We start from the raw sequence: 48,532 nt of genomic DNA on the forward strand, positions 1-48,532 counted from the left end.
AGCTACACGCCGGCCCAACTGTCCGTCGTGGGCATGGACGGCGGCACGCCGAAGCCGCTCACCGACACCCGCAGCGCGGCGTTCAAGGCGCGCGAATGGATCGAGCCGCAGTACGTGCAGGTGCCGTCGAAGCATGGCGCCGGCGTGGTCTGGGGCAAGTACTACGGCCCGAAGACGATGGAACCCGGCAAGCGCTACCCCATCGTCATGTTCGTGCATGGCGCGGGGTATCTGCAGAACGTCACCGCGCGCTATCCCAACTATTTCCGTGAACAGATGTTCCACCATCTGCTGGTGGAGCGCGGCTACATCGTGCTCGACCTGGACTACCGGGCCAGCGAGGGCTACGGCCGCGACTGGCGCACCGCGATCTACCGCAACATGGGCCATCCGGAACTTGAGGACTATCTCGATGGACTGGACTGGCTGGTCGAGCAGAAGCAGGGCGACCGCGACCGCGCCGGCATCTACGGCGGCAGCTACGGCGGCTTCATGACCTTCATGGCGCTGTTCCGCGAGCCCGGCACGTTCAAGGCCGGCGCCGCGCTGCGCCCGGTGGTGGACTGGACCCAGTACAACCACGAGTACACCAGCAACATCCTCAACACGCCCGAGCTGGATCCCGAGGCCTACCGCACCTCGTCGCCGATCGAATACGCCGCCGGACTGCAGGACCACCTGCTGATCGCGCACGGCATGATCGACGACAACGTGTTCTTCAAGGACTCCGTCGTGCTGACGCAGAAGCTGATCGAACTGCGCAAGGACAACTGGGAGCTCGCCGCCTATCCGCTCGAACGCCATGGCTTCACCCGCTCGGACTCGTGGCTGGATGAGTACAAGCGTGTGTTGAAGCTGTTCGAGCAGACCCTCAAGTAGGCGATGGCGTTTTCACCGAACGCCATGGCCCGCGCCGGCTTCGTCACCGTCACGGCGAAGGTGTCGATCGCCATGGGCATCGTCGCCACGCTGTACGCGGCGGCGCAGGTGATCGCGGCGTGGCTGCTGCTCGGGCAGGTGGATACCGAGACGGTGCTGGGCTTCCTCGCTTCGCGGTCGACTCCCGCACCCGCGCTGTGGATGCTCACGCACCTGACCGCGATCGCCGTCGGCTTCCTGGGCGTCTGCATCGCCTTCCTGGCGGTTGCGGTGGGCCTGCTCCGTCGCCGCGCCTGGGGCTGGTGGGGTTTCGTGTTCTTCATGGTGCTGGGCGCCGCGGCGAATTTCGCCGGCATCGCGGTGATCGACGCCGCTTTTTCCTGGATCCAGTCGCTCCCATCCCAGCCCGGCACCGAAGAGATGCGGAACGAGCTGGCCGGCTTGCGACTGCTGGCGCTGGCCATGCTCTGGGCGACCGCCCTCGCGTTCGCCGTGCTGCACGGCCTGGTGGTCTGGCAGTTGTGCAGGCGCGACGTGCGGGCGGAATTCGGGATGATCCGGACGCCCCGGTAGAATGCGCGGCATGAACGACATCACGCCCGTCCGCGACTATCTGACCGACCTGCAGGACCGCATCTGTGCCGCCATCGAAGCCGCCGACGGCAGCGCGCGCTTCCGGGAGGATGCCTGGGCACGGCCACCCGGCGATGCGTCACCGATCCGCGGCGGCGGACGCACCCGCGTGCTGCGCGACGGCGCGGTATTCGAGCAGGCAGGCATCGGTTTCTCCGATGTATCCGGCGACCGGTTGCCGCCTTCGGCCTCCGCGCACCGGCCTGAACTCGCAGGCGCCTCCTGGCGCGCGGTCGGGGTGTCGCTGGTGTTCCACCCCCGCAACCCCCACCTGCCCACCACGCATGCGAACGTGCGCCACTTCCGCGCCGAACGCGATGGCGAAACCGTCGCATGGTGGTTCGGCGGCGGCTTCGACCTGACACCGTTCTATCCGGTCGACGAGGATGTGCATCACTGGCACCGGACCGCACGCGACCTGTGCGAGCCCTTCGGCGGCCAGGCGCGTTACGACGCACACAAGCGCTGGTGCGACGAATATTTCTTCCTCAAGCACCGCAACGAGACGCGTGGCGTGGGCGGGCTGTTCTTCGACGATCTGAGCGGGGATTTCGAGCGCGACTTCGGTTACCTGTGCGCCGTCGGCGACGGTTTCCTCGACGCCTACCTGCCGATTGTCGGCCGCCGCAAGGACGCGCCCTACGGCGAACGCGAAAGACAGTTCCAGCTGTATCGTCGCGGCCGCTACGTCGAGTTCAACCTGGTCTACGACCGCGGCACACTGTTCGGCCTACAGAGTGGTGGGCGCGCCGAGTCCATCCTGATGAGCCTGCCCCCCCTGGTCCGCTGGGAATACGGCTACGCCCCGGAAGACGGCAGCGACGAGCAGCGGCTGGCGGACTACCTGCGACCACGTGATTGGCTGGCCGAGTTCGCCTGAGCCTGCTCTTCTGTAGGAGCGACGTGAGTCGCGACCGCACGCCATCCAATGTGTGGGGCTCGGCCGGGGCCACGCGGGCCAAGAATTCCCTGTTTCCCGCGCGGTGCGGATAAGACAAACGTCAACGACGTTTCATTTCCACGGTCGCGACTCACGTCGCTCCTGCAGGGAGCTAGGCTTGCCTGCCCACGACCGTGATGTGCCCGTTGTTCTCAAGTACCGCCAGCCGGATGTCGGCCATGTCCAGGCAGCCGGCTTCGCGCATCGCCTTCTCGAAATCCTCGCGGCTGATCAGCTCACGGCGCAGCACGTCGCGGTAGACCTGCCCGTCGCGTGCCAGCAATACCGGCGCGCCCTCCACCCAGCGCTCCACCTTCGGCGAACGCGCCGATACCAGGCCCACGATCCAGTTCAACGCAATCAGCGTGGCCGCGAGCAACAGACCCCCGCCTACCGACGTATCCGCGCCGAGCAGCGCGTTCTGCACCGCATTGCCCAGCAGGACGATCAGCAGGATGTCGAACGGCGTGAACTGGCCCATCGACCGCTTTCCGGACACACGGAGCATCACCAGCAGGATGAAGTAGACCGCGCACGCCCGCAGCACGAATGCCCACCACGGCATGGCCAGCTGGAACATCTCGGCGAACGTTGCGCTCATGCGTCACCCGGTGGCGAAGGACTGCGCGCACGGTAGCGCACGCGACGCGGGCAAACGACAGGCAATAAAAAGCCCCGCAGACCAGGGGGAGATCGGCGGGGCCAGGGAGCGGGACCTGGGGAGGGGTCGTCGCTCCGGGGGAGATCGCTCCAGGGGATGGGAGAGATCAGTGACAGACGTTGCATCTGTCACGGGCTATATGACCACTCCGGACATGGATGGTTCGTGAAGATTCCGGTTAAAAAACCGTAAGATTCAGGAGGAATTCAGTTTATTGAACTCGTCAGTATACAAATATACCTGACAGGGTTTTCCTGAAGCTTCCGCAAGTCCATGTTCCGGAAGGAAATCCGTCCTGAGGCCCGCTCAGTGGGCCTCTTCCCAGTTGTCGCCCACGCCGCTGTCGACCACCAGCGGAACGCTCAGTTGCGCTGCGGCAGCCATCCGCGCTGTCGCCTCTTTCAGCAAAGTCGGCACGAAGCCGGCGTCGGCTTCGAACACCAGTTCGTCGTGCACCTGCAGGATCATCAGCGCCTGGTCGCGGTGATCCGCAAGCCATGCATCCACGCCGATCATCGCGCGCTTGATGATGTCCGCCGCCGTACCCTGCATCGGCGCATTGATCGCCGCGCGCTCGGCGCCGGCGCGCTGGCCCTGCGTCCCCTTGTTGATGTACTCCAGGTACAGGCGGCGACCGAACACGGTTTCGACATAGCCGTGTTCGCGCGCCTGCTGGCGCGTGCGCTCCATGTAGTCGCGCACGCCGGGGTAACGGCTGAAGTACAGCGCGATGTAGTCCTGCGCCTCGCCACGGCCGATGCCCAGCTGGCGCGCCAGGCCGAAGGCGCTCATGCCGTACATCAAACCGAAGTTGATCGCCTTGGCGGCGCGGCGCTCGTTGCCGGTGACGTCTTCCAGCTTGCGCCCGAACACTTCCGCCGCCGTCGCCTTGTGGATGTCGGCGCCGGACTCGAACGCGCGCACCAGCCCGGGATCCTGCGACAGGTGGGCCATGATGCGCAGCTCGATCTGCGAGTAATCGCAGGCCACGAGCTTGCGGCCCGGCGGCGCGACGAATGCCTTGCGGATGCGGCGCCCGTCCTCGGTGCGGATCGGGATGTTCTGCAGGTTTGGATCGGTGGACGACAACCGTCCCGTTGCCGCACCGGCCTGGTGGTAGCTGGTGTGCACGCGACCGGTGTCGGGATTGACCATCTCCGGCAGCTTGTCGGTGTAGGTGCTGCGCAGTTTGGCCAGGCCACGGTATTCCAGGATCACCCGAGGCAGTTCGTGCTGGTCGGCGATGGCTTCGAGTGCTTCCTCATTCGTGCTGGGCTGGCCGGTGGGCGTCTTCACCAGCACCGGCAGCTTGAGCTCGTCAAACAGCAGCGCCTGCAGCTGCTTGGGCGAATCGAGGTTGAACGTGCGGCCCGCGAGTTCGGTGGCCTTCTGCTGCGCGGCCAGCATGCGCTTGGACAGGTCGGCGCTCTGCCGGCGCAGTTCATCGCCATCGATCATCACGCCGTTGGCCTCGATGCGCGCCAGCACGGGGACCAGCGGCATCTCGATGTCGCGGTAGACGCTTTCCAGTCCGGCTTCCGCTGCCAGCTTCGGCGCCAGCGCGCGGTGCAGGCGCAGGGTGATGTCGGCGTCCTCGGCGGCGTAGCGGGTGGCGTCGTCGATGGCCACCTCCGAGAACAGGATCTGCTTGGCGCCCTTGCCGGCGACATCCTCGTACTTGATGGTGTCGTAGCCAAGGTGGCGCTTGGCCAGGCTGTCCATGTCGTGCCGGTTGCTGCCGGCATTCAGCACGAAGCTCTCCAGCATCGTATCGTCGGCGTAGCCCTGCACGTCCACGCCGTGGCGGCGCAACACGTGCAGGTCGTACTTGCCGTGCTGGCCGAGCTTGCGCCGGCCTGCATCGGCGAACACGGGTGCGAGCGCCGCAAGCACCGCCTCGCGGCCGAGTTGCAGCGGCGCGCCGGGATAGTCGTGGCCCACCGGTATGTACACGGCCTTGCCGGGTTCGGTGGCGAAGCTCAGGCCGACCAGGTTCGCGCGCATGGGATCGAGGCTGTCGGTTTCGGTATCGAACGCGAATTCGTCCGCCTGCTCCAGCCGCGCCACCAGCGCTTCAAGCTGCGCCGGCTCCGTCACGGCCGTGTATTCGCCCGCGACACCGAGCGACGCGTCGATGACTGCATCGTCCGCGATTACCGCCGCCACGCGACCGGTGCCGCGTGCACGACCCGGCTCCTTTTCTGCCACCGCGGACGCGTCGACAGTGCCACCCTCGAGCTCCTTCAGCGCCTGGTTGAAACCATAGCGCGCGTACAACTCGCGCAACTCATCCACATGGCGTTCGCGCAGCGGCAGCGTCTCCGGCCCGCCATCCAGTGCAACGTCGGTCTTGATGGTGACCAGCTCGCGATTCAGCGGCAGGCGTGGCAGGGCCGCGCGCAGGTTGTCGCCAATCTTGCCCTTGATCTCGCCGGCCCGGTCGATGATCTCAGCCAGCGTGCCGTATTCGCCCAGCCATTTGGCGGCGGTCTTCGGACCGCACTTCTCCACGCCGGGCACGTTGTCCACGGTGTCGCCCATCAGGGCAAGGAAGTCGACGATCTGCTCCGGCCGCACGCCGAACTTCTCCACCACTGCCTCGGTGGAATCCAGCCGGCTGCCGCTCATGGTGTTGACCAGTGCCACGCCAGGACGCACCAGCTGCGCGAAATCCTTGTCGCTGGTTGAAATGGTCACGTCCATGCCCTGCGCCGCGCCCTGCAACGCAAGCGTGCCGATCACATCGTCCGCTTCCACGCCCTCGACACGCAGCAGCGGGAAGCCGAGCGCCTGCACGATGCGGATCATCGGCTCCACCTGCGCGCGCAGCTCTTCCGGCATCGGCGGGCGGTTGGCCTTGTAGTCCGGATACAGTTCTTCGCGGAAGGTCGGGCCGCTGGCATCGAGCACGAAGGCCACGAAGTCGGGCTTTTCCTTCAGCGTCGCGCGCAGCATGTTGACCACGCCGAAGAGCGCGCCGGTAGGCTCGCCCTGCGCATTGGTCAGCGGTGGCAGCGCATGGAACGCACGGAACAGGTAGCTGGAGCCGTCGATGAGTACGAGTCGTGTCATGCCGGCATTCTACGCCGCGTGCCTTGCATGCGGCGTCACGCGCGCCGCCCGGCGTTGGGCGCATAATCGGGTCATCCATCCCCCGAAAGGTCGCCACGATGACCCGCATGACGAAGCGTGCCGTGCTGCTCTCCTGCCTGCTGGCACTGGCCGGCTGCGCATCGACCGGCAGCGATCCCACCAACGTCGACCTCGCCAACGCGCAGGTCGCCGTCCGCACCGAGAAAAATGGCGACGTGATCGAGGAGTACCGCGTGGCCGGCAACCTGCGGATGGTCAAGGTCACGCCATCGCGCGGCGCGCCCTACTACCTGTATGACTCCGACGGCGACGGGCGCCTGGACAAGAGCAAGGACAACGTCGACGTATCGCCCGTCTACTGGAAGCTCTATGGCTGGTGAGATGCCGCGCTAGCGGATCACCAGCACCGGCACGCCGCAGCGGGCCAGTACTTCGCTGGTCTGGCTGCCCAGCAGCAGGCGCCCGAGCGCACGTCGGCCATGCGAGGCCATGACGATCAGGTCGCAGCCCTGGCGTTCGGTGGTTTCGACGATGGCTTCCGCGGCGTACCGGTCAGCGACGTGCAGGCACTGCACCTCGATGCCATGCCGGGTCGCCTGTGCGACGGCTCCGTCCAGCACCCGGCGTGCGGCCTCTTCGCGGGCCGCCTGGAATTCCGGCAGCGAGGTGCCTACCGCGCTCCAGCCCAGGCCGTCATCGAAGCCGGTATTGATGGGTTCGCTGACCGTCAGCACGGTGGCCCTGGCCTGCAGTCGCGTCGCCAGCGCGAGGCCATGTTCCACGCCCTTGCCTGCCAGTGCGGAACCGTCGGTCGCGATCAGGATATGCCGGTACATGTCGCACCTCAGGGTGATGGGGTGCAGCCATTACACGCCTGGCGGGCTTAGTGCGCCGTGATCTGGATCAATCGCGGCCTAGACGGCCTGCAGGTTCGCGTAGGCCAGCACCAGCCACTTGCTGCCCTCGCTGTCGAAGTTCACCTGCACCCGCGCATGGGCGCCGCTGCCTTCGTAATCGGTGACCACGCCATGGCCGAACTTGGCGTGGGTGACGGTCTGGCCCAGCTTGAGGCCGGGCATTTCCAGGCTGGCATGGCCCGGCGTCGCCCGGGTAGCGAAGCCGGAGGCCGGTCGGCTGACCTGCACGCGGGGCCGCACCTCGTTCAGCAGGTTGGCGGGGATCTCGCGCAGGAAGCGTGAGGGGATCCCGTACATGTCCTGCCCGTGCAGGCGTCGCGCCTCGGCAAAGCTCAGCACCAGTTTCTGCCGCGCCCGGGTGATGCCCACGTAGGCGAGGCGGCGCTCTTCTTCCAGTCGCCCGCTCTCGTCCAGCGAGCGGTTGCTGGGGAACAGCCCCTCCTCCAGCCCGGCCAGGAACACCAGCGGGAATTCCAGGCCCTTGGCCGAGTGCAACGTCATCAGCTGCACGCCATCCTCACCGGCCTCGACCTGGCCTTCGCCCGCTTCCAGCGCGGCGTAGGACAGGAAGGCGACCAGCTCGCTCATGCCCTCGCTGCCATTCTCGTCATCGGCGATGTCTTCGCGACGCACGAAGCGCGACGCGACCGACACCAGTTCGTCCAGGTTCTCGGTACGCGATTCCGAATCCAGCCCGCCGCGGCTCTCGCGCGCCCAGTGCTCGCGCAGACCGGAGCGCGCAAGCACGTGGTCGACGCGCTCGGCCAGCGTCATCTCCGCAGTCTCCTCGGCCAACTGGTCGACCAATGCGGCGAATGCGGCCAGCGCATTGCGTGCGCGCCCGGCCAGGTCGCTGCCCTGCGCCGCCAGCATCGCCGCGCCCCATAGCGATACGCGTGCGCCGCGCGCCAGCCGGCGGACTTCGTCCAGCGTGCGCTCGCCGATACCGCGCGTGGGCGTGTTGACCACGCGCTCGAACGCCGCGTCGTCCGCCCGGTTGGCCATCAGGCGCAGGTACGCGAGGGCATCCTTGATTTCGGCGCGCTCGAAGAAGCGCATGCCGCCATACACGCGATAAGGCACCTGCTCCGACAGCAAGGCCTCTTCGAACGCACGCGACTGCGCGTTGCTGCGGTAGAGGATGGCGGCATCGCCGAGGCTGCCGCCGTCGCGTACCCATTGGCGAATGCGCTCGACGACGAAGCGCGCTTCGTCCATCTCGTTGTAGGCGGCGTACAGGTCGATCGGTTCGCCGTCGCCGGTATCGGTCCAAAGCTGCTTGCCGATCCGGCCGGGGTTGTGCGCGATCACGGCGTTGGCCGCGCCCAGGATGTTCGCGCTGGACCGGTAGTTCTGCTCCAGCCGGATGGTCCGCGCGGACGGATAGTCGCGCAGGAACTGCTGCATGTTCTCGACCTTGGCGCCGCGCCAGCCGTAGATGCTCTGGTCGTCGTCGCCCACCACGAAGACATGGCCCGTATCGCCCGCCAGCACGCGCACGAAGGCGTACTGGATGGCATTGGTGTCCTGGAACTCGTCCACCAGGATCTCGCGGAAACGCGTGCGGTAGTGCGCCAGCAAGGCCGGCGTGTCGCGCAGCAGCTCGTGCGCGCGCAGCAGCAGTTCGGCGAAATCCACCAGGCCGGCGCGGTCGCACCGTTCCTGGTAACCGGCGTAGACCTGGCGACGGATGTCCAGCCATTCGTCGTTCGGCGCCGGCTGGATGTGCTCGGGGCGGCGGCCCTCGTCCTTCTGCTCGTTGATCCACCACGCCAGTTGCTTGGGCGGGAACTTGCCTTCGTCCAGCTCCATCGCCTGCACCACGCGCTTGACCAGCCGTTGCTGGTCATCGCTGTCCAGTACCTGGAAGGTCTCGGGCAGCTTCGCTTCCTGCCAGTGCAGGCGCAGCAGGCGATGGGCAAGGCCGTGGAAGGTGCCGATCCACATGCCGCGGCTGCCGTTGCGCAACTGCACGTCGGCGCGGGCGCGCATTTCGCCGGCCGCCTTGTTGGTGAAGGTCACCGCCAGGATGCCGTGCGTGGGCACGCCGAAGACTTCGTTGAGCCAGGCGATGCGGTGGGTCAGCACGCGGGTCTTGCCGGAGCCGGCGCCGGCCAGGACGAGGTAATGCCCCTGTGCTGCGGAAACGGCGTCGCGCTGGGCGGGATTCAGGTGGTCGAGCAGGTGGGAAACATCCATCCGCGCATTTTACGGCCTGCAGCGACCCAAACCCTGAGACGCAGTCCGTTCAGGCCAGTTCGGCGACCTGCATCGAGACCTGCTTGCGCCCGTCGTCCAGCCATTGGCGGCCGGTCTCGACAAAGCCGTGGCGCACGTGGAACAGGCGCGACGGCTCGTTCGGCGGCACCACATTGAACTCGCAGGTGATGCGCGGGATGCCATGCGCACGGGCGAAGGCGAACAGGTCTGCGTACAGCCGCGAGCCCAGCCGGTGCCCCTGCGCGGCCGCGTCCACGACGATGCGGTCGACGTAGAGGAAGTCCGGATAGCGTTCAGCGAACCACCCGAAGTTGTCGTTGCGGTAATCCGCCCCGGCGCGCATGGCCAGCAGGAAGGCGACCACGCGACCGTCGAGCGTCGCCACGCGGTGACAAGCGGACAGGGACGCCAAGTGGCGCAACCTGTCCGCATCCATGGGGCTGGTGTGGCGGACCTCGGCTTCGTTCAGCGCAACGATGGCGGCGTAGTCGCCATCGTTTGCGTCGCGTATCTCAGGTTCGGCCGCCACGGGGTCAGTGTGCGGCGTGCTTGGCGGGGGCTCCACCATTCATGAGCTTGTCCGTCCAGGCGATGCCAATGGCCGACAGGATGAAGACGCAGTGGATGATGGTCTGCCAAAGCACGCCGTCAGGGGTCAGCTGGGTGCACTGCGTGCTCGTGATCGCCATCTCGGCCTTCATCTGGGCCAGCTGGTCCGGCGTGCAGAAAGGCAAACCCTTCAAGGCGCCCGCTGCGATGAACGTCTTCAGCAGGTGGATCGAGGAGATGCCGATGATCGCCATCGCCAGCTTCACCTTCAGCACGCTGGCGTTGACGTGACTCAGCCACTCGGGCTGGTCCGGATGGCCTTCCAGGCGCAGGCGCGATACGAAGGTTTCGTAGCCACCGACGATCACCATGACCAGCAGGTTGGAGATCATCACCACGTCGATCAGGCCGAGCACGATCAGCATGATCTCCTGCTCGCCGAGACCCGGCGCGCGATGAATCAGGTGCCATAGCTCCTTGCCGAACAGGAACACGTACACGCACTGGGCGACGATCAGACCCAGGTACAGCGGTAGCTGCAGCCAGCGCGACGCGAAGATCAGGTTGGGCAAGAAGTTGGGGCGAGGGCTGGCGGGGGGCGTCATGGGAACGGTCTTTTCCAAGGATGGCGCAGGGTACCGGCCGGATTTGACGCTGCCAAGCCCGCACGGACGGCTAGACTCGAAGGCCTCCCCCTCCTGCGGAATCCGCCATGATCGACCTGTACTACTGGCCCACGCCCAACGGCCACAAGATCACGCTGATGCTGGAAGAACTGACCGAGGCAGGCGCGAAGCTCGACTACCGCATCGTGCCGGTCGACATCGGCAAGGGCGACCAGTTCAAGCCGGAATACCTGGCGTTCTCGCCGAACAACAAGATGCCGGCGATCATCGACCACGCACCGGCCGACGGCGGCGCGCCGATCAGCGTGTTCGAATCCGGCGCCATCCTGCTGTACCTGGCCAACAAGACCGGCCGCTTCTTCGGCGCCGACACCCGCCAGAAAGTGGCCGTGAACCAGTGGCTGATGTGGCAGATGGGCGGCCTGGGCCCGATGACCGGGCAGTACGGCCACTTCACCGTGTACGCGCCGGAGAAGATTCCCTACGCCATCGACCGCTACACGCGCGAGGTGCAGCGCCTGCTCGGCGTGCTGGACACGCAGCTTGCGAAACATGCCTACATCGCCGGCGACGACTACAGCATCGCCGACATGGCCACGCATCCGTGGATCAACGCCTACGACAAGGCGCCACTGGATCTGTCGCCCTATCCCGCCCTGCAGCGCTGGCGCGCCGAGATCGCGGCGCGGCCGGCCGTGCAACGCGCGTATGCGCTGCAGTCGCAGGTCAATCCGAACGCGGGCCAGCCGCTCAGCGACGAGGAGCGCAAGCACCTGTTCGGCCAGTCCTCACGGTAGACGGAGCCGAGCCTGCTCGGCTGCGCCGCATCAGGACGCATCCGGCCCGCACGCGGCGGCCAATGCAATAATCCGGGACTGACCGGCCCTGCCGCCCGAGAAATCCGATGCGCCTCGCCCTGTTCGCCCTGATGACACTCGCCACCGTCCTCCCCACCCACGCCGAAAAACTCACCCTGGAAGCGATCACCGGCAGCGCGCCCCTGTCCGGCCCGACGCTGACCAAGCCGCAGGTCGCGCCGGACGGATCGCGGGTGACCTTCCTGCGCGGCAAGGACAGCGACCGCAACCGGCTGGACCTGTGGGAATACGACATCGCCAGCGGACAGACGCGCCTGCTGGTGGATTCGTCGGTGGTGCTGCCCGGCGAGGAAGTGCTGAGTGATGAGGAAAAGGCGCGCCGCGAGCGCCAGCGCATCGCTGCACTGTCCGGCATCGTCGATTACCAATGGTCGCCGGATGGCAAGGCACTGCTGTTCCCGCTGGGCGGCGAGCTTTATTTCTACGACCTGGCGAAGTCCGGCAAGGACGCGGTGCGCAAGCTGACGGATGGCGGTGGTTTTGCCACCGATCCGAAGATATCGCCTAAGGGGGGCTTCGTCAGCTTCATCCGCGACCGCAACCTGTGGGTCATCGAGCTGGCCAGCGGCAGGGAAACACAGCTGACCCGCGACGGCAGCGACGTGATCGGCAACGGCGTGGCCGAATTCGTCGCCGACGAAGAAATGGATCGCCATACCGGCTACTGGTGGGCGCCGGACGATTCCGCCATCGCCTTCGCGCGCATCGACGAAACGCCGGTGCCGGTACAGAAGCGCTACGAGGTGTACCCCGACCGCACCAAGGTGATCGAGCAGCGGTATCCGGCGGCGGGCGATGACAACGTGCTGGTGCAACTGGGTGTGATCGCACCGAAGGCCGGCGCAAAGCCGCGCTGGATCGACCTGGGTGCGGACCAGGACATCTATCTGGCCCGCGTCGACTGGCGCGATCCGCAACGCCTGACCTTCCAGCGCCAGTCGCGCGACCAGAAGAAGCTCGAGCTGATCGAAACCACACTGGCCACCGGCACGCAGCGCACGCTGGTGACGGAAACCTCGAAGACCTGGGTGCCACTGCACAGCGACCTGCGCTTCCTGAAGAACGGGCGCTTCCTGTGGTCGTCGGAGCGCAGCGGGTTTGAACACCTGTACATGGCATCGGAAGACGGGTCCGAGCTGACCGCATTGACGCAGGGCGAGTGGGTGGTCGACGGCCTGCTGGCCGTCGACGAAGCCGCCGGCCTGGCCTACGCCAGCGGCACGCGTGATGGCGCCACCGAGACACACGTGTATGCCGTGCCGTTGTCCGGCGGCGAGCCGCGTCGTTTGACGCAGGCGCCCGGCATGCATGCCGCCGCCTTCGCCCGCAATGCCAGTGTCTTCGTCGACAGCTGGTCCAGCGACACCACGCTGCCGCAGATCGAGCTGTTCAAGGCCGACGGCACGAAGCTGGCGACCCTGCTCACCAACGATGCGACCGACGCGGCGCACCCCTACGCGAAGTACCTCGCCGCGCACCAGCCGACGACCTTCGGCACGCTGACGGCCGCCGACGGCACCACGCCGCTGCACTACAGCCTGATCAAGCCGGCCGGTTTCGACCCGAAGAAGAGGTACCCGGTCGTGGTCTTCGTCTACGGCGGCCCGGCGGCGCAGACCGTCACCCGCGCCTGGCCCGGCCGCAGCGATGCCTTCTTCAACCAGTACCTGGCCCAGCAGGGCTACCTGGTGTTCTCGCTGGACAACCGCGGCACGCCACGCCGTGGCGCGGCCTTCGGTGGCGCGCTGTACGGCAGGCAGGGCACGGTGGAAGTGGACGACCAGCTGCGCGGCGTGGCGTGGCTGAAGTCGCAGGCGTTCGTCGATCCCGCGCGCATCGGCGTGCACGGCTGGTCCAACGGCGGCTACATGACGCTGATGCTGCTGGCCAAACACAGCGAGGCTTATGCCTGCGGTGTGTCCGGTGCGCCGGTGACGGACTGGGCGCTGTACGACACCCACTACACCGAGCGCTACATGGACCTGCCGAACGCGAACGAAGCCGGCTACCGCGAGGCCAGCGTGTTCACCCACCTGGACGGCCTGCACTCGAAGCTGCTCTTGATCCACGGCATGGCCGACGACAACGTGCTGTTTTCCAACTCGACGAAGCTGATGAGTGACCTGCAGAAGCGCGGTACGCCGTTCGAGCTGATGACCTACCCCGGCGCCAAGCACGGCCTGCGCGGCAGCGACCTGCTGCACCGCTACCGCCTGACCGAGGATTTCTTCGGTCGTTGCCTGAAGCCCTGAGACGAAGGAGACGCCGATGTCCGCTTCCCCGCCGCCGATGCCCGCCGCCGTGAAAGCGGGCTGGTGGAGCCGCAACTGGAAATGGTGCGTGCCCGTGCTGGCGGTGGTGCTGCTGGCCTCGTTCCTGGCCTTCATCGCCGGGCTGATGACACTGATCTTCGGCGCGATGAAATCCTCAGAACCCTACCGGCATGCGATGGCACGGGCGCAGGCCGATGCGGCCGTGGTCGCCGCACTGGGTACCCCGATCAAGCCGGGCTGGTTCGTGCAGGGCAGCCTCAACAGCAGTGGAGCGCGCGGCGAGGCAGAGCTGGCAATCCCGCTTGATGGCGGCAAGACCGATGGCACGCTGTTCGTGGTGGCGGAGAAACGCGCCGGTGAATGGCACTACGAAACGCTGGCCGTCAACGTGGACGGCGGCGAACGGTTCGTGCTGGAAGCCGGCAACGACGGGCCGGCATCTCCCTGACCCCACGAACGACGAAGGCGGCCATGGGCCGCCTTCGGATCGCATCCGGCAGGTGGCCGGCTCAGTTCTTCGGTGCCGGGTCCGGCACGACCAGGGTGGGGTCCACCGCCGTGCCCGGCGGCACGTAGATCGCCACGCCCGCCGCCTGCTTCTGGGTGGTGGGAATGCCCATGCTCAGACCGCCGCCCGAGTGGCGGCCGTAACTGCCGGCGCCCACCGACATGCCGACCGGGGAACCACTGGATCCCACGCCGACCAGCACCACGCCGTTCGCGCCGAGGGCGGCGGCTTCGCGCTTGAGGCGTGCCACGGCGGCGTCGGTCTGGCCCTGCGTGCCGAAGCCGACGGCACTCTTGGATTCAAGCTGCGCGATTTCCAGCGACCCCGCAGGCGCGGTGCGGTAGACCTGGACCTGCGCAGGATCGATGGCGGGGCGCGCCTGCCCCAGCATGACCTTGGAGCTGCTGGCGCAGCCGGCACTGAGCGCGGCGACGAGCACGATGGCAGCGATACGGAACGACATGGCGGCTTCTCCCGGTGACCTGCGGCGATCTTCCGCCGATGCCGCTGAATACTGGCACAGCCGGCAGGCGTCCGGCGTGACGGGACGGGCGGGTTATCATTTCGCCCCGACATGCCCCCCGTTTCCCGCACGATGAGCTCCGCCCCCGACCATCCTCCCGCGCCGCAGCGGCTGGCCGTCGACTACATCCACGCGCCCACGCCACGGGCGTTGCTGGGCCTGCCGGAGACGCTGGCCGTGTTCGGTTTCGGCGCGCTGGCGCCCGCCACCTCGACCATCGACGACCCGCGCTACCTGCGCGTGCCGCTGTCGCCGTTGCGCGAAGCCGCGGCCCCGTACGAAGTCTGGCGTGCGGCGGGCCCCGTGACCACCGGCCGCGAAGGCGCGGTGCGCTACAGCCACGACGGCGCGCTGATGTTCGGCGTGGTGGAGTGGGAAGAACCCGAAGGCGGCATCCTGCACGCAAGCGCGCATGCATATGCCGCGATGGCCGCCTTCTGGCGCGACAGCGGATATCCGCACCTGCTGCGCATCTGGAATTACTTCGATGCCATCACGCAGGGCGAAGGCGACGGCGAACGCTACCGGCAATTCTGCATCGGCCGCGTGCAGGGCCTGGGCGATATCGATACGCGCGCGCTGCCCGCCGCCACGGCGATAGGCAGCCGCGATGGCCGCCGCGTGCTGCAGGTCTACTGGCTCGCCGCACGTGAACCGGGTACGCCACTCGAGAATCCGCGCCAGGTCAGTGCCTACCGCTATCCGCGCGAATACGGCCCGCAATCCCCGAGCTTCGCGCGCGCGTTGCTGCCTCCGTCGCACCAGGTGCCCCTGTTGCTGTCCGGCACCGCCAGTATCGTCGGCCATGCGTCGCAGCACGCGGACTCGCTGCGCGCGCAACTGGACGAGACCCTCACCAACCTCGACAGCCTGCTGGGCGCGGCGCGCACGCACGCGGCGACGTTGCCGGCGCACCTGGATGCGAGTTCGCGCCTGAAGGTCTACGTGAGTGATGCCGCCGACGCCGACACCGTGGCCGCGCAACTCGAGGCCCGCCTGGGCACGCGCGTGCCCTGGCTGATGCTGCATGCCGACGTCTGCCGGCGCGAGCTGCTGGTCGAGATCGAGGGCATGCACGGCGTAGGTGCTTGAAGCGCCCGGCGACCGTCCGCATAGTGGAAACACGGGGCGACCTTCCGCACGCCCGCATGGAAACCGCGACATGGGACTGATCAGCCTGCTGTGGGGCATCGTGGCGATGCTGTGGATGGTGCTGGCCCTGATCCCGCTGCTGGGCTGGGGCAACTGGTTCCTGATCCCGTTCGCGGCGGTCGGCGCGGTGATCGCCGCCATCGGCATCCTGTTCACCCGCACGGAACACCGCGGTCGCGCGAAGGCGGGGCTGGTGCTGAACGGCATCGTCATCGTCGTCGGCATCTTCCGTCTGTCGCTGGGCGGCGGGATCATCTGACGCCACCGGATGCAGCGTTCCGTACTGCGACCGCCCGTCGCAGGCTGGCCGGCGGGCGGCGGGCGGCGGGCGTATCATTCGCCGCTCTGCCAGGAGCCCGTGATGGCCTATCCCCATACCCGCCCGCGCCGCATGCGTCGCGACGAGTTCTCCCGTCGCCTGATGCGCGAGAACGTGCTGACCACCAACGACCTGATCTACCCCGTGTTCGTGCACGAGGAGAAGGGCCGGGTGCCGGTGGCGTCGATGCCGGGCGTGGAGCGGCTTTCGATCGACGAGCTGCTGCGCGTGGGCGAGGAAGCGCTGGAGCTGGGCGTGCCGGTGCTGGACCTGTTCGGCGTGCCGGATCCGTCGGCGAAGACCGCCGATGGCCGCATCGCATGGGACGAGGACGGCATCATCCCGCGCGCGATCCGCGCACTGAAATCCCGTTTCCCCGAACTGGGCGTGATGAGCGACCAGGCCCTGGACCCGTACACCACGCACGGCCAGGACGGATTGATCGACGACACCGGCTACATCCTCAACGATGAGACGATCGAGGCACTGGTGAAGCAGTCGCTGGCGCATGCCGCCGCCGGCGTGGACATCCTGTCGCCCAGCGACATGATGGACGGCCGCATCGGCGCGATCCGCGAGGCGCTGGAGAACGCCGGCCATATCAACACCCGCATCATGTCGTACGCGGCCAAGTACGCGTCCGCGTTCTACGGCCCGTTCCGCAGCGCGGTGGGCAGCGCCGGCAACCTCGGCAAGGGCAACAAGTTCACCTACCAGATGGACCCGGCCAATTCCAACGAGGCGCTGCACGAGATCGCGCTGGACCTGGACGAAGGCGCCGACATGGTGATGGTGAAGCCGGGCCTGCCGTACCTGGACGTGATCCGCCGGGTGAAGGACGAGTTCGGCGTGCCGACGTTCGCCTACCAGGTCAGCGGCGAGTACGCGATGATCAAGGCTGCGGCCGCGAACGGCTGGCTCGACGAGAAGGCCTGCGCACTGGAAGCGCTGACCGCGTTCAAGCGTGCCGGCGCCGATGGCGTGCTGACCTACTTCGCGCTGGATGCGGCACGCTGGCTGCGGAGCAGCTGAGTGACGTCCATCGTCATCCGCGATGCGCGGCAAGACGATGCAGGCGAACTGGCGCGCCTGTGCACGCTGCTCGCCTATCCCGTCGACAGCGCCGCGATGGCCGGACGGCTGGCCATCCTGCTGGCATCGCCCGCGCATGCCGTGATGGTTGCCGCCTCAGCGGACGACGACAGCGGCCTGATGGGAATGGTGGCCGCGGAGTGGCGGCTGATGATCGAGTTCGGCGGGCGCGCCGAGATCACGGCATTGATCGTCGACCCGCGGGCGCGACGCCTCGGTCTGGCGCGGCGCCTGGTGGATACGGCCTGCGACTGGATACGGGACCAGGGCGGCACGGACGTCTTCGTGCGCTCCAACATCCTGCGTCCGGAATCGCATGCATTCTATCCGGCAGCCGGCTTCACGCTCGCCAAGACCCAGCATGCCTACGTGCGACGGCTGGCACAGCCGGCAGGCGATTGAGCGGATACTTCGCGGCATCGACGGCGCAGGAAGAGACGGGAGCCGTCCGGCTCCCGTTTTCGCTCAACGCTCAGAAGCGCGCTTCGACGCCCAGCATCACGGTGTCGGCACGGTTGAAATCGCAGTCGAGGTCGTCGTCGCAGTCGTCGTAGGTGTAGTCGTCGGCATAGACGAACGCGGTATAGCCGAGGCTGATGTTGAAATGGCGATTGATGTCCACGCCGATCGCCACGCCCGCATACCCGCCGTCGGCGGAAAATTCCTCGTCGGCGCCGTCAACCTCGGCATCGAAGTAGCCGCCGCGCACGGTGGCGAACCATGGGCTGTCGCCGAAGTTCATGCGTGCATTCGCGCCGATGGCCTTGTAGGTCGCCTTCGCGAACCGCCAGTCGCCATCGGTGGTCTCGTCCAGGCGGCCGCCCGACAGTTCAACGCCCACCTGCGCCCACGGACCCGCCTGCCAGCGGTAGCCCGCGCTCACGGCGACGGCATCCTGTTCGACGTCTTCGTAGATCCAGCCCTGGCCCGCCTGTACGCCGACGAAGAAACCGCCGTCCTCCTCTTCTTGGGCAGGCGCGGGAGAAACATGAGCCGGCGCCGGGTACGTCGGCGCAGGGGCCGGCGGTGCGGGCTGGGGGGCGGCTACCTGCGTCGCCGGCGTCACGGGCGGGTTGGCGGCGGGCTGCGACGCCTCCTTCTTGCGGAAGGCTTCGTACGCGGGAGAGATGGATTGCGCTTGCGCATGCAGGGCGAAGGCCGCCAGCGCGAGCGGCAGGCAACGGAACAACGGCTTCATGGAATTCTCCCTATCGGTCGTGGTGGAATCCCCGCGTCCTTGCGGTACCGGCGGGGTGAATGATGTGTCGCGGAAACAGCGGCCCGGCGCGCGCACGTGGCGCCCGTCCGACCGGTTCGCAGTCGGCGAGCGCCCTCGCAGCAGCAGGGTTCGATGGATGGCGACCGGACTCCCCAGCCCGGCCTGCCTGTCGCCTTGATCCCTGGCGCCCCTTTTCGGCGGCGGCACAGTGAGGCCGGGCAGCACTGCCTGTCAAGCGGACCGCCGTGCGCGGTAGACTCGGATCGAAGCGGCAGCGGCCTCCCGCATTCGCGGCGCGCCTCTGCGGCATCCCATCCTTCCTCCCGACGGGGTCCTGCGCCATGTCCAGCCATCGCTACGCCGTCTTCGGCCATCCCGTCGCCCACTCGCTGTCGCCCCGCATCCATGCGGCGTTCGCGCGTCAGGTCGGCATCACACTGGAGTACACCGCCATTGACGTGGCGGCGCACGATTTCGTCGCCACGCTCGATCGCTTCGTGGGCGACGGGGGTGCGGGCGCCAATGTCACGCTGCCACTGAAAGAAGCCGCCTTCGCGATCTGCGCTCGGACTACCGAGCGCGCGCGACGCGCCGGCGCGGTGAACACGCTGACCCGCAACGACGGCCAATGGCATGGCGACAACACCGACGGCGCCGGCCTGGTGCGCGACCTTACCGGTCGGCATGGCCTGGACCTGCGCGCACGCCGTGCACTGCTGCTGGGTGCCGGTGGCGCCGCACGCGGCGTAGCGCCGGCATTGCTCGATGCAGGCATCAGCGAGCTGATCATCGTCAACCGCACGCCTGACCGCGCGGATGCGCTGGCGGACGCGCTGGGCGAGCCGGAGCGCGCGCATTCGCGCTACTGGGACGATCTGCGCGACCTCGGCGACTTCTCGCTGATCGTCAACGCCACGTCCGCCTCGCGGCAGGACCACGGCGAGTTCAGCCTGCCCTTCCACCTGGCCACGCCGCGCACGCTGGCGGTGGACCTCAACTACGGCGAAGCCGCGATTTCCTTCCTCGCATGGGCGCGCGCCGCCGGCTGCCACGATGCCGTGGATGGATTGGGCATGCTGGTGGAACAGGCGGCCGAGGCATTCGAGCAATGGCACGGCATGCGCCCGGAAACCGATGCGGTTTACACCGCGTTGCGCGACAGGGACAAGGTGCTGGTGACGGCGGATTGACTATCGCGGACTCCAGCTTCCTGATGATTGGTAAAGCCACAGGTACGGGAAGCCTGGTGCTGATCCTCGCCGGCTGCGTCATGCTCCATGTGCGCTTGCGCAACCTTCCCAGCCTCTCTCTATTGATCGCGCTGGCCACGAATGCGTTGTGGCTCGCAGGGGGCCAGTCAACGCTTCGCGATGTCCTGACACCATCCCATGCCCCCTTTCCAATAACGACGACAGGCAACAACGCTCGAGGGGCGCTCGCAACGCTCGACCAGGCCGCAATGGCTGAGAACGCGGTGATCGCTGGCGACACATTGCTTGCGTTCTGGGTAGCGCTCTCGTTCGCGCTTGCCGTAGCGTCCATCCCCCGCCTGCGAAAAGACCAAGGAGAATCCGGGTAACGATTCCCGACAACTCCCTGCGATTCTCAACGACTCCGACCGTGCGCGCCTCCGGACGCGCACCGTCTGAAGAAACTCACACAACTCCCCCAACTTTCAAGGAACTTAGTGCATGGACGGATTCCTCACCCAACTGCTGACGATGCTCGGCTACCAGCTGCCCGAGCTGCTGGCCTGCGTGGCGGGTGTCGCCATGCTGGCGATGTGGGTGCCGGCAGCGCCCGGCCGCAAGCTGGCGCTGGCCGGCGTCGCACTGATGCTGGTCACCACGCTGCTGCGCGTGGCGATGAGCGTGTGGCAGGCATGGCTGATCAACAACACCGCTGACGGCTACGCCTCACTGAGCGGGATGATGTCCCTGTTCGGCGCGTTCGGCATGCTGCTGAGCGTGGTGTCCGCCGTCGGACTGGTGCTGCTGGTCTGGGGCGCCTGCAAGGCCATGCAGGCAGCGCGGACGGCATAGGCGATATCCGCATAGGCGTCGCCGAAATCGGAATAGCGAAAAGGCACCCGCCCGGCACCGACCGGGCTAGCATCGCGGAATGAAACGCCTGCTGCTGCTCACCCTGCTGTGTATCGCCGCACTCGCCGCGCCCGCCTTCGCGCAGGGTCAGTTCAAGGTGCTGGTCGTCGCGATTCCCAACCGCTATCACCACGACTACGCCGTGGTCGCCAAGCCGCAGTTCGAACGCATGGCGCAGCGGCATGCGTTCGAACTCACGTGGTCGTGGAACAGCACGCCGTTCGATGGCGATCTTTCGGCCTATGCCGCCATCGTGCTGCTCAACACGCCGGGCGATGAACTGAAGGGCCCACAGCGCGAAAGGCTGACGTCCTACGTGCGCGCCGGCGGCGGCGTGGTGGCGGTGCACCGCGCGCTGATCTTCAACCCGCCTGGCGAGTGGCCCTGGTTCGAACGGCTGATCGGACGCACGTTCCGCATCCATCCGATGGTGCAGACCGCCACCATGCGCGTGGAAGACCCTGCGTTTCCCGCCACCTTCGGCCTGCCGGCGCAGTGGATCTGGACGGACGAATGGTACGAGTTCAATGCCCCGGTCACGCGCGGCCTGCGGACGGTGCTGAGCGTGGATGAATCCACCTACGATCCTTCCCGCATCTGGCCGGGCCAGACCGCGCACGGCATGGGAAAAGAACATCCTGTCGCGTGGTACCACGCCTACGACGGTGGTCGCGTCTTCGTCACCGCACTCGGCCATACCCCCGCGCTCTACGACGATCCGCTCTATCTCGCGCACCTGTACGGCGGCATCTGGTGGGCCGCGACCGGCCAGGGCATCGACGAACCGCGCTGATCCGCGTCAGCGCACGGCAGGTCCGGCGCAGAGCTGCAGCCGTGAACACAGGAACGCCACCTGCGCGTCCCGCGTCTCGGGACCTTCGTAAGGCAAGACCGTCCAGCGCTCGCGCGCCTGCATCGCCTCACCGGATGCAAGCGTGCGAAAGGCGGCGTGCACCTCCATCTCAAGCAAGCCGGCCTGCATGTCGCCGGCGTGGTCGAGATAGAGCTCGACCTGCCCATGTTCCGGATGGATCACGGCACGTGGCAGGTGATCGAAGCGGATCACGAACACCTGCCGGTGCGCGAAACCGGCCATCCAGCCTGCGGATGGCTGAAGGAACACCTTGCCACGGCGCATCTCCATCTCCTGCGGCATGGGCAGGAACGAGAACACGCCCCCTTCGATCGTCCAGGCAGGCGCGGCTCCCTCTGCGGCCTCCACCCGCACGTCGCGCGTGTCGGCAACGGGTACGTACACGCGCGTGGCCGCCGAGGTACGGGTGTTGAACCACAGGTCGCGCGCGACCGGGCGGTCGCGGATGTTGCGCGCGGTCGCCACCACGATGACGGTGGACGGATCCGCCGGATCGAACGCGAACGCTTTCAGCAGCCGCACGCCGGTGACCGGGCTGTCGATGCCCTCCAACACCAGCCGTTCGGGCGAACGCGCGACCACGCGGGTCTCGGCGAAGGCCAGGTAAGGGTCCGGCGGCCACACCGCCTTCGAAGCACGACGCGCAGGATTCACATGCTGGTCGGACCACCAGCCGCTCTGCGGCCCCAGCCATACGTCGTGGCCGAGATAGCCGATGTCATCCGCATCGGGCGATACGGCCGGCGCAGGTTGCGAGGCGACGGGATCGCCGACCTTGATCAGGCTGGGTCGATCGGCCAGCCCGAACCGCAACACACGCCCACCCAGGGCGGGCGTGACGTCGAGCACCACCTCGCCGGACTGCAGGCGGATGCGTTCCACCTCCGTGGACTGCTGCGCCGTCGCGCCCTGCGGCCACAGGGCCGCCATGAGCAGCAAGCAGACAGAGGCAGAGCGCATGCGCGGCACTAGAGCACGCCATCCCGCTTCACCGCCAGGTAGCGCTCCACCAACGCGCCGGGCAGTTCGTCGCTGGAAACATCCAGCACCATCACCCGGTGGCTGCGCAATGCATCGTGCGCGGCCGTGCGCTGCTCCAGGTAGCGCGCCACCGCGCCGGCATGGATGGCCCCCTGCAGGTCGCGGACGTCACCGTCGAGCGCCTCATCCAGCGAGGTCTCGCGCAGGCTGGCGACGCAGACCAGGTGGCGGCGCTGCAACAGGCGCACGGCGGCCAGCAGGTCCTCGATGTCCTCGTCACGGACGTTGGTGACCAGCATCACCAGCGACCGCCGACGCTGCCGCAGGCTCAGCTCGGTGGCCGCCGCCAGGTAGTCCGTGGCCACCGCGCGCGGCTGCAGGTCGTAGCTGGCGCGCAGCAGCGTGTCGATGGCCGCCATCCCGCGCTGCGGCGCCACCCAGCGGCTGTCGCCACCCGCCGCAAGCAGGCCCACGCCATCGCCCTGGCGCAACGCCAGGTACGACACCACCAGTGCGGCATTCAGGACGTGGTCGAAATGCCCCAGCGCATCCTCGCGCGCCATCATCCGGCGACCGGTATCGATCAGCATGACCAGTTGCTGGTTCTTCTCGTCCTGGTACTCGCGGGAGATCAGCTTGCGCGAGCGCGCCGTCGCCTTCCAGTCGACCTGGCGCAGGCTGTCGCCCACGCGGTACTCGCGCATCTGGTTGAAGTCGGTGCCTTCGCCGCGTCGCCGCTTGAGGTGCGCGCCCACCAGGCGCGATGCCTGTTCGGCACTGAACAGCGCGAAACGCGTCAGCGGTGCGAAGTTGGGATACACGCGCACGCGTTGCGGCGCGCCTGCCACCCGCGACTGTCGCCACAGTCCCAGCACGGAACGCAGGCGCAGCTGCACGCCCTCGAATGCGGCATCGCCGCGCGCATTGGGCCGCAACCGGTAGGTGATGCGGGTCGCCGACATCGGGGCGAGCGCGATCCGCCGCGGCATGCCGGACGACGGCCAGCCGCCGGGATGCAGGTCGAACACTTCGAGCCGCTGCCGTACCCGCGACTCGAAGCACAGCGCGACGTCGCGCTCGATGCCCAGCGGCAGGGCCTCAGGCAGCTCGCGCACCACGTCAGGCAGCGGTCGCGCGCGCAGCCGCCATGCATCAAGCCCGGCAAGCACCAGCAGCCCCGCACCGACCGCCTGCCACTGCCACAACGGCCAGCCGAGGAACGGCACGGCCAGGCCAGCCAGGCCCCAGCAGGCGATCAGCAGGATCAGCAGCGGCGCAGGCCTCATTGTGGCGCTCCTTCCCCCGCCTGCGGGGGAAGGCTGGGATGGGGGCAATCGGAGACCGGATACGTCGGCAAACGATCAGGTTGATCGCTCTCCCCCACCCCGACCCTCCCCCGCAGGCGGAGGAGGGAGCTCATCGCGAGATAGGTCGGGGCCACGCGGACGATCATTTCCGCGGCGCGTCCACTTTCGCCAGCAGCGCGCGCAACGCATCGTCAGGCGACTGCCCTTCGATCTGCAGTTCCGGCGCCAGGGTGATGCGGTGGCGCAGCGCCGGGCGGGCGATGTCGCGCACATCGTCGGGGGTGACGAAATCGCGTCCCTGCAGGACGGCCTGCGCGCGTGCGGCGCGCACCAGCGCGATGCTGCCGCGCGGGCCCGCGCCCAGTGCGATGCCGGGCCACTTGCGGGTGGCGGTGACGATACGCACGGCGTAGTCGATGACTTCCGGATCCACGCGCACGGCGGCGGTTTCGCGCTGCATGGCGATGATGTCGTCCGCGCCCAGCACGCGCGCCACCTGCGAAAGATCGAAGTCGGACGCAGTCCGACCGGTGGTGATGGCGTCGACCATGCGCTTCTCGTCGTCCAGCGCCGGATAGTCGATCAGTACCTTCAGCAGGAAGCGGTCGAGCTGCGCTTCCGGCAATGGATAGGTGCCTTCCTGTTCGACCGGGTTCTGGGTGGCGAGCGTGATGAACGGCGGCGACAGCTCGAAGGATTTGCCTTCGATGGTCACCTGGCCTTCCTGCATGACCTCCAGCAATGCGGACTGGGTCTTGGCGGGGGCGCGGTTGATCTCGTCGGCGAGCAGGATGTTGGTGAACACCGGCCCGCGCCGGATCTTGAAGCTCTCCGTCTTCGGGTCATAGACGGCGTGGCCGCTGACATCGCTGGGCATCAGGTCGGGGGTGAACTGCACGCGTCCGTAGGTCAGTTCCAGTGCCTGCGCCAGCGCCCGCACCAGCAGCGTCTTCCCGAGCCCCGGCACGCCTTCGATCAGGATGTGGCCGCCCGCCAGCAGGGCGATCAGGATCTGGTCGAGGACATCCGGCTGGCCGATGAACGCCTTGGACACTTCCTCGCGTACGGCATCGACGCGCTGGGACAGCGCATTTTCCGGCATCGGCGGAAGCGCGGGCGGCGCGGCGGCGGTCTCGTCGTTCATAGGCGGTTTCTCAGTTGGATCAGCAGGGAGATGCGGTCACGGAATGCCTGCCTGTCGTGCGAGGCGGGCGCATTGAGGGCCACGCGGATGCGCTCGGCCGGGAGGCCGGTGCGCTCCGCGATGGCGGCCACCTGGGGATCGCCGGACAGCGCGGCGGCGACAGGATCGCGTCGGCGCAGCCGGGCGAGGAATGCCTGCCGGACCGCCGCGTACAGCATCACCCCGCGACCGTAGCGGTAGAGATGTTCGCCGCTCGCGCGCACGTGCTCCAGCAGCGAGCGGCGCTCGCCGGCCGGTGACGGCACCGATGGACCGAACCGCTGCATGCGCATCCACAACCAGGCGGCGAGCGCGAGCAGCAGCGGCGTCCACACCATCCAGCCGCGGACGAACAGGATGCGCCACAGCGACGGCATCTCGGCGGCATAGACCAGGTGCATGGTGCCGCGACCGTAGTTGGGCGCCAGCACCTGCCGCGCCAGCGCGCGATGCGGACCGTCGCGCAGGCCGCCCTTCGGCGGCTCGTCCAGCGCACCGCGCGCGAGCGCCCGCATTTCGGTATTGGCCATGAAATCGAAGTCGGCCAGCACATCCACGTGGCCACGCCCCTGCGACAGCCGCGCGTAGACATAGCCGTCCTGCAGGTTGCCCCAGGCGAGTTCGGGCTCCACGTCATCGAAAGCGAAACGCCGCCCGGCGCAGAACTCGACATGATGGTCTTCGCCTTCCACCTGGAAGGCTTCGCACTCGGGCTCCCCGTCCACCAGCCAGACCGACAGCAGGTCCAGCATGGCCGTCTGCGGTGCATCCGGCCCGGCCAGGTCTTCGCCCGGCGAATAAAGCGGCGTGCGGACCAGAAGATGCCCGCCGGCCTCGACCCATGCCAGCAGGCGATCGGCCTCGGGTGGCGACAGCGCGCGCGGATCGTTGAACAGCAACAACGTGTCTTCGCGCGCCAGCGCGTTGTCATCCAGCAGCAGGCGCTGGCGTGCGTTGACCTTCACGCCGTCGGCTTCCAGCGTCTTCGCCAGCGCGTACAGCGGGTTGTAGGCCGCTTCGCCATCGGGCGGAAGATAGAACGTCTTTTCGACACGGTGGAAGGTATGCCGGAACCACACGGCCAGCAGTGCCACCACCACGAACACGACCAGCAGGCCCACACCCACCAGGCGACCATTGCGGCGCGCGGACGTCATGCCGCCCACCCGTAGCGGCGCTGCAGTTCACCCACCAGCGCATCGAACTCGTCTTCGCCCGGCAGCCGCTCGGCGTAGGCCGCGTACTGCCAGGTCCTGACGATGCGCGCGAAGGCATGCCGGTCTTCCGCCTGCGGCATGCGTCGCGATGCGCGCAGGCATTCGGCTTCCGTCGCGCCCGGCGGCAGCGCGATGTCCGCGCGCTGGCTCATGCTCTCCACGCTCGCGCGGTAGAGCAGCCCAAGCGCGTGCCGCGGACGTCCCTCGCGCCACAGCGCGCGCGCCGCCGTGGCGATGTCGTCCGGCAGCGCCTCGGGGAGTACCAGTGCATCCGACTGCGGCGCATCCGGCGGCAGCGCGCGCGCGCCTGAGATGCCGCGCATCCACGGCCACCAGTAGCGTGCCGTCGCCAGCAAGGCGAGCACCAGCACGCCCACCACCAGCCAGAGGCCCCATTCGCCAATGAAGGCGAGCACGTTGCCGAAGCCGGAAAGCCAGGCCTTGTCGCCGTCGAGCGTTTCGTCGGGGTCTTCTTCTTCCGCCGTGTCGCGACGCTCCCACGACGCCTGCGTGCGCGTGCGATCCAGCAAGGGATCGCGGTACGCCTCATCGGCGGCCTTGCGGAATGCACGGTCGTCGACGCGCTGGTCGCCGAACACGATGGGCACCGTCGGCGGCGTCGGCTTGGCGGGAGCTTCGGCATGCGGCGCGGTCGTGGCCGGCGGTGCGCCGTGGCGCTCCTGCGCCTCGGCGATGCCCATGCCGGCCCACAGCACCGCAGCCAACAGCATCGGCGCAACCGCCGCCAGCCGTGCGCGCAGTTTGCGGAACACGATCTCCAGGTCCCAGGCTTCGATCTGCGTGCGGCGGTTGAGGTACAGGCCGAACCCCGCGCCGACGTAGAACGGCTCCACCACGCTGATGGCAGCCCATGCCAATGCATTCCACGCCAGCTTGAGCCAAGCCGGCCATTCGATGGCCACCATGCGGAAGGCCGTCTGCATGCTGTCCGGCAGCAGATCCTGCGGCAGGTACATGACGACGGCGACAACGCCCCCCATCACCAGCACGGCCTGGAACAGCAGGCAGATCCAGGTCAGCAGGATCGCGGTGCCGTACGCCTGCCCACCGAGGACGCCACGACGCTGGCGCAGGCGATCCCCCTGGACGCCTTCCAGCAGGTCGATGGGCATGTACAGCGAGCGCACGGGACTGAAGCGCCGCCAGGTGAGCAGGTGCGGCAGCGTGCGCAGGCCCCATTGCCACTGCGCCCGCAATGTCTCGCGCGTACCGGGCGCGCTGCCGAACACGGCACGCGAGATGACGTACAGAGGGATGCGGTCGAAGGCCGGTTTCAGCCACCACATCAGCAGCATGGCCAGCCAGAACTGGTCGATCCACCACGCGCCGAGGTTGAGCAGCGCGAACACGGGCAGGGTCAGCCAGAGCCAGGGCTTCCAGACCGCACCGGCATGCTGGCGCACCAGCGCCATGCCCAGCTCGACAGCCTCCCAGTCCGAACGCGCCCGCAGGCGGACGGTCAGCTGCTCAATCCTCATCGGCCATCCCGCGTCCGCCGACGCCCAGCCACAGCGCCACCAGGGTCCACAGCACCCCGGAGACGCTGTACTTCACCACAGCCGGGATGGATTGCGTCGATGACCAGAAGGCTTCGATGAACGCGGCCACCAGCAACATGAAGGCCACGCCCAGGCACAGCCGCGCGCCCTTCGCACCCGCGCTGGCAAGCGCATCGACGCGCCGCTGGCGTCCCGGCGCCACCAGGCTCAGGCCCAGTCGCAAGCCCGCGCCGCCGGCCAGCACGATGGCGGTCAGTTCGAACGGTGCGTGCCCGCAGACGAAGCGCCACAGCGGATCGCCGTAACCGATCTGCTGCAGGTGGCCGAACACCGTGCCGATGCCGATGCCGTTGAAAATCAGCACGAACAGCGCGCCCACGCCCGCCAGCAGTCCACCGGCGAAAGTCCTCAGGCCGATGCTGATGTTGTTCCAGATGTAGTGGCCGAACATCTGCCAGTCGCTGCCGCTCTCGCGCCCCAGCGCATGGCGCGTGTCGCTCGGGTCGTACATGCGCTCGTACATCGCCACCTGTTCGGGCGACACGATGCTGTACACCAGCTCCGGTCGGACCTGCAGCAGCACGAACATCAGCACCAGCGGCACCACGAACACGGCCGCAGCCACCCACATGCACCCGGCCTCGCTGCGCACCAGGCGCGGGAACTCCGCCAGCAGGAAGCGCACCGCGCGCTGCCAGCGCGGTGGCGCCGTCCGGTACATGACGCCGTGGCCCTGCTGCATCAGTGCCTGCAGACGGTCCACCACCACGGGGCTGTAGCCGCGCTTGCGCGCCAGCGCCAGCTGCTGGCAGATGCGGCGGTAGCGTGCCGGCACGTCTTCATCGGTGAGCACACCGTTGTTGCGCTCGCGGCGCGCGCTGCGGGCGCTGCCACCACGCGCCTGCAACCAGGATTCGAAAGCCAGCCATTCGGGCTGGTGGCGGGCGACGAACTGTTCCTGCCTCATCGCCGCCCCAGCAGCCAGTTGGCCATGCCGTACAGGCGCTGCACGCCGACCTCTCCACGCGCACCGGTGACAGGCTCGGCGAGGTTGGCCAGCTCTTCCTGGCGCGAGGTCGTCAGTTGTGGCGCGCGCTCGCCGAACGCCACGATCGCGCCCTGCTCTTCCGGCAGCAGGCGCGCCGGCGGCACGAACACCGTGTTGACGGGTGCCGGCGCGTGTTCGCGCTCGTTGCCGGCATGCACGACCAGCGTACCGGCCACCATGTCGCCCAGGCGGCGCGCATGCGGGTCCGCCAGGCAGGCGACCAGCCCGGCGGCATAGCCGAAGGGCAGCATGTCGACGGTGCGCAGCAGGTTGCGCGTGATCGCCGCCAGCCAGCCCACCGGCGCGCCATCGGCCGATACCACGCGCAGTCCGAGCGCCTTCTTGCCGGGCGTCTGCCCGTGCCACACGGATTCCAGCACGATGGGATAGGCCCAGAACACAAGGAACAGGCCGATCAGGTACAGCCCTTCACCCACCTTGCCCAGCATGGCCAGCACCATGCCCATGATCATCAGCACGCCGAGCCGGATGGCCAGGTCGATGCCCCACGCCAGCGCGCGCGGCACGGGGCCCGCCGCGGGCAGGTGCAGGCCCACGCCCTCGGGCGTGATGACTTCGCGGTAGGTGTCCAGCATCAGCCGTTCACCATGGGCGCTGCGCCCTTGGCGGCGTGGTGGCCGCGACCGGTCCGATGTGATTGAAGTGGCGTGTTCCGCTGTCCATGCGCCTTCCCCGTGCCTTGCGACTTTAGCCGGCCGCGTCGCGCTTGCCCAGCCGCACTACACTGCGCGCCATCATGGACACGTCCTTTTCCTGTCGCCCGGGCTGCGCGGCCTGCTGCACCGCGCCGTCGATCACCTCGCCCATCCCCGGCATGCCGCACGGCAAGCCGGCAGGCGTAGCGTGCGTGCAACTGGACGATGCATTGCGCTGCCGGTTGTTCGGCAGGCCGGAACGCCCCGCGTTCTGCGGCACCCTGAAACCGGGCCCCGACATGTGCGGTGCCAGCCGCTCCGAGGCACTGGCACTGCTTGCCGCGCTCGAGCACGCGACAACGCCCTGACGCCGGCACGACGTCACGCCACCTGCGTGGAAATCCACCACGTGGTGCCGCCGGCATCGCGGAAGCCGCCGCGACGGTCGCCGTCGCCCTTTTCCTCCGGCACCTGCACCGGGTCGGCGCCCGCCGCCAGCGCACGCGCCCACGTAGCATCGACGTCCGGCACATACAGATGCACGTGGCTGGCGATCGCGGGCCAGCCATCGGCCGCGTCGGCCAGCATCACCACGGTGTCGTCGATCCGGACTTCCGCATGTCCCAGCCGGCCTGCGCCAACCGGATGCATGCGCAGCGGTTCGGCGTCGAACACGGTGAGGAGGAACTCGACCGTACGTTGCGCGCCGTCGACGACCAGGTAGGGCGCGACCGACGTATAGCCTTCCGGTTTCCAGGCCATGCGGCCCTCCTGTGATGCCGGCGCCGGATGCGCCACGCGGCATCATGCCGCAGGCGGTGTTGGTGGCAGGTAATGGTCCTTGAGCCGCACGTAGTGCGCGGCGGAATAGTGCAGGCTCTCGATCTCCTTGTCGGTGAGCTTGCGTGCGAAACGGGCGGGATTGCCCAGCCACAGTTCGGCCTCGCCGACCACCTTGCCGGGGCCGAGCACCGCGCCGGCGCCCAGGAAGCCGTACTTCTTCACCGTGGCGCCGTCCAGGATGCAGGCGCCCATGCCGATCAGGCACAGGTCCTCGATGGTGCAGGCGTGGATGATGGTGCCGTGGCCGATGGTGACGTCCGCGCCGATCAGCGTCGGGTACCCGGCCTTGTTGTACGGGCTGTGGTGGCTGACGTGGACGATGGTGCCATCCTGCACGTTGGTGCGGGCCCCGATGCGGATGAAATTGACGTCGCCGCGCAGGATGCTGCCGGGCCAGACGGACACGTCTTCGGCCAGTTCGACATCGCCGATCACGGTGGCCGCGGGATCCACGTAGACGCGCGGGCCGAGGACGGGAAAACGGTCAAGATAGGGGCGCAGGGAGGTCATTTGCGCATTGTAGCGAGCAGGCCCGATGCGGCCGGACTACACTCCGGCGTATGGACATGACCGCCACGCCCGACCTGAGCGCCACCCTGCAACGCCTGCGCGAGGCATGGCAGGCGAAGAAGCCCGACCTGGCCCAGCGCCGCGACGACCTGCAACGCCTGCGCGACGCGCTGAAGCGGCGGCTGCCGGAAATGGCGGACACCATCGCCGCCGACTTCGGCCATCGCTCGCGCCACGAGTCGCTGATCGCCGACGGCATGACCGTACTCAACGAGATCGACCACCTGGCCTCGCACCTGCGCAGATGGATGAAGCCGCGCCGCGTGGGCGTGGGCTGGCGGTTCTGGCCGGCGCGCGCGGAAATCCGGCGCGAGCCGGTCGGCGTGGTGGGCGTGATCTCGCCGTGGAACTACCCGGTCAACCTGGCGCTGATTCCGCTGGCCACCGCCATCGCCGCAGGCAACCACGTCTACCTCAAGCCATCCGAACACACGCCGCATACCACCGCGTTCCTGCGCTCGCTGCTGGCGGAGGTGTTCCCGCTGGAGCGCGTCGCGGTCGCCACGGGTGGCGCCGACGTGGCGAGCGCCTTCGCCGCGCTGCCGTTCGACCATCTGGTGTTCACCGGCTCCACCGCTGTGGGCCGCAAGGTGATGGCGGCGGCGGCGGCGAACCTGACCCCGCTGACGCTCGAACTGGGCGGCAAGTCGCCTGCCATCGTCTGCGACGACTTCCCCGTGGAACAGGCCGCCGCGCGACTGGCGACCGGCAAGTGGTTCAACGGCGGCCAGACCTGCATCGCGCCGGACTACGTGCTGCTGGTGGGTCGAAGCCGCCGCGATGCGCTGGTGCAGGCGCTGCGCGAGCAGGTCGCCGCGCGCTACGGCGACCTGTCCGATGCCGGCGACTTCACCCGCATCATCAACGACGGACAGTTCGCGCGGCTGGAAGGCTACCTGGACGATGCCCGCGCACGCGGCCACGAGGTGGTCGCGCTGGCACCGGCGCATGACCGCGCGGAGCGGCTGTTCGCGCCTTCCCTGGTGATCGAACCCGGCGACGATGCGAAGGTGATGCAGGACGAGATCTTCGGCCCCATCCTGCCGATCCGCACGGTCGGCTCGCTGGACGAGGCCATCGCCTACGTCAACGCGCACGACCGTCCGCTGGCGCTGTATCCCTTCAGCCACGACCGCGCGCGGGTAGAGAAGATCCTGCGCAGCACGCTGGCTGGCGGCGTCACCGTCAACGACACCGTGCTGCACTTCGGCATCAATGCGCTGCCGTTCGGCGGCATCGGCCCCAGCGGCATGGGCGCCTACCACGGGCGCGCGGGGTTCGACGCGATGAGCAAGGCACTGCCGGTGCTGTGGCAGCCGCGGTGGGCCGGCAGCGACCTGCTGAAGCCGCCTTACTCCAAAGTATCGAAGTTCATCGACTTCATCATTCGCTGAGCCGGTCCGTTCCATTGCGGGCGGTGTTGGTCCGCGTCCTCGTCGAGAATCGTCGCTCCCGTTCGTCGAACGGGATGACCCCTCTGCTGACGGACCGCCATGTCGACCACCGCCGTACCCGCCAAAGCCACCCGCCGCGAATGGATCGGGCTGGCGATCATCGCGCTGCCCTGCATGGTCTATGCGATGGACCTGACCGTGCTGAACCTGGCCCTGCCCGCCATCAGCGCCGAACTCGACCCCACGGCCAGCCAGTTGCTGTGGATCGTCGACGTGTACGGCTTCCTGGTGGCCGGCTTCCTGATCACGATGGGCACGCTGGGCGACCGCATCGGCCGGCGCAAGCTGCTGCTGATCGGCGCGGCGGCGTTCGCAGCGGCGTCGGTGATGGCGGCGTTCTCGCGCAGTGCCGAAATGCTGATCGCGATGCGTGCGCTGCTGGGCGTGGCCGGCGCCACGTTGGCGCCTTCGACAATGTCGCTGATCCGCAACATGTTCCATGACGAACACGAACGCCAGTTCGCCATCGGCGTATGGATCGCGGCGTTCTCGGTCGGCGGGGCCATCGGACCCCTGGTCGGCGGCGTGCTGCTGCAATGGTGGTGGTGGGGCGCGGCCTTCCTGGCGGCGGTGCCGGTGATGGTGTTGCTGCTGGTGCTGGGCCCGAAGCTGTTGCCGGAGTACCGCGACCCCGATGCCGGCAAGCTCGACCCGGCCAGCATGGTGCAGTCGCTGTTCGCGGTGCTCGCCGTGGTCTACGGCCTCAAGCGCATCGCGGAATACGGCATGGATGTCCGCGGCGTCGCGGTGCTGCTGCTCGGCCTGGGGCTGGGGGTGCTGTTCGTGCGTCGCCAGCAGCATCTGGCGTATCCGTTCCTCGACGTGACGCTGTTCCGGCGGCCGGCGTTCTCCGCCGCCATCGTCGCCTACGCGCTGGCCGGCCTGTCAATGATGGGCGTGTACATCTTCATGACCCAGTATCTGCAGCTGGTGCTGGGACTCACTCCGCTCCAGGCAGGCATCGCGACGGTGCCGTGGTCGTTGTGTTTCACCGTCGGCTCGCTGCTCGCGCCCCGACTGGCACGCCATTGGGGTGCGCGACGGGTGATGGTGCGCGGCCTGCTGTTCGCCGCCCTGGGTTTCGGCATCACCGCACTGGTCATGCCACCGTACGGGTTGTGGATCCTGATCGCGGGCATGCTGGCGATGAGCCTGGGCATGGCGCCGGTGTTCACGGTGGGCAACGAACTGATCATCACCACCGCGCCGCCGGAACGGGCGGGCGCGGCGTCGGCGCTGGCGGAAACCAGCGCGGAGCTCAGCGGCGCGCTGGGCATCGCCGTGCTGGGCAGCGCCGGCATGCTCGCCTACCGGCTGTGGCTGGATCCCGCCCTGCCCGCGACGCTGGGTGACGCCGACGCGACACGCGCGCTGTCCACGCTGGGCGGCGCGGTCGCGGTAGCCGGCGAACTGGGAGGCCAGGCCGGGACGCTGGTCGGCGACACCGCACGTGCCGCGTTCACCGGCGCCATGCGCGCCATCGCATTGTTCGGCATGGCGATGATGCTGCTGGCCGCCTGGATGTCGGCGCGACTGATGCGCGACGGCGAGGGTGCCGCGCATGCCGCCGTGGCCGACGAGGGAGCCGGCGCCTGACCGGCGTGCGTGGCTTAGAATCGCCGCCATGAAGATCGCCAGCTGGAACGTCAATTCGCTCAACGTGCGCCTGCCGCACCTCACGCAATGGCTGGGTGCGTTCGCGCCGGACATCGTGGGCCTGCAGGAAACCAAGCTGGAGGACCACCGCTTCCCGGACACCGCGCTGGCCGAGCTCGGCTACCGCAGCGTGTTCGCCGGGCAGAAGACCTACAACGGCGTGGCGCTGCTTTCGCGCGAACCCGTCAGCGATGTGCAGATCGGCATACCGGGCTTCGAGGACGAGCAGAAGCGCGTGATCGCCGCAACCGTGGGCGAGGTTCGCATCGTGAACCTGTACGTGGTCAACGGCCAGGACGTGGGGACCGACAAGTACGCCTACAAGCTGCGCTGGCTGGATGCGGTGCACGACTGGGTCGCCGCCGAACTGCAGGCGCACCCGAAGCTGGTCGTGATGGGGGACTTCAACATCGCGCCGGACGACCGCGACGTGTTCGACCCCAAGGTCTGGAACGACGACCACATCCTCACCTCCACCGCCGAGCGCGCCGCCCTTCACCGGCTCTACGCACTGGGCCTGCACGATGCCTTCCGCCTGCACAGCGACGAAGCCAACGTCTACAGCTGGTGGGACTACCGGATGGGTGGCCTGCGCCGCAACCTGGGCCTGCGCATCGACCTGACCCTGGTCTCCGACGCGCTGCGTGGGCACGTCGTGGAATCCGGCATCGACCGCGAACCGCGGACCTGGGAGCGCCCCAGCGACCATGCGCCCGCGTGGGTGCGCCTGGGCGGCTGATCGACGGAAACGAAGAAGGCCCGGCGGATGCCGGGCCTTCTCCTTGCCACGGGCCTTGGGTGCGTCTCAAGCGCGCACGCGGCCGCAGCGAAACCGTTACCTCGCCCTGCCCCGGGTGAACAGGTTCACGATGAGCAGCAACACCACCGCACCGATGAAGGCGGTGATCAGGAAGCCTACCCAGCCACCGCCCAGGCCAAGGCCCAGCGTCGGCAGCAGCCAACCGCCCAGGAAGCCGCCGATGATGCCGACCACGACGTTCAGGATGATGCCCTGCGACCCGTCACGCTTCATCACCAGGCTGGCCAACCAACCGGCGACGCCACCCACGATCAGATAGATGAGAAAATTCATTTCGTTGCTTCCTCCCTTGAATGGACAGAACCCCATGGTGCGGGGCACGCTTGAATCTTCAACGCGCGGCGTGAAACCGCCGTTAACTCACATGGGGGAAGCGTCCCTGCCCCTGCTACATAGCGCCATCGCAGCATGCTTGCACGCCGTGCCGCACCACGCATCGGGTCTGGCGGGATGAACTGGCGCAACGTGGCTGCGGACTGGCGGCTGGACGGCATCGCCCTGTGGTTGCTGCCGCATGCCCCGCGGCTGCGTGGCGAGCCCGCAGCGCGCGAGCAGCTGGCGCGCGTGCTCGACCTCGCACCGCACCTGCTGCCGATCACGCGCGACACGCTGGGACGGCCGCACTTCATCGCCCCGCTGCACTCGCTGGAAACCGGCTGGAGCCACAGCGGCGAGGCGCTGCTGCTGGCGCTGGGCGAGGACATCGAACTGGGCGTGGACCTGGAGCGGTTGCGCCCGCGCCCGCGCGCGATGGAGCTGGCGCAGCGCTTCTATCATCCGCAGGAAACCTCGTGGCTGCATTCGCTCGACGAGGGTGCACGCATGCTGGCCTTCGTGCGCCTGTGGTGCGCCAAGGAAGCCGTGCTGAAGGCGCACGGCCAGGGCATCTCCTTCGGCCTGCACCGCTTCCATGTCCGCCTCGATGAGGATCGCGCATGGCTGGCGGCATGCGATCCCGCGCTCGGCCATGCCGACGACTGGCACCTGCACGAATGGGCGCCGCGCGCGGACTACCGCGCCGCGTTGGCGTGGCATCCGCGCGGGGCCGCGTGGCGGCCTGCGATAATGCCGTGATGAACGACACCGCCTTTCCCGCCGATATGCGCGAAACCCTGCACCATGGCCTGGCCGCCCTCGGCCTGGATGCCGAGGCGTTGGCGCCACGGCTGCTCGCTTACCTCGCCCTGCTCGATCGCTGGAACAAGACCTACAACCTCACCGCCATCCGCGACCCGCGCGAGATGGTCACGCGCCACCTGCTGGATTCGCTGGCGATGCACCCGTTCGTGGACGGACTCGCCGCGAACGGTGGCGCACTCGCCGACCTCGGTACCGGCCCGGGCCTGCCCGGGATTCCGCTGGCCATCGCCAAGCCGGGACTGCGCGTGACCCTGGTGGAGAGCAACGGCAAGAAGGCGCGCTTCCTGCGCGAAGCGGTGCGCACCCTGAAACTGGACAACGCCCGCGTGGCCGAATCCCGCGCCGAGGCGCTGGACGAACCACAGGCCTACGACGCCCTCACCGCCCGGGCACTGGACGTGCTGGCGGGCATCATCGAGGTAGGCGGCCACCTGCTGAAACCGGGCGGGGCACTGCTGGCGATGAAGGGCGTTCGGCCTGACGAGGAGATCGCGGCATTGCCGGCGGGCTGGTCGCTGGAAGCCCTGCACCCGCTGACGGTCCCGGGTCTGGTCGGCGAACGCCACATGGTCGTCGTGCGCCGCGACTGAGCGGCGCAACGCGGCCACGCGGAACCTGTAACTCCTTGAAAAGACTGGTCACGCCCGAATGCCGGCGCGGGGCTGTCCCTCGGGCTGACCGGGAGTGGGCGCCTTGTGCGTACCCTTCATTTCGCACGGCCCCGCCCGAGCCCGCATAATCCCCCCTCACCCCGTACTCGATAAGGCGCCCCTCGCATGGCCCGCATCATCGCCGTCGCCAACCAGAAAGGCGGAGTCGGCAAGACCACCACCGCCGTGAACCTGGCCGCCGCGCTGGCGCGCGCGCCGCAGCGGGTGCTGCTGGTCGACCTGGATGCGCAGGGCAACGCCACGATGGGCAGCGGCGTGGACAAACGCGAGGTCGAGGCTTCGACCTGCGACGTGCTGCTCGGTGAGGTCGAGGCGAAGGCCGCCGTGGTGACCACCCCGGAAGGCTTCGACCTGATGCCGGGCAACATCGACCTGACGGCGGCCGAGATCCAGCTGATGGATGCGGACGGCCGCGAGCAGCGCCTCAAGAGCGCGCTGCAACCGCTGCGTGGCGACTACGACTTCATCATCGTCGACTGCCCACCCGCACTGTCGCTGCTCACGCTCAACGCGTTGACCGCCGCCGACTCGGTGCTGGTGCCGATGCAGTGCGAGTACTACGCGCTGGAAGGCCTGTCCGCGCTGATGGAAACCATCGAAGCGCTGCGCGCACGCCTGAACCCCACCCTGGAAATCGAAGGCGTGCTGCGCACGATGTTCGACATCCGCAACAACCTGGCCAACGCGGTCTCCGGCGAACTGACCACCCACTTCGGCGACAAGGTGTTCCGCACGATCGTGCCGCGCAACGTGCGCGTGGCCGAAGCGCCCAGCCACGGCCAGAGCATCGTGGGCTACGACCGCACCTCGCGCGGCGGCGTGGCCTACCTTGGCCTGGCCGGCGAGATCCTGCGCCGCCAGGCCGACCGCAAGAAGCAACAGCAGCATATGGAGCATGCGTGATGAGCGCCCCGAAGAAGCGCGGCCTGGGTCGCGGACTGGAAGCCCTGCTCGGCCCGAAAGCCGCCGAGACGCCACCGCCGGAAGCCCAGCCGGGCGAAGCCCTGCGCACGCTGCCGGTACAGCAGCTGCAACCGGGCAAGTACCAGCCGCGCACGGCGATGGACCCCGGCAAGCTGACCGAGCTGGCCGAGTCGATCAAGGCGCAAGGCGTGATCCAGCCGATCGTCGTGCGGGAACTTTCGCCCGGCAAGTTCGAGATCGTCGCCGGCGAACGCCGCTGGCGCGCCTCGCAGGAAGCCGGCCTGGCCGAAGTACCGGTCGTCGTGCGCGACCTGGACGACCGTACCGTCATTGCGATGGCGCTGATCGAGAACATCCAGCGCGAAGACCTCAATCCGCTCGAGGAAGCGCAGTCGCTGCAGCGCCTGATCAACGAATTCGCGTTGACGCACGCCGAAGCTGCCGAAGCGGTAGGCCGCTCGCGCGCGGCAGTCTCCAACCTCCTCCGCCTGCTGGAATTGCCGCCGGCCATCCGCGCGCTGCTGGAAGCGCGCCGTCTTGAAATGGGCCACGCCCGCGCCCTGCTGACGCTGTCGCCGGACCTGGCCAGCAAGCTCGCCTCCGATGCCGCCGAGCAGGGCTGGTCGGTGCGCGAAGTGGAACACCGCGCGCAGCAGTTCGCCGCCGGCAAGGTGCCGGTCAACGGCAAGAAAGCCAAGCCCGCCAAGGCGGCACCGCAGCCCGACATCGCCTCGCTGGAAACCGAACTGTCCGAGAGCCTCGGCACGCGCGTCACCATCGCCCACGGCCGCGGCGGCAAGGGCAAGCTGATCATCCAGTACACCGACCTGGACACCCTGGACGGCGTGCTGGAGCGGCTGCGCCCGCGGGTGTGATGCTTGTGCTTGCTGTAGGAGCGACGCAAGTCGCGACCGCACGCCATCAGGCCATCGCGCCTCACTCCCGAGGCGGGCGCTGACACCAGAAACCAGTCTCGTGCCGCAGCCCACGGCACGACGCGGATATCGCGCGTGTCGGCGCCATGGTCGCGACTCACGTCGCTCCTACAGAAAGCACCGATGCCGACGCTGCATTACCATCCGGTTTCCGCTTTCACCGGATGCCCGCCTTGAACCTCCGCATCGCCGCCCTGCTGCTCGCCTGCGCACCCTTGCAGGCGTTCGCCTTCGCCCCGTCCGACGCCGACCAGCGCTTCCAGGCGCTCTACGAGAAGGAATGGAAGTGGCGGCAGGAACAGACCGGCCAGGCCGATGAGGACACCGATACCAGCGGCGACAAGCGCCGCCTGCCGGACGTGGGCGCCGAGGCGCATCAGGCGCGACTGAAGGTCTGGGAACAGGTGTTGAAAGACCTGGATGGCATCGACGCAGCAGCCCTGTCGCCGGAGAATCGCATCAACCTGGCCATCTACCGGCCGCAGGTCGAGAACCTCGCCGCCGAGGTGCGCCTGCGCGCCTACGAGATGCCGTTCAATTCCGACTCGTCGTTCTGGTCCAATCTGTCGTTCATGGCGCGCCGGCCGATGAAGACCGCCGAGGACTACCGCGCCTATGCCGCGCGCCTGCGCGACGTGCCGCGCTACTTCGACCAGCACATCGTCAACATGCGTGCAGGTCTGAAGCGCGGCTTCAGCGTGCCGCGTGCGGTGCTGGACGGGCGCGACGTCTCCATCGCCACGGTGGCGGAGTTGAAGGATCCGGAACAATCCACGTTCTACGCTCCGTACAGGAAGATGCCGGCCAGCATCCCGGCGGCGGAACAGGAAGCGCTGCGCAAGGAAGTGCGCGACGCGATCGGCCAGCAGGTGGTGCCCGCGTTCGGCACGTTGCTGACCTTCTTCCGCACCGAGTACGTGCCGCAGGCGCGCACCACGCTGGCCGCGGAGGCCATGCCGGGCGGCAAGGATTTCTACGCCCAGCAGATCCGCGAATACACCACGCTGGACCTCAACGCCGAACAGATCCACCAGATCGGCCTGAAGGAGGTGGCACGCATCCAGGCCGAGATGCAGGACGTCATCAAGCAGGCCGGCTTCAAGGGGACGTTCGCGGAGTTCCTGACCTTCCTGCGCACCGACCCGCAGTTCTACGCGAAGACGCCGCAACAGCTGCTCGACCGCGCGGCATGGATCTCCAAGCGCGTGGATGGCGAAGTCGGCAAGTACATCGGCACGCTGCCGCGCGGGCGCTTCACCATCGTCGAGGTGCCGGCCGACATCGCGCCGTTCTGGACCGCCGGCCGCGGTGGCCTGGGCACGTACTGGCTGAACACCTACGACCTGCCGTCGCGCCCGCTGTACAACCTGCCGGCCCTGACCCTGCATGAATCCTCACCCGGCCATTCGCTGCAGGCGGCACTGGCGCAGGAACAGGGCGCACAGCCGGCGTTCCGCCGCGACAACTACATCTCCGCCTACGGCGAGGGCTGGGCGCTGTATACCGAGAAGCTGGGCAGGGAGATGGGCATCTACGAGACGCCCTACGAAGATTTTGGTCGCCTGACCTACGAAATGTGGCGCGCCGCCCGCCTGGTCATCGATACCGGCGTGCACCACAAGAACTGGACCCGCGACCAGGCGCTGGCCTACCTGCGCGACCACACCGCCCTCTCCGAACACGAGGTCACCACCGAGGTGGACCGCTACATCTCCTGGCCGGCGCAGGCGCTGAGCTACAAGCTGGGCGAGATCGCCATCGTCCGCCTGCGCGGCGAGGCCGAGCGCGAGCTGGGCCCGAAGTTCGACATCAAGGCCTTCCACGACGCCGTGCTCAAGCAGGGCTCGGTGACCCTGCCGGTGCTGGAAAGCCAGATCCGGGCCTTCATCGCCGAGAGCAAGGCGAGCCCGGGCAAGGCGGCGGCCGCGGCGCCGTGATTCCGTAGGGTGGGCCCCGGCCCACCTTGCCCGATCCGGCCCTCCGGTATCCGAACGCCACGATGTCGGGCCAGGGCCCAACCTACGCCCGGCGGCAGTCCCGCGGGGCGGGCCCCGGCCCGCCTTCGCCATCGACCCCGCGACACTCCACCTAAGTGCTTGCGGGGCAAGGGAAACATCGGCATAATGCGCGGCTCGCTGCGTCCGGCATGACCGGATCTGCGGCCGGAAGCGCGATTCCGGCTTGGGTCAGCAGCGGTTTTCCTGCCGTATCGCGTGGTGTCCGTCCTGCCCTGCAGGCCGTCCGCCGGGCCGCCGTCTCCCGGGCTACGGGCGACACAATTATCCATCGAGGTGCGTATGTCCCGCGTATGCCAAGTGTCCGGCAAGCGTGTGATGACGGGTAACAACGTCAGCCACGCGAACAACAAGACCCGTCGTCGTTTCCTGCCCAACCTGCACGAGCGCCGTTTCTGGGTCGCCAGCGAAAACCGCTGGGTCAAGCTGAAAGTCTCCGCGCATGCACTGCGCACCATCGACAAGAACGGCATCGACTCCGTCCTGGCCGAGCTGCGCGCGCGCGGCGAGAAGATCTGAGGAGTAATCGAACATGGCATCCAAGCGCGACAAGATCCGTCTGATCTCCTCGGCCAACACCGGCCACTTCTACACGACGGACAAGAACAAGAAGAACACCCCGGGCAAGATGGAAATCAAGAAGTACGACCCGGTCGTGCGCAAGCACGTGATCTACAAGGAAGGCAAGATCAAGTGAAATAGCGGCGCGCATGCTCTGCATGCGCCTGTGCCGCTGTTTCACCCCGGCGAAGGCCGGGGTCCAGCGCCTCCCAGAAAGCCCCGCTTCGGCGGGGCTTTCTGCTTTTCGGCTTCGGAGAGTCAAAAGCTGCCCCTCATCCGCCCGCTGGGCACCTTCTCCCCGCTTTGCGGGGAGAAGGAACTACCTTCGGGTTTTCTTTACCCGCGAGCACCAGCAGAATCGATCCATCCCACTTGGACGGATCCACCACATGGACTGGTCCCTCGGCACCGCCCTGCTGATCGTCGACTGGCTGATCCGCCTGGCGGCGCTGTGGTGGATTCCCAGTCGCACCACGCCGGCCGCCGCGCGCAGCTGGTTGCTGCTGGTCGGTTTCGTGCCGCTGTTGGGCCTGCCGCTCTATCTGCTGCTCGGCCATCCCTGGCTGTCGCGCGAGCGCATTGACCGGCAGTCGCGGGCCACCGACGTGATCCGCGAGGAACAGCGTCCGCTCAGCGCGCTGCGCTGGTCCCCACGCGAGGGCGCTGCCGTCGAAATGGCGCCCCTGATCGAACGCCAGGGCGCCTTCATGCCCACCCATGGCAATGCCGTGGACCTGCTGGACGACTACGACGCCTCGCTGCGCGCGCTGCTCGACGACATCGACGCCGCCACGCAGCAGGTCCACCTGCTGTATTACCTGATGTTCGACGACGCGGTGGGCGAAGCGATCGCCGCCGCACTCTGCCGGGCCGCCGCACGCGGCGTGGCCTGCCGCATGCTGCTCGATGCCGTCGGGGCGAAGCGCGGCTTGCACGCCTATGCAACACGCCTGCGCGCCGCGGGTGTCGACGTACACGACATGCTGCCAGGTGGCCTGCGCTGGCGACGCAGCGGGCGCATGGACCTTCGCAACCATCGCAAGGTGGCGGTGATCGACAACTGTATCGGCTACGTGGGCTCGCAGAACCTGGCCACCGCGACGTTCGTTCCCGGCCATCCGAATCGCGAACTGGTGGCGCGCGTGCGGGGCCCCGTGGTCGCGCACCTGGAGGGCGTGTTCGCCAGCGACTGGTACATCGAAACCGGCCAGCGGCTCGAGGTGCACCCCGACCTGACGGTGCAGGCACAGGATGTCGCCGCGCAACTGCTGCCCAGCGGACCGGCGTATCCATTCGAGAACGCGCGCGACACGGTGAATGCACTCATCCACCTGGCACGTCGCAAGGTGGTGCTGACCACACCGTACTTCGTCCCCGACGACGCCACGCTCAGCGCGTTGCGCATCGCCGCGTTGTCGGGGGTGGACGTGCAACTGGTGCTTTCGGCCACCAACAACCAGACGCTGACCGCGTGGGCGCAGCAGTCGTACTACGAAGAGCTGCTGGCCTGCGGGGTGAAGATCGCGCTGTACAGGCCGCATTTCCTGCATGCGAAACACCTGACCGTGGACGACGGCATCGCCCTGGTCGGCTCGATCAACCTGGACATCCGCTCGTTCGCGCTCAATGCCGAAATCGGCCTGGTCTGCTACGACACCGGGGTGGTCGCGCACATCCGCGCGATCGAGGCCGACTACCTGGCGCATGCGGACCACGTCGAACGCGATGCCTGGCGACGACGCCCCGGCTGGCAGCGCAGCCGGGAAGGCATCGCACGGCTGGCCGACTCGCTGATGTAGGGTGGGCACACCCTCATACGGCTTGCACATGAGGGCCGGCATGCCGTTCGCCTACAATGGCGACATGAGCGCTGCCACGACACCCCGCCTGCCGCCCTGCGACCTCTCGATCATCGGTGGCGGTGCCGGTGGCGTACTGGCGGCGATGCAGGCACTGCGCCAGGCCACCACGCCGCTGCGCATCGTGATGATCGAGCCTCGCGACGTGCTGGCGCAGGGCGTCGCGTATGCGACGTCCCATGGCGAGCACGTGCTGAATGTCCCCGCAGGCCGCATGAGTGCCTTCGACGACCGGCCTGCCGATTTCCTCGACCATGTCGTGGCCACCACGCCCACGGGCGGTCCCGACCGCGAGACGCTGGCGCATGCGTTCATCGAGCGTCGCCGCTACGGCGACTACCTGCGCACGCGACTGCAGGAAGCCATCGCGGCCAGTCCAGCCTTGCTGCAGGTTGTCCACGACAGCGTGCTTGAGCTCGACGCGCGCGACGACGGCGCGACGCTGCGACTGGCCGGGCATGGCGCGCTGGAGGCACGTGGCGTGGTCCTGGCCGTCGGCAACACGCCCAAGCCGCTACCTGCACGGGGTGCGCCGCAACTGCCGGAAGGCCATTCGATCGCCGCGTGGGATTTCGATGCGGTGAAGGCGATTCCCGTGGATGCCGACCTCTGCATCGTCGGTTCCGGCCTCAGCATGGTGGACACCGTGCTCAGCCTCGCCGACAACGGCCACGCCGGCACGATCCACGTGTTGTCGCGGCACGCGTTGCTGCCGCTGCCGCATTGCCACGGACCGGCTGCGACCTACGATCCGGCTCCCCTGCAGACGATGGACCTGCGCGCACGCATGCGCTTCCTGCGTGCGGCAGCGAAGCAGGCGGTCGCCGACGGACTGCCGTGGCAGGCGGCCATGGAGCGCATCCGCCCGCACGGCCAGGCGCTGTGGCAATCGATGTCCGTCGCCGACCAGCGCCGGTTCCTGCGCCACGTGGTGCGCCAGTGGGATGTGCACCGGCACCGCATCGCGCCGGAGGTGCACGCGAAACTGCAGGCCCTGCTCGATCGCGGCCAGTTGCGGCTGCACCGCGGCCGCCTGGACACGGTGATGGCCGAGGGACGTTGCCTGCGCGTGACCACGCATACCCGCGACGGCCGTACCGACGAGTTCGACGTCGACTACGTGGTCAACGCCACGGGGGTGGAGATGCGCGCGCAGACCATGCGCAATCCGCTGCTGCACGACCTGCTGGGCAAGGGGCATGCGCAGGCGGGTCCGCATGGCATCGGCCTGAAGGCGGCGCGCGACGGCCGCATGGTCGACGCGGAAGGCAACCCGCAACCGCGCGTGTTCATCCTCGGCAGCCTGCGCATCGGCTGCGTGTGGGAGAGCATCGCCATTCCCGAACTGCGCGGCCAGGCCGAGACCGCCGTACGCGAGCTGCTCGCCACCACGCCCGCCTGATCGCCCGCCGCGGCACGCGCCACGCAGTACACTCGGCGACGGGTTGAGCGCCGGGGGAGAGGGCGTTGGTTTCCAGCTGGATCCTGCTGTTGGTGTCCGTCGGCTATGCCGCGCTGCTGTTCGGCGTGGCGTGGTGGGGCGACCGTCGCCCGATGTATCCCGACCGCCCGTGGTTGCGGCCGGTCGTCTACAGCCTGGCCTTGGCGGTGTACTGCTCGTCCTGGACGTTCTACGGGGCGGTCGGCAGCGCGGTGCGCAACGGCCTGGGCTACCTGCCGATCTATCTCGGCCCGGTCCTGCTGCTGCTGTTCGGCTGGCGCATCATCGAACGGCTGGCCCTGATCGCGCGCAGCGAGAACACGGTGTCGATCGCCGACTTCATCTCGTCCCGCTACGGCCGTTCGCGCCGTCTCGCCGCACTGGTCACCGTGATCGCGCTGATCGGCGTGGTGCCGTACCTGGCGTTGCAGTACAAGGCCGTCGCCATGAGCCTGAGCGTGCTCAGCGGCGAAGGCGGCGACAGCACGCATGGTTTCTTCACGGACCCTGCGCTGTATGTCGCGCTATTGATGGCGCTGTTCGCCGCACTGTTCGGCACCCGCCAGGTGGACGCCACCGAGCACCACCACGGCATGATGCTGGCGATCTCGCTGGAGTCGGTGGTGAAGCTGGTGGCGATGATCGCGGTGGGCGTGTTCGCCTATCTGTGGCTGGGCGGGAACAACATCCACGTCGCGGACTCGGCCCGCACGCTGTTCGAGAACGCGCCTCCGGTCGGCTTCATCGCGCAGACGCTGCTCGGCTTCCTCGCCATCGTGTGCCTGCCACGCCAATTCCACGTGGCCGTGGTGGAATGCAGCGACGTGGGCGATATCCGCAAGGCGCGCTGGCTGTTCGGTGGCTACCTGGTGCTGTTCTCGCTGATGGTGGTCCCGGTCGCCGCCGCCGGCATCGCGCTGTTCGGGGGCACCAATGTGGCCGACGACAGCTATGTGCTGGCGTTGCCACTGGCGGAGGGCCGCACCGCGCTGGCGATCGTCGCCTATGTCGGCGGCTTCTCCGCGGCGACCGGCATGGTGATCGTCGCCAGCATCGCGCTGGCCACCATGGTCAGCAACGACCTGATCATGCCGGTGCTGCTGCGCCGCGGCTGGGCCGAGCACCATGCCGAAGCGGATGTGGCCTCGCGCGTGCTGTGGATCCGTCGCGTGGCCATCCTGCTGCTCGCACTGACGGCCTACTCGTACTACCGCAGCAGCAGCAACGACAGCACGCTGGCGTCGTACGGCCTAATGGCGTTCGCCGCGGTGGCGCAGTTCGCCCCTGGCCTCATCGGCGGCCTGTACTGGCGTGGCGCCAGCCGGCGCGGCGTGGAAGTGGGCATGGTGCTGGGCTTCGCCACGTGGATATACACGCTGCTGCTGCCCACGATGACCCAGGCCGGCTGGTTCGATCCGCACTGGCTGCATGCCGGTCCGTTCGGCATCACCTGGCTGCGGCCGCAGCAGCTGTTCGGTCTGAGCGGGTGGGACACGCTGACACACGGAACGTTCTGGTCGCTGCTGGTCAACACCGGCGCGATGATGATCGTCTCCGCGCGCTCGCGCCCCGGCGTGGACGAACGCCTGCGGGCCGCGCCCTTCCTCGACCCCTACGCACAGCGCCCCGCGCTGGTGGCCGGCGAATGGCCCGGCAGCGTGCGCGTGGGTGACCTGTGCACGCTGGCGGAACGCGTGGTCGGCGAGCGCCATGCGCGGCGTGCATTCGCCGAACAGGCGCAGCTGCTGGAACGCGAACTGCAGCCGAATGTGCCCGCCGACCGCGTCTGGGTACAGTTCACCGAACGCCTGCTCGCGGCCGCCATCGGCGCCGCCTCGGCGCGCATCGTGCTGACCAGCGTGCTGCGCGGCTCGGGCATGGAGCTGGGCGAAGTGGTCGCGGTACTCGACCAGGCCGGCCAGGAGCTGCGCTTCAACCGCGAGATCCTGTCCACCACGCTGGAGAACATCAGCGCCGGTGTCAGCGTGGTCGATCCCGACATGCGGCTGGTGGCCTGGAACCGCCGCTACCAGCAGATGTTCGGCTATCCCGACGGCATGCTCTACGTGGGCCGTCCGGTGGCCGACCTGATCCGCTACAACGCGGAACGCGGCGAACTGGGCGATGGCGACATCGACGAACAGATCAACAAGCGCATCCGCTACATGCGCGCTGGCTCGCCGCATATTTTCGAGCGCGTGCGCGCCGATGGCCAGGTCATCGAGATGCGCGGGCAACCCCTGCCCGGAGGTGGCTACGTCACCAGCTACAACGACATCACCGACTTCAAGCATGCCGAAGCACAACTGCTGGAAACCAACGAGACGCTGGAACAGCGCGTGGCCGAACGCAGCCAGGCCGCCGAGCATGCGCAGCAGTCGCGCACGCGCTTCCTCGCGGCCATCAGCCACGACGTGCTGCAGCCGCTGAACGCGGCACGCCTGTTCGTCAGCGCGCTGCGCGACAGCGAACAGGGTGCGGATGCACAGGCCCAGGAACGCCAGCACCTTGCCGAGCGCGTGGACGCGTCGCTGCGTGCCGCCGAGGAACTGCTGGACGGCCTGCTGGATGTCTCCCGCCTGGATGCCGGCGGACTGCAGACGCAGATCAGCGATTTCGATGCGGGCGAATTGCTGCGTGAACTCGCCGCGCAGTACGCGCCGGTCGCCGCAGGCCGCGGGATCAGCCTGCGCGTGCACGCACGTCCCATTCCGGTGCGCAGCGACCGCCGCCTGTTGCGCCGCGTGCTGCAGAACTTCCTCGCCAATGCGCTGCGCTACACGCGCGACGGGCGCATCGTGATCGGCATGCGCGCACAGGCCGACAAGGTGGTCCTGCAGGTCTGGGATACCGGCCCCGGCATTCCCGAAAACCACATGCGGCAGATCTACGACGAGTTCCACCGCTACCAGCAGCCGTTCGACTGGGGCGAACGTGGCCTCGGCCTGGGCCTGTCGATCTGTCAGCGCATCTCCCGCCTGCTGCAGCACGAACTGGATGCGCGCAGCAAGGTCGACCATGGCAGCATGTTCTCCATCGTCGTGCCGCGCGGCAGCCCCACCAGCGAACGGCGCGCGTCGCCACGACGCACCGCGCTTGCAAACGATTCGCTTGCCGGGCTGCGCGTGCTGTGCGTGGACAACGACCGCGAAATCATCGACGGCATGCAGGCCCTGCTCGGCCGCTGGCAGGTGGAAGTACTCACCGCCACCACGGTCGACGAAGCGCTCGAGAAGATCGCACAGGCACCGACCGTGATGCTGGTGGACTATCACCTGCACGACCGCCTCGATGGCCTTGCCACGCTCGACGCCCTGCGCGCCGCCAGCCCCGGCCCCATTGCCGGCGCCCTGCTCACCGCCGATGGCCGCGACGAACTGAAGCGCGAAGCCCGCGAACGCGGCTACCGGCTGCTGACGAAGCCGGTCAAGCCCGCCTCGCTACGCGCCTTCCTCGCCGCCCACCACGTGTCCGCACCGCTACCCGCGGTGGATTGAGCAGCCCCGCCGCGCCTGCCCTCACGTTCCGCGACTGAACCAGGCCGCAGAATGGGAACCAGTTTCATGTAGCAATGGATCGCAGAGTCCGTATCGGTGAGCGACAAACCTCGGCGATCCAACACGCAAGTTGCCCGCACAAACCGATCCCGTTATCACCTCGCATTCGCCTTGCTATTTGATCGCCACCCTACTTCACGCAGATAACACCGACGGCAGATCCCGAGCGCTCGACTTCTGGCCCCGGCAAGGGGTTGAATGAGAAGGTCATCTTCCTGTTGACGCCTCACTTCGCCGCCTGAATACTCCGCGCTATTACCCCGAAATGGGGTCTACTAGGTGTTAGAGCGCTATGGGGTTCTGGGATCGCCCAATCATCTACATACAGGTCTATCCCGACCACCTGATGGCCCGCGTACTAGGCGGGGAAAGGTCCATCCGTCGAGACTGTCATGCTCTGGATAACCGCAGAGGGCCGGTCGAGGACTTCTCGCGCATTCGCCTCCTGCTGAAGGAGATGGTTCGCGAGCTGGCGCCTGGCTTCTCACTGCGTAGGCCGACCGCATTGATGCACTTTATCCCTGAGCATTACACTCCCAGCCAGGAAGAGCTGGAGCAGTTCAAGCGTACCGCGGAGCGTGCAGGAGTATCCTTCTGCTGGATGTCCAAGTGGGAAACACCACACACGGACAAAGAGCTGACAGATTTCTTCGGCGCGCTCTAACAATTCGTTCAAGCCGAACCCGCTTCGCGGGTCGGCTTAACTCAAGGTGTTA

General features: G+C 67.9%; 48 protein-coding genes (1 of these 48 cut by a window edge). 30 read left to right on the forward strand and 18 right to left on the reverse strand.

All coding sequences use genetic code 11. The features are described 5' to 3' along the window. The 3 genes in view from AC3DET_RS18630 to hemF are tightly spaced (at most 10 nt apart) and all read left to right on the forward strand, a layout consistent with a single transcriptional unit that may run on beyond the window. A protein-coding gene (locus AC3DET_RS18630) for a S9 family peptidase (protein ID WP_488392581.1) crosses the window boundary here: on the forward strand, window positions 1–879 show its 3' end. It extends 1,488 nt beyond the left edge of the window; 879 of the gene's 2,367 nt are visible here — the last part of the coding sequence; its start codon lies beyond the left edge, outside the window; it ends in the stop codon at window positions 877–879. Between the two features lie 3 nt (window positions 880–882). Beyond that, on the forward strand, window positions 883–1,452 hold the full coding sequence (locus tag AC3DET_RS18635; protein ID WP_488392582.1) for a hypothetical protein: 570 nt from the start codon (window positions 883–885) through the stop codon (window positions 1,450–1,452). Between the two features lie 10 nt (window positions 1,453–1,462). Then, entirely contained in the window at window positions 1,463–2,392 is a 930-nt protein-coding gene (hemF, locus tag AC3DET_RS18640; RefSeq protein ID WP_488392583.1) for an oxygen-dependent coproporphyrinogen oxidase, read from the forward strand. Window positions 2,393–2,564: 172 nt separating this feature from the next. Here hemF and AC3DET_RS18645 read toward each other — a convergent pair whose 3' ends face one another. Then, a complete protein-coding gene (locus tag AC3DET_RS18645) occupies window positions 2,565–3,053 on the reverse strand; it encodes a DUF421 domain-containing protein (protein WP_488392584.1) in 489 nt (162 codons plus the stop codon). Between the two features lie 366 nt (window positions 3,054–3,419). Further along, window positions 3,420–6,185 carry a DNA polymerase I gene (polA, locus tag AC3DET_RS18650; protein WP_488392585.1) on the reverse strand — a complete coding sequence of 922 codons (2,766 nt, stop codon included), beginning with the start codon at window positions 6,183–6,185 and terminating at the stop codon, window positions 3,420–3,422. A gap of 107 nt (window positions 6,186–6,292) precedes the next feature. Here polA and AC3DET_RS18655 point away from each other — a divergent pair, with 107 nt between their 5' ends. Then, the gene (locus AC3DET_RS18655; RefSeq protein WP_225591165.1) at window positions 6,293–6,586 is read left to right on the forward strand and encodes a DUF2782 domain-containing protein; all 294 of its coding nucleotides are present in this window, start codon (window positions 6,293–6,295) and stop codon (window positions 6,584–6,586) included. A 9-nt stretch (window positions 6,587–6,595) separates the two neighbouring features. On the opposite strand, the gene AC3DET_RS18660 is transcribed toward AC3DET_RS18655, so the two are convergent. The 4 genes from AC3DET_RS18660 to AC3DET_RS18675 form a co-directional block, all read right to left on the reverse strand. Next, entirely contained in the window at window positions 6,596–7,042 is a 447-nt protein-coding gene (locus AC3DET_RS18660; RefSeq protein ID WP_488392586.1) for a universal stress protein, read from the reverse strand. Window positions 7,043–7,120: 78 nt separating this feature from the next. Next, the gene (gene uvrD / locus AC3DET_RS18665; RefSeq protein WP_488392587.1) at window positions 7,121–9,322 is read right to left on the reverse strand and encodes a DNA helicase II; all 2,202 of its coding nucleotides are present in this window, start codon (window positions 9,320–9,322) and stop codon (window positions 7,121–7,123) included. A 49-nt stretch (window positions 9,323–9,371) separates the two neighbouring features. Continuing rightward, complete coding sequence (locus AC3DET_RS18670) at window positions 9,372–9,872, reverse strand: GNAT family N-acetyltransferase (RefSeq protein ID WP_488392588.1); 501 nt, start codon at window positions 9,870–9,872, stop codon at window positions 9,372–9,374. A 4-nt stretch (window positions 9,873–9,876) separates the two neighbouring features. After that, window positions 9,877–10,497 carry a TIGR00645 family protein gene (locus AC3DET_RS18675; RefSeq protein WP_488392589.1) on the reverse strand — a complete coding sequence of 207 codons (621 nt, stop codon included), beginning with the start codon at window positions 10,495–10,497 and terminating at the stop codon, window positions 9,877–9,879. Between the two features lie 107 nt (window positions 10,498–10,604). Between AC3DET_RS18675 and AC3DET_RS18680 the strand changes: the two genes are divergently transcribed. From AC3DET_RS18680 to AC3DET_RS18690, 3 genes are all read left to right on the forward strand, one after another. Beyond that, on the forward strand, window positions 10,605–11,315 hold the full coding sequence (locus tag AC3DET_RS18680) for a glutathione binding-like protein (protein ID WP_488392590.1): 711 nt from the start codon (window positions 10,605–10,607) through the stop codon (window positions 11,313–11,315). Between the two features lie 107 nt (window positions 11,316–11,422). After that, the gene (locus AC3DET_RS18685) at window positions 11,423–13,648 is read left to right on the forward strand and encodes a S9 family peptidase (RefSeq protein WP_488392591.1); all 2,226 of its coding nucleotides are present in this window, start codon (window positions 11,423–11,425) and stop codon (window positions 13,646–13,648) included. Between the two features lie 16 nt (window positions 13,649–13,664). Beyond that, the gene (locus AC3DET_RS18690; RefSeq protein WP_488392592.1) at window positions 13,665–14,117 is read left to right on the forward strand and encodes a cytochrome c oxidase assembly factor Coa1 family protein; all 453 of its coding nucleotides are present in this window, start codon (window positions 13,665–13,667) and stop codon (window positions 14,115–14,117) included. 61 nt (window positions 14,118–14,178) lie between these two features. Here AC3DET_RS18690 and AC3DET_RS18695 read toward each other — a convergent pair whose 3' ends face one another. Beyond that, window positions 14,179–14,640 carry a hypothetical protein gene (locus AC3DET_RS18695; protein WP_192202848.1) on the reverse strand — a complete coding sequence of 154 codons (462 nt, stop codon included), beginning with the start codon at window positions 14,638–14,640 and terminating at the stop codon, window positions 14,179–14,181. A gap of 132 nt (window positions 14,641–14,772) precedes the next feature. Here AC3DET_RS18695 and AC3DET_RS18700 point away from each other — a divergent pair, with 132 nt between their 5' ends. The 4 genes from AC3DET_RS18700 to AC3DET_RS18715 all read left to right on the forward strand — a co-directional run bounded on the left by AC3DET_RS18700 (window position 14,773) and on the right by AC3DET_RS18715 (window position 17,665). Then, complete coding sequence (locus tag AC3DET_RS18700) at window positions 14,773–15,792, forward strand: chorismate transformation FkbO/Hyg5 family protein (RefSeq protein ID WP_488392593.1); 1,020 nt, start codon at window positions 14,773–14,775, stop codon at window positions 15,790–15,792. Between the two features lie 70 nt (window positions 15,793–15,862). Then, on the forward strand, window positions 15,863–16,111 hold the full coding sequence (locus tag AC3DET_RS18705; RefSeq protein ID WP_192202846.1) for a hypothetical protein: 249 nt from the start codon (window positions 15,863–15,865) through the stop codon (window positions 16,109–16,111). Between the two features lie 102 nt (window positions 16,112–16,213). Further along, on the forward strand, window positions 16,214–17,203 hold the full coding sequence (gene hemB / locus AC3DET_RS18710; RefSeq protein WP_337732675.1) for a porphobilinogen synthase: 990 nt from the start codon (window positions 16,214–16,216) through the stop codon (window positions 17,201–17,203). After that, on the forward strand, window positions 17,204–17,665 hold the full coding sequence (locus tag AC3DET_RS18715; protein WP_488392594.1) for a GNAT family N-acetyltransferase: 462 nt from the start codon (window positions 17,204–17,206) through the stop codon (window positions 17,663–17,665). 70 nt (window positions 17,666–17,735) lie between these two features. Here the strand turns inward: AC3DET_RS18715 and AC3DET_RS18720 are convergent, their stop codons facing one another. Then, window positions 17,736–18,461 carry an outer membrane beta-barrel protein gene (locus tag AC3DET_RS18720; RefSeq protein ID WP_488392595.1) on the reverse strand — a complete coding sequence of 242 codons (726 nt, stop codon included), beginning with the start codon at window positions 18,459–18,461 and terminating at the stop codon, window positions 17,736–17,738. A 362-nt stretch (window positions 18,462–18,823) separates the two neighbouring features. On the opposite strand from AC3DET_RS18720, the gene aroE reads away from it, so the two are divergent. The 4 genes from aroE to AC3DET_RS18740 all read left to right on the forward strand — a co-directional run bounded on the left by aroE (window position 18,824) and on the right by AC3DET_RS18740 (window position 21,377). Continuing rightward, window positions 18,824–19,672, forward strand: a complete 849-nt coding sequence (gene aroE, locus AC3DET_RS18725; protein WP_488392596.1) for a shikimate dehydrogenase — start codon at window positions 18,824–18,826, stop codon at window positions 19,670–19,672. Beyond that, window positions 19,669–20,061 (forward strand): hypothetical protein, encoded by a 393-nt coding sequence (locus AC3DET_RS18730; RefSeq protein ID WP_488392597.1) that lies wholly within the window; start codon window positions 19,669–19,671, stop codon window positions 20,059–20,061. Before aroE ends, AC3DET_RS18730 begins: the two co-directional genes overlap by 4 nt. A gap of 112 nt (window positions 20,062–20,173) precedes the next feature. Continuing rightward, window positions 20,174–20,524 carry a hypothetical protein gene (locus AC3DET_RS18735; protein ID WP_225591164.1) on the forward strand — a complete coding sequence of 117 codons (351 nt, stop codon included), beginning with the start codon at window positions 20,174–20,176 and terminating at the stop codon, window positions 20,522–20,524. Between the two features lie 79 nt (window positions 20,525–20,603). Then, on the forward strand, window positions 20,604–21,377 hold the full coding sequence (locus tag AC3DET_RS18740) for a ThuA domain-containing protein (protein WP_488392598.1): 774 nt from the start codon (window positions 20,604–20,606) through the stop codon (window positions 21,375–21,377). A gap of 6 nt (window positions 21,378–21,383) precedes the next feature. On the opposite strand, the gene AC3DET_RS18745 is transcribed toward AC3DET_RS18740, so the two are convergent. The 7 genes from AC3DET_RS18745 to AC3DET_RS18775 all read right to left on the reverse strand — a co-directional run bounded on the left by AC3DET_RS18745 (window position 21,384) and on the right by AC3DET_RS18775 (window position 29,310). After that, window positions 21,384–22,418 carry a DUF4380 domain-containing protein gene (locus AC3DET_RS18745; protein ID WP_488392599.1) on the reverse strand — a complete coding sequence of 345 codons (1,035 nt, stop codon included), beginning with the start codon at window positions 22,416–22,418 and terminating at the stop codon, window positions 21,384–21,386. Between the two features lie 8 nt (window positions 22,419–22,426). Further along, complete coding sequence (locus AC3DET_RS18750; protein WP_488392600.1) at window positions 22,427–23,725, reverse strand: DUF58 domain-containing protein; 1,299 nt, start codon at window positions 23,723–23,725, stop codon at window positions 22,427–22,429. A gap of 163 nt (window positions 23,726–23,888) precedes the next feature. Further along, on the reverse strand, window positions 23,889–24,890 hold the full coding sequence (locus tag AC3DET_RS18755) for an AAA family ATPase (RefSeq protein WP_488392601.1): 1,002 nt from the start codon (window positions 24,888–24,890) through the stop codon (window positions 23,889–23,891). After that, window positions 24,887–26,086 (reverse strand): DUF4350 domain-containing protein, encoded by a 1,200-nt coding sequence (locus AC3DET_RS18760; RefSeq protein WP_488392602.1) that lies wholly within the window; start codon window positions 26,084–26,086, stop codon window positions 24,887–24,889. Before AC3DET_RS18760 ends, AC3DET_RS18755 begins: the two co-directional genes overlap by 4 nt. Continuing rightward, the gene (locus AC3DET_RS18765; RefSeq protein WP_488392603.1) at window positions 26,083–27,645 is read right to left on the reverse strand and encodes a DUF4129 domain-containing protein; all 1,563 of its coding nucleotides are present in this window, start codon (window positions 27,643–27,645) and stop codon (window positions 26,083–26,085) included. Before AC3DET_RS18765 ends, AC3DET_RS18760 begins: the two co-directional genes overlap by 4 nt. Next, the gene (locus AC3DET_RS18770; RefSeq protein ID WP_488392604.1) at window positions 27,635–28,633 is read right to left on the reverse strand and encodes a stage II sporulation protein M; all 999 of its coding nucleotides are present in this window, start codon (window positions 28,631–28,633) and stop codon (window positions 27,635–27,637) included. The genes AC3DET_RS18765 and AC3DET_RS18770 overlap by 11 nt, the downstream gene beginning before the upstream one ends. Next, window positions 28,630–29,310 carry an RDD family protein gene (locus tag AC3DET_RS18775; protein ID WP_192202834.1) on the reverse strand — a complete coding sequence of 227 codons (681 nt, stop codon included), beginning with the start codon at window positions 29,308–29,310 and terminating at the stop codon, window positions 28,630–28,632. The genes AC3DET_RS18770 and AC3DET_RS18775 overlap by 4 nt, the downstream gene beginning before the upstream one ends. Before the next feature lie 230 nt (window positions 29,311–29,540). On the opposite strand from AC3DET_RS18775, the gene AC3DET_RS18780 reads away from it, so the two are divergent. Continuing rightward, the gene (locus AC3DET_RS18780; protein WP_298120827.1) at window positions 29,541–29,738 is read left to right on the forward strand and encodes a proteinase inhibitor; all 198 of its coding nucleotides are present in this window, start codon (window positions 29,541–29,543) and stop codon (window positions 29,736–29,738) included. A 13-nt stretch (window positions 29,739–29,751) separates the two neighbouring features. Here AC3DET_RS18780 and AC3DET_RS18785 read toward each other — a convergent pair whose 3' ends face one another. Beyond that, entirely contained in the window at window positions 29,752–30,132 is a 381-nt protein-coding gene (locus tag AC3DET_RS18785; protein ID WP_488392605.1) for a VOC family protein, read from the reverse strand. A gap of 42 nt (window positions 30,133–30,174) precedes the next feature. Continuing rightward, window positions 30,175–30,723, reverse strand: a complete 549-nt coding sequence (locus AC3DET_RS18790) for a gamma carbonic anhydrase family protein (protein WP_446539299.1) — start codon at window positions 30,721–30,723, stop codon at window positions 30,175–30,177. Window positions 30,724–30,779: 56 nt separating this feature from the next. Between AC3DET_RS18790 and AC3DET_RS18795 the strand changes: the two genes are divergently transcribed. The 3 genes from AC3DET_RS18795 to xth all read left to right on the forward strand — a co-directional run bounded on the left by AC3DET_RS18795 (window position 30,780) and on the right by xth (window position 34,632). Continuing rightward, the gene (locus tag AC3DET_RS18795; protein WP_488392606.1) at window positions 30,780–32,177 is read left to right on the forward strand and encodes a coniferyl aldehyde dehydrogenase; all 1,398 of its coding nucleotides are present in this window, start codon (window positions 30,780–30,782) and stop codon (window positions 32,175–32,177) included. A gap of 99 nt (window positions 32,178–32,276) precedes the next feature. Further along, window positions 32,277–33,833 (forward strand): MFS transporter, encoded by a 1,557-nt coding sequence (locus tag AC3DET_RS18800; protein WP_488392607.1) that lies wholly within the window; start codon window positions 32,277–32,279, stop codon window positions 33,831–33,833. 28 nt (window positions 33,834–33,861) lie between these two features. After that, window positions 33,862–34,632 carry an exodeoxyribonuclease III gene (gene xth / locus AC3DET_RS18805; protein WP_488392608.1) on the forward strand — a complete coding sequence of 257 codons (771 nt, stop codon included), beginning with the start codon at window positions 33,862–33,864 and terminating at the stop codon, window positions 34,630–34,632. A gap of 96 nt (window positions 34,633–34,728) precedes the next feature. Here the strand turns inward: xth and AC3DET_RS18810 are convergent, their stop codons facing one another. After that, window positions 34,729–34,986, reverse strand: a complete 258-nt coding sequence (locus AC3DET_RS18810) for a GlsB/YeaQ/YmgE family stress response membrane protein (RefSeq protein ID WP_142125935.1) — start codon at window positions 34,984–34,986, stop codon at window positions 34,729–34,731. Window positions 34,987–35,163: 177 nt separating this feature from the next. Between AC3DET_RS18810 and AC3DET_RS18815 the strand changes: the two genes are divergently transcribed. The 11 genes from AC3DET_RS18815 to AC3DET_RS18865 all read left to right on the forward strand — a co-directional run bounded on the left by AC3DET_RS18815 (window position 35,164) and on the right by AC3DET_RS18865 (window position 48,480). Further along, window positions 35,164–35,787: a 4'-phosphopantetheinyl transferase family protein gene (locus tag AC3DET_RS18815; protein ID WP_488392609.1), complete on the forward strand. Its 624-nt coding sequence runs from the start codon at window positions 35,164–35,166 to the stop codon at window positions 35,785–35,787. Next, window positions 35,787–36,443: a 16S rRNA (guanine(527)-N(7))-methyltransferase RsmG gene (gene rsmG / locus AC3DET_RS18820; RefSeq protein WP_488392610.1), complete on the forward strand. Its 657-nt coding sequence runs from the start codon at window positions 35,787–35,789 to the stop codon at window positions 36,441–36,443. Before AC3DET_RS18815 ends, rsmG begins: the two co-directional genes overlap by 1 nt. A gap of 186 nt (window positions 36,444–36,629) precedes the next feature. Next, entirely contained in the window at window positions 36,630–37,427 is a 798-nt protein-coding gene (locus AC3DET_RS18825) for a ParA family protein (protein WP_142125932.1), read from the forward strand. After that, entirely contained in the window at window positions 37,427–38,323 is an 897-nt protein-coding gene (locus AC3DET_RS18830) for a ParB/RepB/Spo0J family partition protein (RefSeq protein ID WP_192202826.1), read from the forward strand. Before AC3DET_RS18825 ends, AC3DET_RS18830 begins: the two co-directional genes overlap by 1 nt. A 224-nt stretch (window positions 38,324–38,547) precedes the next feature. After that, on the forward strand, window positions 38,548–40,320 hold the full coding sequence (locus AC3DET_RS18835; RefSeq protein ID WP_488392611.1) for a DUF885 domain-containing protein: 1,773 nt from the start codon (window positions 38,548–38,550) through the stop codon (window positions 40,318–40,320). A gap of 360 nt (window positions 40,321–40,680) precedes the next feature. Then, window positions 40,681–40,917, forward strand: coding sequence for a 50S ribosomal protein L28 (rpmB, locus tag AC3DET_RS18840; RefSeq protein ID WP_142125930.1), 237 nt, complete (start codon window positions 40,681–40,683; stop codon window positions 40,915–40,917). A 13-nt stretch (window positions 40,918–40,930) separates the two neighbouring features. Then, window positions 40,931–41,095 (forward strand): 50S ribosomal protein L33, encoded by a 165-nt coding sequence (rpmG, locus tag AC3DET_RS18845; RefSeq protein ID WP_027070918.1) that lies wholly within the window; start codon window positions 40,931–40,933, stop codon window positions 41,093–41,095. A 253-nt stretch (window positions 41,096–41,348) separates the two neighbouring features. Further along, entirely contained in the window at window positions 41,349–42,758 is a 1,410-nt protein-coding gene (cls, locus tag AC3DET_RS18850) for a cardiolipin synthase (RefSeq protein ID WP_488392612.1), read from the forward strand. Window positions 42,759–42,822: 64 nt separating this feature from the next. Next, window positions 42,823–44,220, forward strand: a complete 1,398-nt coding sequence (locus AC3DET_RS18855) for an FAD/NAD(P)-binding protein (RefSeq protein WP_488392618.1) — start codon at window positions 42,823–42,825, stop codon at window positions 44,218–44,220. 65 nt (window positions 44,221–44,285) lie between these two features. Next, window positions 44,286–47,756, forward strand: a complete 3,471-nt coding sequence (locus AC3DET_RS18860; protein WP_488392613.1) for a hybrid sensor histidine kinase/response regulator — start codon at window positions 44,286–44,288, stop codon at window positions 47,754–47,756. Window positions 47,757–48,108: 352 nt separating this feature from the next. After that, entirely contained in the window at window positions 48,109–48,480 is a 372-nt protein-coding gene (locus tag AC3DET_RS18865; RefSeq protein WP_446539538.1) for a hypothetical protein, read from the forward strand. Window positions 48,481–48,532: the final 52 nt, after the last annotated feature.

The organism is Pseudoxanthomonas sp. 97-1-1 (assembly GCF_057773125.1).

Coding starts and splice junctions, on each gene's coding strand:
- polA (WP_488392585.1), bottom strand. CDS start 6,185: ATGACACGACTCGTACTCATCGACGGCTCCAGCTACCTGTTCCGTGCG.
- AC3DET_RS18790 (WP_446539299.1), bottom strand. CDS start 30,723: ATGACCTCCCTGCGCCCCTATCTTGACCGTTTTCCCGTCCTCGGCCCG.
- aroE (WP_488392596.1), top strand. CDS start 18,824: ATGTCCAGCCATCGCTACGCCGTCTTCGGCCATCCCGTCGCCCACTCG.
- AC3DET_RS18700 (WP_488392593.1), top strand. CDS start 14,773: ATGAGCTCCGCCCCCGACCATCCTCCCGCGCCGCAGCGGCTGGCCGTC.
- AC3DET_RS18760 (WP_488392602.1), bottom strand. CDS start 26,086: ATGACGTCCGCGCGCCGCAATGGTCGCCTGGTGGGTGTGGGCCTGCTG.
- AC3DET_RS18720 (WP_488392595.1), bottom strand. CDS start 18,461: ATGAAGCCGTTGTTCCGTTGCCTGCCGCTCGCGCTGGCGGCCTTCGCC.
- AC3DET_RS18645 (WP_488392584.1), bottom strand. CDS start 3,053: ATGAGCGCAACGTTCGCCGAGATGTTCCAGCTGGCCATGCCGTGGTGG.
- AC3DET_RS18800 (WP_488392607.1), top strand. CDS start 32,277: ATGTCGACCACCGCCGTACCCGCCAAAGCCACCCGCCGCGAATGGATC.
- AC3DET_RS18795 (WP_488392606.1), top strand. CDS start 30,780: ATGACCGCCACGCCCGACCTGAGCGCCACCCTGCAACGCCTGCGCGAG.
- hemB (WP_337732675.1), top strand. CDS start 16,214: ATGGCCTATCCCCATACCCGCCCGCGCCGCATGCGTCGCGACGAGTTC.
- AC3DET_RS18765 (WP_488392603.1), bottom strand. CDS start 27,645: ATGAGGATTGAGCAGCTGACCGTCCGCCTGCGGGCGCGTTCGGACTGG.
- AC3DET_RS18685 (WP_488392591.1), top strand. CDS start 11,423: ATGCGCCTCGCCCTGTTCGCCCTGATGACACTCGCCACCGTCCTCCCC.
- AC3DET_RS18745 (WP_488392599.1), bottom strand. CDS start 22,418: ATGCGCTCTGCCTCTGTCTGCTTGCTGCTCATGGCGGCCCTGTGGCCG.
- AC3DET_RS18680 (WP_488392590.1), top strand. CDS start 10,605: ATGATCGACCTGTACTACTGGCCCACGCCCAACGGCCACAAGATCACG.
- cls (WP_488392612.1), top strand. CDS start 41,349: ATGGACTGGTCCCTCGGCACCGCCCTGCTGATCGTCGACTGGCTGATC.
- AC3DET_RS18740 (WP_488392598.1), top strand. CDS start 20,604: ATGAAACGCCTGCTGCTGCTCACCCTGCTGTGTATCGCCGCACTCGCC.
- AC3DET_RS18690 (WP_488392592.1), top strand. CDS start 13,665: ATGTCCGCTTCCCCGCCGCCGATGCCCGCCGCCGTGAAAGCGGGCTGG.
- AC3DET_RS18785 (WP_488392605.1), bottom strand. CDS start 30,132: ATGGCCTGGAAACCGGAAGGCTATACGTCGGTCGCGCCCTACCTGGTC.
- rpmG (WP_027070918.1), top strand. CDS start 40,931: ATGGCATCCAAGCGCGACAAGATCCGTCTGATCTCCTCGGCCAACACC.
- rpmB (WP_142125930.1), top strand. CDS start 40,681: ATGTCCCGCGTATGCCAAGTGTCCGGCAAGCGTGTGATGACGGGTAAC.
- AC3DET_RS18810 (WP_142125935.1), bottom strand. CDS start 34,986: ATGAATTTTCTCATCTATCTGATCGTGGGTGGCGTCGCCGGTTGGTTG.
- AC3DET_RS18835 (WP_488392611.1), top strand. CDS start 38,548: ATGCCCGCCTTGAACCTCCGCATCGCCGCCCTGCTGCTCGCCTGCGCA.
- AC3DET_RS18695 (WP_192202848.1), bottom strand. CDS start 14,640: ATGTCGTTCCGTATCGCTGCCATCGTGCTCGTCGCCGCGCTCAGTGCC.
- uvrD (WP_488392587.1), bottom strand. CDS start 9,322: ATGGATGTTTCCCACCTGCTCGACCACCTGAATCCCGCCCAGCGCGAC.
- AC3DET_RS18750 (WP_488392600.1), bottom strand. CDS start 23,725: ATGAGGCCTGCGCCGCTGCTGATCCTGCTGATCGCCTGCTGGGGCCTG.
- hemF (WP_488392583.1), top strand. CDS start 1,463: ATGAACGACATCACGCCCGTCCGCGACTATCTGACCGACCTGCAGGAC.
- AC3DET_RS18855 (WP_488392618.1), top strand. CDS start 42,823: ATGAGCGCTGCCACGACACCCCGCCTGCCGCCCTGCGACCTCTCGATC.
- AC3DET_RS18635 (WP_488392582.1), top strand. CDS start 883: ATGGCGTTTTCACCGAACGCCATGGCCCGCGCCGGCTTCGTCACCGTC.
- xth (WP_488392608.1), top strand. CDS start 33,862: ATGAAGATCGCCAGCTGGAACGTCAATTCGCTCAACGTGCGCCTGCCG.
- AC3DET_RS18705 (WP_192202846.1), top strand. CDS start 15,863: ATGGGACTGATCAGCCTGCTGTGGGGCATCGTGGCGATGCTGTGGATG.
- AC3DET_RS18830 (WP_192202826.1), top strand. CDS start 37,427: ATGAGCGCCCCGAAGAAGCGCGGCCTGGGTCGCGGACTGGAAGCCCTG.
- AC3DET_RS18660 (WP_488392586.1), bottom strand. CDS start 7,042: ATGTACCGGCATATCCTGATCGCGACCGACGGTTCCGCACTGGCAGGC.
- AC3DET_RS18655 (WP_225591165.1), top strand. CDS start 6,293: ATGACGAAGCGTGCCGTGCTGCTCTCCTGCCTGCTGGCACTGGCCGGC.
- rsmG (WP_488392610.1), top strand. CDS start 35,787: ATGAACGACACCGCCTTTCCCGCCGATATGCGCGAAACCCTGCACCAT.
- AC3DET_RS18770 (WP_488392604.1), bottom strand. CDS start 28,633: ATGAGGCAGGAACAGTTCGTCGCCCGCCACCAGCCCGAATGGCTGGCT.
- AC3DET_RS18755 (WP_488392601.1), bottom strand. CDS start 24,890: ATGAACGACGAGACCGCCGCCGCGCCGCCCGCGCTTCCGCCGATGCCG.
- AC3DET_RS18865 (WP_446539538.1), top strand. CDS start 48,109: ATGGGGTTCTGGGATCGCCCAATCATCTACATACAGGTCTATCCCGAC.
- AC3DET_RS18825 (WP_142125932.1), top strand. CDS start 36,630: ATGGCCCGCATCATCGCCGTCGCCAACCAGAAAGGCGGAGTCGGCAAG.
- AC3DET_RS18775 (WP_192202834.1), bottom strand. CDS start 29,310: ATGCTGGACACCTACCGCGAAGTCATCACGCCCGAGGGCGTGGGCCTG.
- AC3DET_RS18675 (WP_488392589.1), bottom strand. CDS start 10,497: ATGACGCCCCCCGCCAGCCCTCGCCCCAACTTCTTGCCCAACCTGATC.
- AC3DET_RS18815 (WP_488392609.1), top strand. CDS start 35,164: ATGAACTGGCGCAACGTGGCTGCGGACTGGCGGCTGGACGGCATCGCC.
- AC3DET_RS18735 (WP_225591164.1), top strand. CDS start 20,174: ATGGACGGATTCCTCACCCAACTGCTGACGATGCTCGGCTACCAGCTG.